This window comes from uncultured Luteimonas sp. (genome assembly GCF_947492465.1).
In the GTDB taxonomy this organism is placed as follows: domain Bacteria; phylum Pseudomonadota; class Gammaproteobacteria; order Xanthomonadales; family Xanthomonadaceae; genus Luteimonas.
Genome location: NZ_CANLNF010000002.1, coordinates 621,722 through 679,234 on the forward strand (window position 1 = coordinate 621,722; position 57,513 = coordinate 679,234).

Annotated in this window: 53 protein-coding genes and 1 tRNA gene (2 of these 54 only partly in view); 24 read left to right on the forward strand and 30 right to left on the reverse strand. The window is 66.2% G+C overall.

What is annotated here, in order from left to right:
• The 5 genes in view from bioC to bioB are tightly spaced (at most 20 nt apart) and all read right to left on the reverse strand, a layout consistent with a single transcriptional unit that may run on beyond the window.
• A protein-coding gene (gene bioC, locus Q0863_RS07825) for a malonyl-ACP O-methyltransferase BioC (RefSeq protein WP_298576984.1) crosses the window boundary here: on the reverse strand, positions 1-906 show its 5' portion. 18 nt of this gene lie to the left of the window's left edge; only the first 906 of its 924 coding nucleotides appear in the window; it begins with the start codon at positions 904-906; the stop codon falls past the left edge of the window.
• Positions 903-1,679: a pimeloyl-ACP methyl ester esterase BioH gene (gene bioH / locus Q0863_RS07830; protein WP_298577089.1), complete on the reverse strand. Its 777-nt coding sequence runs from the start codon at positions 1,677-1,679 to the stop codon at positions 903-905. Before bioH ends, bioC begins: the two co-directional genes overlap by 4 nt.
• 8 nt (positions 1,680-1,687) lie before the next feature.
• Positions 1,688-2,689: a multidrug resistance efflux transporter family protein gene (locus Q0863_RS07835; protein WP_298576986.1), complete on the reverse strand. Its 1,002-nt coding sequence runs from the start codon at positions 2,687-2,689 to the stop codon at positions 1,688-1,690.
• Entirely contained in the window at positions 2,686-3,900 is a 1,215-nt protein-coding gene (gene bioF / locus Q0863_RS07840) for an 8-amino-7-oxononanoate synthase (protein WP_298577090.1), read from the reverse strand. Before bioF ends, Q0863_RS07835 begins: the two co-directional genes overlap by 4 nt.
• Positions 3,901-3,920: 20 nt before the next feature.
• On the reverse strand, positions 3,921-5,030 hold the full coding sequence (gene bioB, locus Q0863_RS07845) for a biotin synthase BioB (protein ID WP_298576988.1): 1,110 nt from the start codon (positions 5,028-5,030) through the stop codon (positions 3,921-3,923).
• A gap of 49 nt (positions 5,031-5,079) precedes the next feature.
• Between bioB and Q0863_RS07850 the strand changes: the two genes are divergently transcribed.
• On the forward strand, positions 5,080-5,808 hold the full coding sequence (locus Q0863_RS07850) for a ComF family protein (RefSeq protein ID WP_298576990.1): 729 nt from the start codon (positions 5,080-5,082) through the stop codon (positions 5,806-5,808).
• Between the two features lie 149 nt (positions 5,809-5,957).
• Here the strand turns inward: Q0863_RS07850 and ubiA are convergent, their stop codons facing one another.
• Entirely contained in the window at positions 5,958-6,872 is a 915-nt protein-coding gene (gene ubiA / locus Q0863_RS07855) for a 4-hydroxybenzoate octaprenyltransferase (RefSeq protein ID WP_298576992.1), read from the reverse strand.
• Between the two features lie 197 nt (positions 6,873-7,069).
• Here ubiA and Q0863_RS07860 point away from each other — a divergent pair.
• From Q0863_RS07860 to Q0863_RS07880, 5 genes are all read left to right on the forward strand, one after another.
• Positions 7,070-7,146 (forward strand) — tRNA-Arg (locus Q0863_RS07860).
• 246 nt (positions 7,147-7,392) lie between these two features.
• Positions 7,393-8,316, forward strand: coding sequence for a hypothetical protein (locus Q0863_RS07865; RefSeq protein WP_298576994.1), 924 nt, complete (start codon positions 7,393-7,395; stop codon positions 8,314-8,316).
• Positions 8,317-8,349: 33 nt separating this feature from the next.
• Positions 8,350-9,129 carry a hypothetical protein gene (locus Q0863_RS07870; RefSeq protein ID WP_298576995.1) on the forward strand — a complete coding sequence of 260 codons (780 nt, stop codon included), beginning with the start codon at positions 8,350-8,352 and terminating at the stop codon, positions 9,127-9,129.
• Positions 9,130-9,152: 23 nt separating this feature from the next.
• Entirely contained in the window at positions 9,153-9,809 is a 657-nt protein-coding gene (locus Q0863_RS07875; RefSeq protein ID WP_298576996.1) for a HEPN domain-containing protein, read from the forward strand.
• Positions 9,810-9,969: 160 nt separating this feature from the next.
• Complete coding sequence (locus tag Q0863_RS07880) at positions 9,970-13,083, forward strand: UvrD-helicase domain-containing protein (RefSeq protein ID WP_298576998.1); 3,114 nt, start codon at positions 9,970-9,972, stop codon at positions 13,081-13,083.
• 124 nt (positions 13,084-13,207) lie between these two features.
• Here Q0863_RS07880 and Q0863_RS07885 read toward each other — a convergent pair.
• A protein-coding gene (locus tag Q0863_RS07885) for an IS3 family transposase (protein WP_298577000.1) occupies positions 13,208-14,364 on the reverse strand; the annotation gives its coding sequence in 2 pieces (ribosomal slippage) (positions 13,208-14,124 and positions 14,124-14,364; 1,158 coding nt in all).
• Positions 14,365-14,373: 9 nt separating this feature from the next.
• A complete protein-coding gene (locus Q0863_RS07890) occupies positions 14,374-14,661 on the reverse strand; it encodes an aldo/keto reductase (protein WP_298577002.1) in 288 nt (95 codons plus the stop codon).
• Positions 14,662-14,757: 96 nt separating this feature from the next.
• Between Q0863_RS07890 and Q0863_RS07895 the strand changes: the two genes are divergently transcribed.
• From Q0863_RS07895 to Q0863_RS07940, 10 genes are all read left to right on the forward strand, one after another.
• A complete protein-coding gene (locus tag Q0863_RS07895; protein WP_298577004.1) occupies positions 14,758-15,651 on the forward strand; it encodes a LysR family transcriptional regulator in 894 nt (297 codons plus the stop codon).
• A gap of 385 nt (positions 15,652-16,036) precedes the next feature.
• Entirely contained in the window at positions 16,037-17,092 is a 1,056-nt protein-coding gene (locus Q0863_RS07900) for an alpha/beta hydrolase (protein ID WP_298577005.1), read from the forward strand.
• Between the two features lie 94 nt (positions 17,093-17,186).
• Positions 17,187-17,639, forward strand: coding sequence for a cupin domain-containing protein (locus tag Q0863_RS07905; RefSeq protein ID WP_298577092.1), 453 nt, complete (start codon positions 17,187-17,189; stop codon positions 17,637-17,639).
• Complete coding sequence (locus Q0863_RS07910; RefSeq protein ID WP_298577006.1) at positions 17,614-18,402, forward strand: carboxymuconolactone decarboxylase family protein; 789 nt, start codon at positions 17,614-17,616, stop codon at positions 18,400-18,402. Before Q0863_RS07905 ends, Q0863_RS07910 begins: the two co-directional genes overlap by 26 nt.
• A gap of 163 nt (positions 18,403-18,565) precedes the next feature.
• Positions 18,566-19,756, forward strand: a complete 1,191-nt coding sequence (locus Q0863_RS07915; RefSeq protein ID WP_298577007.1) for an aldo/keto reductase — start codon at positions 18,566-18,568, stop codon at positions 19,754-19,756.
• A 63-nt stretch (positions 19,757-19,819) separates the two neighbouring features.
• Positions 19,820-20,911 (forward strand): hypothetical protein, encoded by a 1,092-nt coding sequence (locus Q0863_RS07920; RefSeq protein ID WP_298577009.1) that lies wholly within the window; start codon positions 19,820-19,822, stop codon positions 20,909-20,911.
• 377 nt (positions 20,912-21,288) lie between these two features.
• Complete coding sequence (locus tag Q0863_RS07925; RefSeq protein ID WP_099476197.1) at positions 21,289-22,560, forward strand: DUF5623 domain-containing protein; 1,272 nt, start codon at positions 21,289-21,291, stop codon at positions 22,558-22,560.
• 151 nt (positions 22,561-22,711) lie between these two features.
• Positions 22,712-23,497, forward strand: a complete 786-nt coding sequence (locus tag Q0863_RS07930) for a hypothetical protein (RefSeq protein ID WP_099476196.1) — start codon at positions 22,712-22,714, stop codon at positions 23,495-23,497.
• 6 nt (positions 23,498-23,503) lie between these two features.
• Complete coding sequence (locus Q0863_RS07935; protein ID WP_298577011.1) at positions 23,504-26,833, forward strand: NERD domain-containing protein; 3,330 nt, start codon at positions 23,504-23,506, stop codon at positions 26,831-26,833.
• Positions 26,834-27,133: 300 nt separating this feature from the next.
• On the forward strand, positions 27,134-28,495 hold the full coding sequence (locus tag Q0863_RS07940; protein WP_298577013.1) for a hypothetical protein: 1,362 nt from the start codon (positions 27,134-27,136) through the stop codon (positions 28,493-28,495).
• A 171-nt stretch (positions 28,496-28,666) separates the two neighbouring features.
• On the opposite strand, the gene Q0863_RS07945 is transcribed toward Q0863_RS07940, so the two are convergent.
• The 5 genes from Q0863_RS07945 to Q0863_RS07965 all read right to left on the reverse strand — a co-directional run bounded on the left by Q0863_RS07945 (position 28,667) and on the right by Q0863_RS07965 (position 32,994).
• Entirely contained in the window at positions 28,667-29,467 is an 801-nt protein-coding gene (locus Q0863_RS07945; RefSeq protein ID WP_298577015.1) for a hypothetical protein, read from the reverse strand.
• Between the two features lie 285 nt (positions 29,468-29,752).
• Positions 29,753-30,172, reverse strand: a complete 420-nt coding sequence (locus Q0863_RS07950; protein ID WP_099476173.1) for a hypothetical protein — start codon at positions 30,170-30,172, stop codon at positions 29,753-29,755.
• Positions 30,173-30,380: 208 nt separating this feature from the next.
• A complete protein-coding gene (locus tag Q0863_RS07955) occupies positions 30,381-31,214 on the reverse strand; it encodes a hypothetical protein (protein WP_143570087.1) in 834 nt (277 codons plus the stop codon).
• Positions 31,207-32,037 carry a hypothetical protein gene (locus tag Q0863_RS07960; protein WP_143570086.1) on the reverse strand — a complete coding sequence of 277 codons (831 nt, stop codon included), beginning with the start codon at positions 32,035-32,037 and terminating at the stop codon, positions 31,207-31,209. The genes Q0863_RS07955 and Q0863_RS07960 overlap by 8 nt, the downstream gene beginning before the upstream one ends.
• 108 nt (positions 32,038-32,145) lie before the next feature.
• Positions 32,146-32,994, reverse strand: coding sequence for a hypothetical protein (locus Q0863_RS07965; RefSeq protein WP_298577017.1), 849 nt, complete (start codon positions 32,992-32,994; stop codon positions 32,146-32,148).
• Positions 32,995-33,000: 6 nt separating this feature from the next.
• Here Q0863_RS07965 and Q0863_RS07970 point away from each other — a divergent pair, with 6 nt between their 5' ends.
• The 4 genes from Q0863_RS07970 (at position 33,001) to Q0863_RS07985 (ending at position 34,826) form a co-directional block, all read left to right on the forward strand.
• Positions 33,001-33,159: a hypothetical protein gene (locus Q0863_RS07970; protein ID WP_298577018.1), complete on the forward strand. Its 159-nt coding sequence runs from the start codon at positions 33,001-33,003 to the stop codon at positions 33,157-33,159.
• A 148-nt stretch (positions 33,160-33,307) separates the two neighbouring features.
• Positions 33,308-33,610, forward strand: a complete 303-nt coding sequence (locus Q0863_RS07975; RefSeq protein ID WP_099476169.1) for a hypothetical protein — start codon at positions 33,308-33,310, stop codon at positions 33,608-33,610.
• Between the two features lie 77 nt (positions 33,611-33,687).
• The gene (locus tag Q0863_RS07980) at positions 33,688-34,176 is read left to right on the forward strand and encodes a hypothetical protein (RefSeq protein WP_099476168.1); all 489 of its coding nucleotides are present in this window, start codon (positions 33,688-33,690) and stop codon (positions 34,174-34,176) included.
• Positions 34,177-34,340: 164 nt separating this feature from the next.
• Complete coding sequence (locus Q0863_RS07985; RefSeq protein WP_298577094.1) at positions 34,341-34,826, forward strand: HD domain-containing protein; 486 nt, start codon at positions 34,341-34,343, stop codon at positions 34,824-34,826.
• Here Q0863_RS07985 and Q0863_RS07990 read toward each other — a convergent pair.
• The gene (locus Q0863_RS07990) at positions 34,823-35,050 is read right to left on the reverse strand and encodes a helix-turn-helix transcriptional regulator (protein WP_099476166.1); all 228 of its coding nucleotides are present in this window, start codon (positions 35,048-35,050) and stop codon (positions 34,823-34,825) included. The two genes, Q0863_RS07985 and Q0863_RS07990, sit on opposite strands and share 4 nt — an antisense overlap.
• Positions 35,051-35,326: 276 nt before the next feature.
• Here Q0863_RS07990 and Q0863_RS07995 point away from each other — a divergent pair, with 276 nt between their 5' ends.
• On the forward strand, positions 35,327-35,752 hold the full coding sequence (locus tag Q0863_RS07995) for an organic hydroperoxide resistance protein (protein WP_099476165.1): 426 nt from the start codon (positions 35,327-35,329) through the stop codon (positions 35,750-35,752).
• A gap of 23 nt (positions 35,753-35,775) precedes the next feature.
• Entirely contained in the window at positions 35,776-36,258 is a 483-nt protein-coding gene (locus Q0863_RS08000; protein ID WP_099476164.1) for a MarR family transcriptional regulator, read from the forward strand.
• Positions 36,259-36,452: 194 nt separating this feature from the next.
• Here the strand turns inward: Q0863_RS08000 and Q0863_RS08005 are convergent, their stop codons facing one another.
• The 16 genes from Q0863_RS08005 to Q0863_RS08080 form a co-directional block, all read right to left on the reverse strand.
• A complete protein-coding gene (locus Q0863_RS08005; protein WP_099476190.1) occupies positions 36,453-37,469 on the reverse strand; it encodes a lipid A deacylase LpxR family protein in 1,017 nt (338 codons plus the stop codon).
• 44 nt (positions 37,470-37,513) lie between these two features.
• On the reverse strand, positions 37,514-37,666 hold the full coding sequence (locus Q0863_RS08010) for a hypothetical protein (protein ID WP_298577021.1): 153 nt from the start codon (positions 37,664-37,666) through the stop codon (positions 37,514-37,516).
• Between the two features lie 77 nt (positions 37,667-37,743).
• Positions 37,744-38,964, reverse strand: coding sequence for an acetate/propionate family kinase (locus tag Q0863_RS08015; RefSeq protein WP_298577022.1), 1,221 nt, complete (start codon positions 38,962-38,964; stop codon positions 37,744-37,746).
• A gap of 76 nt (positions 38,965-39,040) precedes the next feature.
• Positions 39,041-39,793 carry an SDR family NAD(P)-dependent oxidoreductase gene (locus Q0863_RS08020; RefSeq protein WP_298577024.1) on the reverse strand — a complete coding sequence of 251 codons (753 nt, stop codon included), beginning with the start codon at positions 39,791-39,793 and terminating at the stop codon, positions 39,041-39,043.
• 52 nt (positions 39,794-39,845) lie between these two features.
• On the reverse strand, positions 39,846-41,264 hold the full coding sequence (locus Q0863_RS08025; RefSeq protein ID WP_298577025.1) for a bifunctional enoyl-CoA hydratase/phosphate acetyltransferase: 1,419 nt from the start codon (positions 41,262-41,264) through the stop codon (positions 39,846-39,848).
• A gap of 37 nt (positions 41,265-41,301) precedes the next feature.
• On the reverse strand, positions 41,302-43,695 hold the full coding sequence (locus tag Q0863_RS08030) for a DUF3141 domain-containing protein (protein ID WP_298577026.1): 2,394 nt from the start codon (positions 43,693-43,695) through the stop codon (positions 41,302-41,304).
• A gap of 11 nt (positions 43,696-43,706) precedes the next feature.
• Positions 43,707-44,885, reverse strand: coding sequence for an acetyl-CoA C-acetyltransferase (locus Q0863_RS08035; protein WP_298577028.1), 1,179 nt, complete (start codon positions 44,883-44,885; stop codon positions 43,707-43,709).
• 58 nt (positions 44,886-44,943) lie between these two features.
• Entirely contained in the window at positions 44,944-45,693 is a 750-nt protein-coding gene (gene phbB, locus Q0863_RS08040) for an acetoacetyl-CoA reductase (protein WP_298577030.1), read from the reverse strand.
• On the reverse strand, positions 45,693-46,178 hold the full coding sequence (locus tag Q0863_RS08045; RefSeq protein ID WP_298577032.1) for a phasin family protein: 486 nt from the start codon (positions 46,176-46,178) through the stop codon (positions 45,693-45,695). Before Q0863_RS08045 ends, phbB begins: the two co-directional genes overlap by 1 nt.
• Before the next feature lie 44 nt (positions 46,179-46,222).
• On the reverse strand, positions 46,223-47,368 hold the full coding sequence (locus Q0863_RS08050; protein ID WP_298577034.1) for an ABC transporter permease: 1,146 nt from the start codon (positions 47,366-47,368) through the stop codon (positions 46,223-46,225).
• A 4-nt stretch (positions 47,369-47,372) separates the two neighbouring features.
• Positions 47,373-50,222: a ribosome-associated ATPase/putative transporter RbbA gene (gene rbbA / locus Q0863_RS08055; protein WP_099476155.1), complete on the reverse strand. Its 2,850-nt coding sequence runs from the start codon at positions 50,220-50,222 to the stop codon at positions 47,373-47,375.
• A gap of 4 nt (positions 50,223-50,226) precedes the next feature.
• A complete protein-coding gene (locus Q0863_RS08060; RefSeq protein WP_298577036.1) occupies positions 50,227-51,327 on the reverse strand; it encodes an efflux RND transporter periplasmic adaptor subunit in 1,101 nt (366 codons plus the stop codon).
• Positions 51,328-51,332: 5 nt separating this feature from the next.
• Positions 51,333-52,823, reverse strand: a complete 1,491-nt coding sequence (locus Q0863_RS08065) for an efflux transporter outer membrane subunit (RefSeq protein WP_298577037.1) — start codon at positions 52,821-52,823, stop codon at positions 51,333-51,335.
• A gap of 23 nt (positions 52,824-52,846) precedes the next feature.
• Positions 52,847-53,611: an enoyl-ACP reductase FabI gene (gene fabI / locus Q0863_RS08070; RefSeq protein WP_298577039.1), complete on the reverse strand. Its 765-nt coding sequence runs from the start codon at positions 53,609-53,611 to the stop codon at positions 52,847-52,849.
• 1 nt (position 53,612) lies between these two features.
• Positions 53,613-55,364, reverse strand: coding sequence for an alpha/beta fold hydrolase (locus Q0863_RS08075; protein ID WP_298577041.1), 1,752 nt, complete (start codon positions 55,362-55,364; stop codon positions 53,613-53,615).
• Between the two features lie 141 nt (positions 55,365-55,505).
• Entirely contained in the window at positions 55,506-55,655 is a 150-nt protein-coding gene (locus tag Q0863_RS08080) for a hypothetical protein (protein WP_197592985.1), read from the reverse strand.
• Here Q0863_RS08080 and Q0863_RS08085 point away from each other — a divergent pair.
• Both Q0863_RS08085 and Q0863_RS08090 read left to right on the forward strand, forming a co-directional pair.
• Positions 55,642-56,688, forward strand: coding sequence for an HlyD family secretion protein (locus Q0863_RS08085; protein WP_197592984.1), 1,047 nt, complete (start codon positions 55,642-55,644; stop codon positions 56,686-56,688). The two genes, Q0863_RS08080 and Q0863_RS08085, sit on opposite strands and share 14 nt — an antisense overlap.
• 12 nt (positions 56,689-56,700) lie before the next feature.
• Positions 56,701-57,513, forward strand: partial view of an FUSC family protein gene (locus tag Q0863_RS08090; RefSeq protein WP_099476151.1) — the 5' portion only. The gene runs 240 nt beyond the window's last position; 813 of the gene's 1,053 nt are visible here — the first part of the coding sequence; it begins with the start codon at positions 56,701-56,703; the stop codon falls past the right edge of the window.

Below are 57,513 nucleotides of genomic sequence, written 5' to 3' on the forward strand. Positions count from 1 at the left end.
CGGAATGCGGTTGGCCGGGAAACTCGCGATCTCGTTGCCGCCCTCGCGGATCGGCGCGCCCGGCGCGGGCGCCCAGGCCATCGCGGTGACCACCTCCCAGCTCGCCGGCAGCAGGCCGTCGGGTCCGCGCAGCGGTTCGTAGGCCTCGGCCGCCGCGGCGAAGCGGGCGCGCCCGGTCAGCGTGTGGCGACGCGCGTGCAGCGCATTGGTGGCGCCGATCGCGCGCAGTTCGCGCATCAGCGCCGGCAGGTCGGCGTGGCCGCGCTCGAACACGTCGCGGTCGAGCACCGGATCGCGGAAGCCGGCGTGCATCAACGCATCGCCGAACTGCGCGATCGTGGCGAAGGGACTCACGTGCGGCGTGTCGTCGGCGCGGGCGAAGGCCTCGCGCAGCTCCCACAGCGTGTCCGGGCCGAAGGTCGAACACAGCAGCACGCCGCCGGGCCGCAGCACGCGACGGAAGCCGGCGAACGCCGCCGGCAGGTCGGCGATCCACTGCAGGCACAGGTTGGAGAACAGCACGTCGACGCTGCCGTCGGCCAGCGGCAGCGCGCGCAGGTCGGCGCAGACGCGGTCCACCGGACGGCGCAGCGGATTCCAGCCGGCGCGCGCGGGCATCGCGCGCAGCATCGGCAGGGCCAGGTCGAGCGCGACGATGCGCGCCTTGGGCCAACGCTGGCGCATCGCCTGCGCGGCGTGGCCGGGGCCGCTGCCGACGTCCAGCACCAGCTGCGGTTGCCAGTCGCGCTCGCGTTCGGGATCGAGCGCCAGCAGCTCGAGCGATTCCAGCAGGCGCGCCTCGACCTCGCGCTGCAGGGTCGCGGCGGAGGCATAGCTGGCCGACGCGCGCGAGAATGCGCGCCGCACCTGGCGCGCATCGAACAGCGGATCGCGCACGCCGCTCATCGGCCGGCGCCATCGACGGCGTCGGCGAAGCGTCCGATCGCCGCCGCCACTTCGTCGCCATGGGTCAGGAACGGCGCGTGCCCGGCGTGCTCGACCACCACGACCTCCGCCTGCGGGACCTGCGCGGCCGCGGCGTGCATCGCGCGCGGATCGACCAGGCGGTCGCGGCGCCCGGCCAGCCACAGCGTCGGCATCGACAGCGCCGGCAGCGCGCGCCGCAGGTCCGCGGTTTCCAGCAGGTCCAGCCCATCGGCCAGCACGTGCGCAGCCGGCTCGCCGCGTGCGAACACCTCGCCGCGCAACATGCGCATCTCGTGGCGGGCATCGTCCGACCCGAACGCCTCCAGCGCGATGAAGCGCTCCAGGGTGGCGCGGTAGTCGGCGCGCAGGCCCAGCGCAAAACCGCGGAAGATCTCCGGCGACATCCCCAGCAGCCAGTCGTCGCCGCGCACGAAGCGCGGGCTGGCGCAGACCATGGCCAGGCCGCGTACCCGCGCCGGGCGCGTGGCCGCGGCATGCAGCGCGAACAGCCCGCCCAGCGACCAGCCCGCCCACAGCGCCGGCGGCAGCCGGTCGGCCAGCGCATCGACCACCGGTTCGAGCGCGAGCGGCAGCGTGCTGTCGCGGCTGCCGCCGTGGCCGGGCAGGTCGACCAGGTGCACGGTGAAGCGCGCCGCGAGGCGTTCGGCCAGCCCGGCGAACACGCCGGCGTGCATCGCCCAGCCGTGCAGCAGCACCAGGTCCGGCCCCTGGCCGAGCGTATCGATCCGCAGATTCCCGTTCATGCACCCTTGTCCGTGCGCAGCGCGCGCGTTTCGCCCCGCACCGCCGCGGGCCGTGCCACCACCCAAGCAAAGGCGACGATGCCCGCGACCACCACCGCCGCGCCCAGCAGCGCGGTGCCGGCGGGCCAGTCCTCGCCCAGCAGCAGCACGCCCAGCAGCACCGCGAACACCACCTCGGCGCCCTGCATCGCCTCCACCGCGCCGAGCGCCAGCGGCTGGTCGCGGACCATGCCGGTGGCCTGGAAGAACAGGATGGTCGCGATCACCCCGGCCGACAGCGCCACGCCCGCCGCCAGCCCGACCTGGGCGAGCGTGGGCGGGCCGGCCTGCAGCGCGGCGTACGCGGCCAGCAACAGCCACATCGGCTGGCTGGCCAGGGTCAGGCCGAACACGCGCTGGGTGGCGTCGAGCGGCTCGCCGCTGCGCTCCAGGTGCAGCAGCAGCAGGCGGTTGCCCAGCGGATAGGCCACCGCCGAGACCAGCACGCAGGCCAGCGCGATCCAGGCGGCGCGGTCGAGCGCGCCGCTGGCGTGGCCGAACTGCATCAGCAGCACGCCGGCCAGGATCAGCCCGGCCACCGCCAGTCCCGCCGGCGGGATGCGGCGCCGCGCGTCGCGGTACAGCAGCGGCGCGCACAGCATCCCGGCGATCACGGTGAACTGGAACGAGCCGGCCACCAGCCACGAGGGGCCGCTGGCGGCGGCGTACGAGAGCAGCACGTAGAACAGCACGAAACCGATGCCGGCGCAGCGCAGCCAGGCCCAAGGATGCGTCGCGATCGCGCGCAGCACCGGCGCCATCGCGCCACGCCGCGCCAGCAGCGGCAGCATCAGCGGCAGGGTGATCAGGTAGCGCAGGCAGGCCAGCCAGGCCCAGTGGCCGCCGCCGCTGGCGCTGGCGCGGTTGAGCACGTAGGTCATGGTGAAGAACAGCGCGGACAGCAGCGCCAGGCCGATCGCCGCAAGCGCGACGCGGCCGTTTGCATCCGCGCCGGTCATGCCGTTCGGCTGGCGGCGACGTCGGCGCGGTCGCGGGCCAGCGCCAGCGCATCGGCCAGCGCATCGGCCTGCGCCGGTTCGTGGGCGGCGCTGAAAGCCACGCGCAGCCGCGCCTGGCCCTCGGGCACGGTCGGCGGACGGATCGCGGCGACCCAGTAGCCGGCCTGCTCCAGCGATTCGGCCATCTCCAGCGCGCGTGCGTTGTCGCCGCACAGCACCGGCTGGATCGGGGTCTCGGACGCCAGCAGCTCCAGGCCGTGGCGGCTGGCGGTCGCGCGGAAGCGCTGCACCAGCTCGTGCAGGCGCTCGCGACGCCAGTGCTCGCGCCGCGCCAGCTTGACCGCCGCCAGCGCCGCGGCCGCCTGCGCCGGCGGCATGGCGGTGGTGTAGAGGTAGGGACGCGCGGTTTCGGCCAGGTGGTCGACCAGGTCGGCGTCGCCGGCCACCACCGCGCCGCAGCTGCCCAGCGCCTTGCCGAGCGTGGCCAGGCGCAGCGGCACCGTGGCCACGTCCAGGCCGGCCGCCGCCACCGAACCGCGACCCTCGGGCCCCAGCACGCCGACGCCGTGCGCATCGTCCACGTACAGCAGCGCCTGCTGCACGCGTGCGGCGATCGCCAGTTCGCGCAGCGGGGCGATGTCGCCGTCCATGCTGAACACGCCATCGGTCGCCAGCATCGCCGCGCCTTCGGGCGCGCCGCGCAGCTGGCGCAGCGCGCCCTCCACGTCGACGTGCGGATAGCGGCGCAGGCGGCAGCCGGCCAGGCGCGCACCGTCGATCAGGCTGGCGTGGTTAAGCCGGTCCTGGACGCAGACGTCCTCGTCGCCCAGCAGCGCCTGCAGCACCGCGAGGTTGGCCGCGAAGCCGCTGCCGAACAGCAGCGCGCGCGGCACCTGCAGCCAGTCGGCCATTTCGCGTTCAAGCGCGCCGTGGAGGGCGTGGTGGCCGCAGACCAGGTGCGAGGCGACGCCGCCGGCGCCGTCGCGCGCGGCCGCGTCCTGCAGCGCGTTGACCACGGCGAAGTGCTGCGACAGGCCCAGGTAGTCGTTGCTGCAGAAATTGAGCAGGCTGCGGCTGCCGCCGTGGCCGTCGGACACCTCGCAGCGCGCACCGTCACGGCGCAGCACCTCGCGGCGCACGCGGCGCGCCGATCCGGCGCTGCGCTGCGTGCGCGAGGCCGCCACGCGGGCGTGCAGGTCCGGGCGTTCGATCGGCATGGCGGCGCTTCCTGTCAGACGCGGCCCCCCGCCGCGCAGGATCCCGGGCCGGGGCCGGCGGCGTGCGCGCCCGGTCCGGCCGAGATGTCCGCGTGTACGGTACCACCATGGTCATGGCCTGGCGCGTCCACCGCGACCTGCATCGCGCGCAGCCCGAGCCGCTGGAACAGGGCCTGGTCGTGGGCGACGTCCGGGTTGCCGGTGGTCAGCAGCTTCTCGCCGTGGAAGATCGAGTTGGCACCGGCGGCGAAGCACAGCGCCTGCAGTTCGTCGGACATCTGCTCGCGCCCGGCCGACAGCCGCACCATCGAGGCGGGCATCAGGATCCGCGCGACGGCAATGGTGCGCACGAATTCGAACGGATCGAGCTCGGCGGTGCCGTGCAGCGGCGTGCCTTCGACCTGCACCAGTCGGTTGATCGGCACCGAGTCCGGGTGCGCCGGCAGGTTGGCCAGGGTGCGCAGGAAGCCGGCGCGCTGGCGCCGGGTCTCGCCCATGCCGACGATGCCGCCGCAGCAGGTCTTCATGCCGGCGTCGCGCACGTGTTCGAGGGTGTCGAGCCGGTCCTGGATCTCGCGGGTGCGGATCACCGCGTCGTAGAACTCCGGATCGGTGTCGATGTTGTGGTTGTAGTAGTCCAGGCCCGCGCCCTTGAGCGCTTGCGCCTGCGGGCCGCTGAGCATCCCCAGCGTGGCGCAGGTCTCCAGGCCCAGCGCCTTCACCTCGCGGATCATCTCGGCCACCTTCGGGATGTCGCGGTCCTTGGGCGAACGCCAGGCCGCGCCCATGCAGAAGCGCGAGGCGCCCGCGTCCTTCGCCGCGCGAGCCTTTTCCAGCACCGCTTCGGTCGACATCAGCTTGGTGGCCTCGACCCCCGTGTGGTAGCGCTGGGCCTGCGGGCAGTAGGCGCAGTCCTCGGGGCAGCCGCCGGTCTTGACCGACAGCAGGGTGCTGACCTGGACCTCGGTGGGATCGAAATGCTGGCGGTGCACCCCCGCGGCGCGAAACAGCAGCTCGGTGAACGGCAGGTCCAGCAGGGCCTCGACCTCGTCGGTGGTCCAGTCGTGGCGGATCGGCGCAGCGCCCGGAACGGCGGCGGGGCGGAGCGGGCTGACGGCAGGCATCGGCATTCCCTGACAGACATGGCGGAGGCGGGCCGGCAGTCTGGAAAGCATGCCGGGGCCTGTCAACCGAATCCAGGGCGCGCAGGTTGACGGCTGGTGGGCCTGTCTCGGCGCGCGCCTGTGCCCGTCGCGCTGCCTGGTGTGTGGCGAGGCGGCCGCGCGCGGGACCGATCTATGTGCCGCCTGCGCGGCCGGCCTGCCGTGGAACGACGCCGCGTGTCCGCGCTGCGCCCTGCCCGTGCCGGCCCCGGCGGGCCCGTGCGGCGCCTGCCTGCAGCGCCCGCCGCCCTTGCAGGCGGCGCACGCCGCATTCCGCTACGCCGCGCCGCTGGACCGGCTGCTGCCGCGCTTCAAGTTCCATCGGGATCTGGCCGCTGGCCGATTGCTGTCCACCGCGATGGCCATCCGCTTCGCCGCGCTCGGGCGTCCCGACGCACTGCTGGCGGTGCCCCTGCACCACGCCCGCCTGCGCCAGCGCGGCTACGACCAGGCGCTGGAGCTGGCCCGTCCGCTGGCGCGCGCGCTGCAGCTGCCGCTGCTGGCGGGGGCGCTGGTCCGGCAGCGCGCGACGCGGGCGCAGTCGGAGCTGGATGCGGCCGCGCGGCGGCGCAACCTGCGCGGGGCGTTCGCGGTGCCCGAGGGCGGAGCGCTGCCGGCGCACGTGGTGCTGGTCGACGACGTGATGACCACCGGGGCCACGCTCCATGCCGCGGCCATCGCGCTGCGCCGTGCGGGCGTGGCGCGGGTGGACGCCTGGGTGTGCGCGCGGGTGCCGTGAGCGTGCCGCCTCGGCACCTACCCCGCCCTTCCCCGCAAGCGGAGGAGGGAGCAGGGCGGTTCGCGGCCGCGTCGCTGGTCGATGTCGCCCGCTTTCCCTCCTCCCCTTGCGGAACGGCCGGCGGGGGGCTGTCCCCGACGCAACGCCAGTCAACGCAGCGCGTAATCGAGCGCGATTCCGGCGAAGATCGCCAGCCCCACCCAATGGTTGTGGAGGAAGGCGCGGAAACAGGCCGCGCGGTCGCGATAGCGCGCGAGCAGGAATTCCCAGCCCACCAGCAGCGCGGCGACCCCGAGCCCGGCCCAGTAGTACGCGCCCAGCCCCGCCTGGCGCCCGGCCAGGGCCAGCGCCAGGAACGTCATCGCGTACAGCACGCCCTGCGCCACCAGGTCGAGTTCGCCGAACAGGATCGCGGTTGATTTCGAGCCCATGCGGATGTCGTCGTCGCGGTCGACCATCGCATACCAGGTGTCGTAGGCCGTGGCCCAGAAGATGTTGGCCACGTACAGCACCCACGCCACCGGCGGCACCTCGCCCTGCACCGCGGCGAAGCCCATCGGGATGCCCCAGCCGAACGCCATGCCCAGGTACACCTGCGGCAGGTAGGTGTAGCGCTTGAGGTAGGGATAGGTCGCCGCCAGCAGCACCCCGACGATACTCATCAGCACCGTCAGCCGGTTGAGCGTGAGCACCAGCGCGAACGCGACCAGCATCAGCACCGCGAACACCGCCAGCGCCTCGCGCCCGGACACCGCGCCGGTCGCCAGCGGCCGCTCCTTCGTGCGCTCGACCGAACCGTCCAGCCAGCGGTCGGCGTAGTCGTTGATCACGCAGCCGCCCGAGCGCGTCAGCCACACCCCGGCGCTGAACACGAACAGGATCCACGGCGGCGGCACGCCGTCGGCGGCGATCCACAGGCCCCACCACGTCGGCCACAGCAGCAGCAGCCAGCCGATCGGCCGGTCGCCGCGCACCAGGGTCCAGTACAGCGCCAGGCGCCGGCGCCACTGCGGGACCGTCGCGAGCGGATCGTCCTGGTGCTGGTCCTGGTGCTGCCCGTGCATCGCGCCAGCCTACCAAGCCCGTCAAGGCTCGCGCCGCGGCGCCGTCCATGGGAGAATCCCCGGCCACGCGCCTGTAGCTCAGCCGGATAGAGTAGTGGCTTCCGAAGCCGCTACTCATTGGTCGGCAACAGGCTCCAGGGTGTCACCGGGCCACTACTCGAAAGTGGCTGGCCCGAAGAAGAAAGTCCTTACAAAACGCGCCTGTAGCTCAGCCGGATAGAGTAGTGGCTTCCGAAGCCATTGGTCGGGGGTTCGAATCCCTCCAGGCGCGCCATCTCCCCTGTGACGATAATGGGACGCTGCTGGGACAGCGTTCGCATGGCGCTGTACGCGGCTTGAGTACAAGCCTCCGGGACAGCGGCGCGCCTCCCGCCCTCCTTCTCTTTCATTGACTGTCGGCCTTGGCGAGCGCCTTGAGCCATGTCGGGCTGCGCCCGCCACGTTGTGATTTCGTGATCGAACACTTGCACAATCACCAGCAAGTGATATTGTGTCGTCACGCAATCACATGAGAAGCCCAATGACCTACTCGCCCGACCTCCTCGACCGCGAGGTCCGCCTCGCCATCACCCATCTCGCCCTCCTGACTGAATGGACCATCGGCGAAGACGCCAGTCTCCGCATGCTTGACCTGCCTGGGGACAGCCACTTCCCCGATTCGCGCCACCCGGACGAGCTTCCGCCGGTCACCGACTACGAGATCGGCCGCCGGGTATCCACGCTCGAGTCCTATGTGCACGCACAGCGCTGGGCCGATACCGTCGCCGCCGACATCCAGCAGCTCCGCTTCGTGGTCGAGGGTGTGTTCCCGCCCTCCGTCGTGGCCGAGTACGAGGCCGAGAAGGCGGACGGCGAGTGGGAGCACGTGCCTGCGCCCTTCGAGGAAGGTGCAGGTGACGTTCCGCTGGGCTATTTCCACAACGGGCTGATGAGCCAGCTGGTCGACCTCGCCGCCGCCCGACTCAAGGTCGACCAGGACGAGCCACTGACGATGGGCGAGATCGCCCTGCTCACCGGCAAGCGCGACGCCACGGTGACGACCACCGCGTACAGGAAGGTGTTCCCGACGTACGAGCACGACGGGAAGCGCTATGCCGCAACCGCCGACGTCCTTCCCTGGCTGGTCCAGAACGGCTACCTGCCGACACAGGGCAGGGACGAACCGATGGACTCCGCACCCATCCCGGAGCACATCGAGGACTACCTGTTCGTTCCCGTGGCCCGCGATGGCTCGATCTTCGCCCCCTCCTGCGCGTCGGGTGGCCGGTTCACGATCGGCGAGAAAGGCAGCGAGACCAGGTTCGACAGCTACACGGATGCCCTGGAGGCACTGCAGCGGATGCCCACGCCGCGCTGGCGCAGGCCCGGACCGAAGGGCGTTGCCGGAACCGTCGCCGGCGTGCGCTTCGAACGGCTCGCACGCAGCCGCGTCGAAGCCGCCTGACCCTTTTCCCAAGATTACGAGACAGATCCGATCATGAGCACCACCGACCTGTTCCACCGCTACGCCGCAACCATCGCGAACCTTCCGTCCAACTTCGACATCGAGCAACCGCTTCCCGCTTCGCTCCGGATCACCGGCGATGCCCGCCACGGGATCTACTACGCGCCCTTCGACCATGTGAACACCGGCGCCAAGGTCGCCCTGGTGGGCATCACCCCCGGGCGCGTGCAGGCGATCGAAGCCATCAGGACGGCAGCGCGCTGCCTGCAGGATGGCCTGGGTGAGGCGGAGGCGCGCGACCGGGCCAAGACGGCCGCGAGCTTCGCGGGACCGATGCGGAGCAACCTGGTGAACCTGCTCGACCATGTCGGACTGGCGGAACGCCTGGGCCTGCAGTCGACCGCTGAGCTCTGGACGAATCGGACCGATCTGGTGCATTTCACATCGGCGCTGCGCTACTCCGTCTTCGAAGGCGCGAAGAACTTCAGCGGCTCGGGCCTGCTGCGCAGCCCGCTCCTGCGCGAGCAGCTCGAAACCTGGTTCGCATCGGAGTGCGAGGCCCTGCCGAACGCGCTCTTTGTACCGCTGGGCTCGGCTGTGGAGGCGGCCTGCCAGCACCTGGTCAGCCTGGGCAGGCTCGACGGCCAGCAGGTCCTCAGCGGCCTGCCGCATCCCTCGGGCGCGAACGCGGAGCGCATCGCCTACTTCCTTGGGCGCAAGGCGCGTGGACTGCTGTCGTCCAAGACGCGTCCGGAACCGCTGGACGCGGGGCGGGAACGCGCAACGGCTATTGTTGCTGCCTGGAACGCATAGGGTCCGGGGGAAGGGGGGGAACCATGCCTGTCATCACGTCCGACGCACTCAAAGCCCGGCACCAGCAGGTGCGCGACGACCAGCCTGAAGGCCTTCGCGTGCGCATCCATCGCGCCATCAGCTGGCTGGCACGCGCCGAACGGGAGGCCGAGGACCCGGACGCCGCCTTCATCTTCCTCTGGATCGCGCTCAACGCAGCCTATGCCCACGAGTTCGGCTTCGAGGAGCGGGAGCTGGTCCAGATCAGGCGCTTCATCGCCGTGCTGGTGGAGCATGACCTCGAGCAGCGCCTGCACGCGGTCCTGTTCCGCCAGTTCTCCGGACCGATCCGGACGCTGATCGACAACAGGTTCGTGTACGAGCCGTTCTGGCGCGCGCTGCGTGAGCACGATGGCAGCGGCAGGTGGGAGCGGCAGTTCAGCGACAGCCGGGAAATCGCAATGCGCACGGTCCTGGAGAAGCGCGTCGACGTGTTGCTGCAGGTGATCCTTGACCGGCTCTACATGCTGCGCAACCAGCTGGTGCATGGAGGAACGACATGGGCCAGCAGCGTGAATCGGGCCCAGCTGCGGGATGGTGTCGCCATCCTGGGTACGCTGGTGCCGGTCATCCTGGCGTTGATGGTGGAGATGAAGGACGTCGATCTGGGCCAGGAGATCTTCCCGGCCCTCCACATCTGATCAGAGCTTCTCGCCCTCACAAGCCGCTTTCGACCCGAAGCGGCCAGTCGGACAGTATGCGTACCCACCCGCCCCCCCCGGGGGCAGTTGTTCGTCAATTGAAACTGGGTATAGCCTGTTCAAAGTCAAATCTCCTTCCAACAAGCAGCACCACTCAATTATGGAACATTCGATTGCATCGCGCATCGGGCTCGCTGTCATTCACGATGATGGCGATGCAGGTGTAATCACCGGATTTGCCGATGGAAGATGGCAAATTCTCTTTTGCAGCGGCTACAGGGGAAATTTCCCAATTGAGAGCGTTCAGGACAAAGACACATTCGCTTGGTTCCCTTTAGAGCAGTCAGAAGCTCTCGCGCACCCCCATCTTGGTGAGCAGCTCACGCTCCTTTCTAAACTGGTTGCTTTGATCAAATGCGATAAATTCGACGAGGCACGCAAGGAATACATACTTGCGAGGTGCTCTTCATGGCTGCCTTCGCTCGCTTTGGAGGCATTGATTGGGCTGAGAGAGGCTCCGCGACGCGAAGAGATAAAAGCAAAGATAAGCCGCCTACTTGAAGCCCTTGAAATCGATAGTGCGCGTCGGCTATACGACGAGGCGAGTGCATCTAAATGGTGGTCAGAGTCCGGGTACCTCGCGCTAGAGGCAAGAGCGCTCACTACGAAGGCGTTTGTGGAGACCTACCCAAGCGCCACACTGTCGGAGCTCGATCGTTTCTATACAGAGACGCTGACCGATTATCTGACTCACGATGATTTTGCACGCCTAAAGCTACCTAAGCTGATGCTGCGATTGGCCCGCTTGGGTATGCCGCTTGATCAAGATCAGCTAATCTCCTGTGCGCGCCCAGAACGTAATCGTCTGATTCGTGCGCGAGCCGGATCAGGCAAGACTAGAACTTTGGCCGCGCTGGCGGCGTTGACTATTCATGATGAGACACTCGACCCTGATCAGGTGCTCATCTTGGCGTTCAATAAGAAGGCCGCGAACGAGATTGGCAATCGTATTCGAGGCGCGGCAGGGATCGACGACTTTCGCAACGCTAGGACGTTCCACAGCCTCGCCTGGCAGCTTGCGGATCATGCCGGCCGAGAGCTGATCTTTGACGATGGCGACCTAGCCCCCTCCCGCCGTAAACAGACCGGTTTCATGGAGCGGCTCATTGGGTCGATTATGAATCCTGCCTTTCGCGAGCGGCTCTACGAATTCTTTCGCCTTGAGCTGGAGCAGCTGGATCGACTTGGATCAAACCTGTCAAAGGAAGAGTACGTCGCCTTCCGGCGTTCCATGGCGGACTATACGCTGGGGGGAGAGACGGTCAAGTCCAATGGCGAGAAGTTCATCGCGGACTTCCTGTTCGAACACGGAATCACATACAAATACGAGAAGGTCTGGTCTTGGGACAAGCAGGATCGCTTGCGGGGCACCGTCTATCGACCTGACTTCTCCATTATCAATGGCGGCCGCGATGTCATCCTCGAGCATTGGGCAATCGATCCGGAGGACCCTTCCGCGCATGTGCCGGACTGGTGGGCTACCGAGACGCAAGACTACCTGGATCAGATCCAAGCCAAGCGTGAGTTCTGGGCGAAGCGCGGTGTTGTTCTGCTGGAAACCCATGCCGGCATGCTGGTCGGTGGCCGCCAGGCGTTCGAGGGTTCGCTGGGGTTGCTGCTTGAGCGCGCTAATGTTCGCTGCCGCAAGCTTGAATATGACGAGCTGATCCGCCGTGTCGCGGAGGCCCCGAGAACCGTTTCGAGGATCGCAGAGCTGTTCTTGCAGTTCATATCTCGAGCAAAGAAACGCGGTTTGGCAGTTGATGATATGGCTCGGATCATCCGGGACGCCCCGGACCCGGAGCCGCGTAACCGCGCCTTCCATGAACTCGCTGTCCGTGCATATGCCGCTTACGAGCGGCAACTGGTCGTACAGTCGGCCATGGACTTCGACGATCTGTTGATCTCCGCTGCTGAAGTTGTGAGAGAGGACGGCGGTGCGGCACGCCTGCAACTGGATCGAAAAGATTCCATCGCAATCCGTGACCTGCGTTGGATCCTGATTGACGAGTTCCAGGACTTTTCCGAGTTGTATTACCGGGTCGTGGACGCGATCCTCGAGACGAATCCCTCGATAAGGGTGGTCGCAGTAGGTGACGACTGGCAGGCCATCAACGGCTTCGCCGGTGCGCAGCTGGACTTCTTCAACCGTTTCGGCGAGTACTTCTCTGGCGCAGGCGAAGCAACCATCGCAAAGAATCGCCGTTCCGGCAGAGCCATTGTGGGCGCGGGGAATAAGCTCATGGAAGGGCGAGGAGAGCCGGCGCTCACTCATCACGATTTTGACGGCGACATCGATATCGTGGCTATCGACAAGATCTGGCTTGAGGATGGGACGCCTTATCCCGAAATTGCAACGAGTGTTCGCGATGATGGTCGCAAGAGCGTCAATTGGGAATTGGCCCGAGCACTAAAGGCATGCGTTGACTACGTCGTGGCTTCAGTGTTTACCAGTACGGCACAAGGGTCGCGTTGGATGCCTTCCGTACTGATTCTTGCGCGCACTGGCCGTGCATACGGCGAGACCTTGGCCGGACTCGGCGAATGCCTAGAGCAGGCCCTGCACCGACATCCTGAACTGCAGGATCTTGCAAACGATTTTGCCGTGGTTAGTGGACGGCGTAAGTCGGTACAGGATGATGCTGTGCTAATCGAGGTCATGACGGCCCACAAGGCCAAAGGAAAAGAAGCCGACACGGTTATCGTGCTGGATTCCGTGTTACGGCAATTCCCTAAAGTGCACGCCGACAATCAGCTCTTTAGCCCGCTCGGCGTCACAGCTGAGGACGTGCTAGCTGAGGAGCGGCGATTGTTCTATGTCGCCGCCACTCGGGCTGAGCATCGTTTGATGTTTCTCACCGAGACAGGAAAGGAGTCGCCGTATCTTGGCGCCATGATGGGGCGGCGCCCGGTTGGCAACAGGGCCGAAAGCAATGATGTTCGGTTAGGCAACGAAGCACAGGCGATCAAGGAGCATCTGGACGGCATCGACCGGGCGTTACTGATTCGGAAGAATGTCTCGCAACAAGCAGCAACCGCATGGGATCGCCTAGCGGGGCAATCAAAGGACTTGCCCGAGGTGGGGTACTCACTTTCCAAAGATTTGTACGCTGAACTGGCGTGGCCTCAGAACACCCCCCCAATTGCAATCCTTACTGCTCAGCATCGCGCCAAAGCTAACGCTTGGAAGCAGCAGGGTTGGAATGTGTACTAAGCAGGCTTCGATACGTGTCTGCGCCTCACCGGCTTGCGACCCAAAGCAGACGTCGGTTGAGTATCGGCCATGGGGTCTGCTGGGTGGGTCAATAACTCTCAGCCAAACTTATCTCGGACGGGTTCTACCCCGAAATCACGGATGGTTGTGAAAGAGCTGATAACTTCTGATCTTGCCTGGCGACCCTCCGCCGCATCCTCGGATTGTGGAACCGCTCGATGTCTTCGAACACATCGGATCTTGCGGCATCGAGTGTCGGATACGTCGTGCGGTAGACCCGCTCGCGCTTGAGGAGGCCGAAGAAGCCTTCGCAAGCCGCGTTGTCACCGCAATGGCCCACCGCACTCATCGAGCACACCAGTTCGTTGGCTGCCAGGTAACGCTGGTAGTCGCCGCTCCGGAACTGGCTGCCGTGATCGGAATGCAGGATCACCGGATCGCTGCCCTGACGCTGCCAGACCGCCATCTGCACGGCCCGGATCACCATCTGCCGATCCTGCCGATGGTGCATTGACCAGCCCACCACGCGCTGGTCGAACAGGTCCAGCACGATGCACAGGTACAGCTTGCCTTGCCGGGTCTTGAGTTCGGTGATGTCGGTGACCCACTTGATCTCCGGCTCCAGCGCGGTGAAGTCCCGTTCCAGCAGGTTGCGCACGCCCGGCGGCGTCAGCGCGGGCCGGCCACGCTGGCCACGCCGCTTCGGCCGCGGCCAGCCCTGCAGGCCATCTTCAGCCATCAGGCGCGCCACCCGGTTCAGGCTGACAGGTTCGCCGGCATCGGCCAGATCTTCCTGCATCCGACCGGCGCCCAGCGTGCCCCGGCTGTCTTCATGCAGCTCACGGATGCGGTTGAGCAAGCGTTCGTTGTTGAGCTGGCGGGTGCTTGGCAGGCGCTTGCTCCAGTCGTAGTAACCACTGGCCGAGACCCGCAGGCAGCGGCACATCAGCCGAACCGGGAACTCATCGCGGCAACGTTCGATCGCCTGATACCTCAGGACGATCCCTTGGCAAAGAACGTCGCCGCTTCGCGTAAAAAATCCCGTTCCTTCTTGACCCTGGCCAGTTCGCGCTTGAGGCGCGCCAGTTCCTCGTCCCGCGGCGTTCCGGTGCCGCCGAAGGCCACCTGGCCCTGGCTCTGCGCCTCTCGCTTCCAGCGGGTCAGCAGGGTGTCCCGAATCCCCACTTCCCGGGCCACCTGGGCACAGCTGACACCCGGCTGGCTGGCCTGCTCAACCGCACCACGCTTGAACTCCGCACTGAACTTCCTTCGCTTCGACATGAACACTCCTCATGGCCTTGATCGACCTTCTCGTAAGTGTCCGTGAAAACGGGGGTGAACCCCATCGTCCACCCAGGCCTTGGTGGTGATAAGAAGCTCCTCGCGTGGCACCCCGCTCGATCTGAGCGCCCGTCCGACGGCTTGCTCATTGCCATAGATGGCCGCGGTATCGAAAAGCCGATATCCGATCCGCAAAGCCTCGAGGACGCTGGCTTCGCATTCCTCTTCGCTCATCTGGTAGACACCAAAGCCGAGGAGCGGCATCCGCACGCCATTGTTGAGGGTCACCGTCTGCATGAGCTCGTCCGGCCGGTAGGGGGCACCAATGTTCCTCCGCGCACCTATGCGGGTAAAGTGGTAAAAGGCGATTGTGCCTATGCCTGAGATTCATCAATGGAGCGACAGAACCTCTCGGACCTCGTAGCGTTCCTGACTGTCGCTGAAGAGCGCAGCTTCACCAAGGCCGCGGCGAAACTCGGGACGTCGCAGTCGTCGATCAGCCACACTATCCGCCGGCTTGAGACCCGCCTGGGCGTTCGGCTGTTGGCACGGAGCACGCGGAGCGTGTCACCCACGACCGCTGGCGAAGATCTCATCTCTACGCTGAAGCCCGCGCTTGAAGACATCGACACTAAGCTGGGGGCATTGGGCGAGCTTCGCGAAAAGCCGGCGGGTTTGGTTCGCATCACGACCAGTCGCCATGCGGCCCAGACCGTAATGCTTTCGCGACTGTCGGCGCTAATGGCGCAGTACCCGGACATCCACGTCGAACTGGATCTGTCCGGCGCACTGGTCGACATCGTCGCTGATCGCTTTGACGCAGGTGTTCGTCTCGGTGAGCAACTCGCCAACGAGATGATAGGGGTTCGTATCGGTCCAGACCTTCGACTGGCGGTCGTCGGTTCCCCTGAATACTTCGAACGTCACCCGATGCCACAGACACCCCAGGACCTCACTGCACATCGATGCATCAACTTGCGCCTTTGGACGCATGGGGGGCTGTATGCGTGGGAGTTTTCCCGCGACGGACGCGAGCTCAATGTGCGGGTCGAAGGCCCGATGGTCGTGAACGACTCGATCGTTGCCCTCGACGCCGCCGTACAAGGCGTTGGCCTGGCGTGCCTGATGGAGGACATCGTCGCGCCGGCAGTCGAGGACGGTCGGCTGATCCGGGTACTTGAGGACTGGTGCGAACCGTTTTCCGGTTATCACCTCTATTACAGCAGCCGTCGTCAGCCCAGCCTGGCCTTTTCGCTCGTGGTGGACGCTCTACGTTTTCAGCCCTGAGTAGCCAAGGCCTCGGCAGTGCTCGCGCGGGCCTCTTGGCGGGGCCTTGCATGCGCGGCCTCAAGGAGGTCAGAACGGGTGCCATCACGGCACGACCTGACGGCCGTGCGGCGCAACAGGCCGCCAATGCTACCGAGCCGCGCTACCCGAAGCACTGGGCTACTCGGGTCGCCGCTATGCGCCAGTTTCATTAGTTCCCCGTGAGGGCCAGCTTCAACCGGGCACAATCTTCCCAGATCCTGCAAGATTAATGCGTTCAGTTCATAGGAGCATCCGGTTGTGGCCCGATGATCCGCCCGCGTCGTCTCCCTACTATCGACTCCGCGCAGCCCGTAGCTGCGGTCACTCGCGTCCCGCCCAGCGGGACCTCTACTAGGGAGTCGGTATGAAGAACGCTGGACTCAAGACAGGCCTTCTCGCTGCCATGGCAGGACTGACTGCCGGCAATGTGGCCGCAGCCGACTATCGGAGCAACCCGTTCACGTTGGCCTATGAAGGCGCGATCACCCGGAACGCGCCCGGCAAGGTGAACATCCGTGCGGTCACCTACAAGCTCAACGGCTTGGACATCGCGGCCAACGTGTACACGCCGGCCGATTTCGATCCAGCCGGGAAGTACCGGGCGATCGTGGTGGCGCACCCGAACGGAGGCGTCAAGGAGCAGGTCGCAGGGCTCTATGCGCAACACCTCGCCGAACAGGGCTATGTCGCCATCGCAGCGGATGCGGCGTATCAGGGTGCGAGCGGCGGGCAGCCACGCAACGTCGACAAGCCCGCGTATCGCATCGAAGACATCCATGGGATGGCGGACTTCGTTACGAGCTTTGCAGGCGTGGATACGGCCCGACTTGGGTTGCTCGGTCTATGTGGAGGCGGCGGCTACTCGCTGGCGGCTGCCGCGACGGACAAGCGCTTCAAGTCGGTCGCAACACTGAGCATGTTCAATTCTGGTCGGGTGCGCCGGAACGGGTACGCCGACTCGCAGCTGGATACCATCCAGGAGCGCCTTGCACAAGCCTCGCAGGCGCGCGCCGAGGAGATGGCGGGCGGCCCCGTGCGCTACTCCGGCGATGCCGACCTGACCGCCGAGCAGATCGCGGCGTTGCCGTACGCGCTGTACCGGCAAGGCTATGAGTACTACTGGAAGACCCACGCCCATCCGGGCTCGACCTTCAAGTACACCACCAGCAGCCTGCTCGATCTGATGCGCTTTGATGCGACAGACCAGATCGAGCTGATCAAGACGCCCCTCCTGATGATCGCTGGGACCGAAGCGGACAGCCTGTACATGACCGAGGCCGCGTTCGCGAAGGCGACGGGAACTACCGACAAGGAGTTGTTCAAGATCCCGGGTGCCACCCACATCGAGACGTACTGGAAGCCAGACTACGTCGCGGCTGCCTCGGGAAAGCTGACGGCGTTCTTCAACCGCACGCTTTGAGCGAGCAAATCGAATTGACCCCCACGGGAGATCGCACATGCGAAGCACACGACAGCAGGTATCTGCACGGCTCGCGATCATGATCGCGACTTGCATGGCGGCGTTCACCGCTATGGCAGCCGGGCCTCAACCTTCGAGCCCTGTTACCCAGAGGGTCGTACTCGCTGGCTCCCAGCCCTCGACCTTCGGCTCTGCCGGCAACTTTACCGGCCGCGCGCGTGTGGATCCGCTCTTCAGCCCCGAGTTCGGTCTCTCGGCATCAGCTGCCTATGTCACGTTCGAACCGGGCGCGCGCTCTGCCTGGCACACCCATCCGGGTGGCCAGCGGCTCGTGGTCGTATCGGGGGTGGGCCTGACCCAATACTGGGGCGGTCCTGTCCAGGAAGTCCGGCCGGGTGACGTCGTCATCTGCCCGCCGGATGTAAAGCACTGGCATGGGGCAGCTGCAACAACCGCAATGACCCACCTTGCCGTCAGCGGCGTGGTGGGCGACAACACCGTTCAGTGGATGGAGAAGGTCAGTGACGATCAATACAACGCTCGCTAAGGGCCTCATCCTCGCCAGCGCCCCCTTCCTGGGCCTCGCGATGGCCGCGGCACCCGATGCAGCCAGTGCCGCTGGGCAAAACGCCACCGGCACTCTGACCCACGACGCGCCTCCTGACGCCCGGACCCTGACAGCGAAACAGCAGTCGATTCCGCTGATCGCGGCTGCGATGGCAACGAGCGACATGCCGCAGCTTCGGAATGCGCTCGCCCGAGGGCTGGACGCGGGGCTCACGATCAAGGAGGCCAGGGAAGTCCTCGTGCATCTCTATGCGTACGTGGGTTTTCCCCGCAGCCTCAATGCCCTCGGCGAACTCATCAAGGTGGTCGATGAGCGCAAGCAGCGCGGGATGGTCGACGTTGCAGGTAGTGAGCCATCCAGGCCAGTCCCGACTGGTGAGGCGCTGCTTGCGGCCGGCAAGGCGAACCAGACGAAGATCTCAGGGGCGCCGGTCTCGGGTCCCGTGTTCGAGTTCGCACCGGTCATCAATGAATACCTTCAAGGTCATCTCTTCGGCGCGATCTTCGAGCGCGACGTCATTGATTGGCAGAGCCGCGAGCTCGCCACGGTCGGTGCGTTGGCGGCCACCCCTGGCGTTGAAGCCCAGTTGCGCTCCCACATGGCCGCGAGCATGCGCGTAGGCCTGAGTCCGGCCCAGCTGCAGCAGGTTGTCGAACTGATCGCGAAGCACGACAACGACGCCGGCGAGCGTGCCCGCAGCGCGCTCGCCCAGGCCCGCACCGCATTCAGCGCGGCCAAGTAAGCCTCCCTGAGCGACTGAAGCCCCGTGCGCGCACGGTGACTTGTGCCTCTTCTGTCCATGCGACCGGTGCACAGCTTCTAAACTGGACTTCCTACTTAAGACATGACCAGAAAGCGAACAATCGAGTGTTCGCTTGAACCCGCTTCCCAACAAGGAACCAGACATGGACAACAGCTCAGCTGATCATCGCCGCCGGCAGCTACTGAAGGGTGCGGCAGGGTTCGCCGCGGCGCCGCTCGTTGCCGGTCTGGCAGGTTGCAGCACGCTCGCAGCGACGACTGGGTCCGAAGGAGCCGCCGCGGGCAGTGGGCGGAACGCCGGTCTGTCCACGGACAACACATCCGTTCACGGTCGCCGCCGCCTCGGCAACCTCGAGGTCTCCAGCGTCGGGCTTGGCGTGCAGAACATGAGCCGCACGTACCAGACCACGATTCCGCATCGCCCCGAGATGATCAACATCATCCGTACGGCCTTTGATCGCGGCGTCACCTTCTTCGATGCCGCGGAAGCCTACGGCCCCCACGAGGTAGAGCGCATACTCGGCGAGGCGGTGCAGCCTTTTCGCGACAAAGTCGTCATCGCGACCAAGTTTGGCTGGAACATTGATCAGGAAACGGGTCAGCGGCGCCCGGGCCTCAACAGCCAACCTGCTCACATCCGCATCGTCGTGGACAACATGCTGCGCCGCCTGCGCACCGATTACATCGACCTACTCTATCAACACCGTGTCGACCCGAAGGTGCCGATCGAAGACGTGGCTGCGGCCATCAAAGAGCTGATGGACCAGGGCAAGGTCCGCCACTGGGGTCTGTCAGAAATGGGTTTGAAGACCCTGCGACGTGCCCATGCAGCCCTGCCGGTGACCGCCGTGCAGAACGAGTATTCGATGCTGTGGCGGGGCCCGGAGCGCGAAGTGATCCCGACCTGCGAAGAGCTCGGAATCGGGTTCGTCCCGTGGAGCCCACTGGGCGTGCAGTTCCTCACCGGTGCGATCGACGAGAGCACGCGCTTTGCCGAAGGCGACATTCGCAAGGTCGAGTCGCGGTTCTCAACGGAGAACATCAAGCACAACCTGGCGCTCGTCCGTCTCATTGATCAGTGGGCTGAGCGAAAGGAGGCGACCCGCGCGCAGATCGCGCTGGCGTGGCTCATGGCGCGGAAGCCGTGGATTGTCCCGATCCCCGGGACGACGCAGATGAGCCACATGCTCGATGACATCGGCGCCGCCCATGTCACCTTGAGTGCTGCTGAGGCTCGGGAGTTGGACGCGGCGGTCCATGCGATTGAAGTTCGGGGCGAACGCCTTCCAGAGGCAGTCCTGCAGTTCAGCGGCGTCGAAGCCCCGCCTGTTTGAGCAAGCCGAGATGCGCCAGGCAGCGCGCACAACCATTACAAGCAAGATTTCGAGGATCGCGCCATGAGTACTCCGATGCAAACGACGAACCCGATACGGGTGGCCGCCGCTTCTTTCGCCTTGATCGCGGGCTTGGCAGGTGTGCAGACGGCAGACGCCCAGCAGTTGGGCGACCTCAAGCCTCCGCAGAGCCCTCTCGTGCTGCAATCACGGGGCAGCTTCTACGTGGGCGGCGAGCAGGTCGAGCGGACTGCAGTCGAACTCGGAGGTCTCGGACCGGCCGACAGGATCACGGCTAACCAGATGTATGTTGAGTTCATGGTGCCGCCCGGCGCAAGGAAGGTGCCGCTGGTCATGGTCCACGGCGCCACCCTGAGCGGTAAAACCTACGACACCACTCCGGACGGCCGCATGGGGTGGTTTGAATATTTTGTGCGTCAAGGTTACCCGGCGTACGTCGTGGACCAGATCGGCCGCGCGCGTTCGGGCTTCGACCAGTCGGTATTCAACAACGTCCGTGCAGGTAAGGTGGCGCCCGACCAGCAGCCGAGCATGCTGCGGCTGGGCGACCGGTTCGGCTCCTGGACCAATTTCCGGTTCGGGCCCGAGCCTGGTACGCCCTTCCCGGGAGTGCAGTTCCCGGTCGAGGCCGCTGACGAGATGTCCAAGCAGAGTGTTCCTGATCTCCTCGGGACCTCTCGCGAGGACAACCCGAACTGGAAGGCGCTTTCAGACCTCGCAGTGCAACTCGACGGCGCCGTGTTGATTACGCACTCCCAGTCGGGGCCATATCCCTTGAGGTCCGCACTCATCAATGCCGAGGGCATACGCGGCATCGTGATGGTCGAGCCCGGCACGTGCCATGCGAAGAACTTCACGGATGAGCAACTCGCAAAGCTGGCGAAGACACCGATCTTCATCCTGTTCGGCGACAACCTTGCAGCCGACACGAAGCTCGACCTGCCGAACTGGCAGGAGAGACGCGACGATTGCGCCGCTTTCAAGAAGCGTCTCGATGCCGCCAATGGGGACGCCCGCTTGATGTCGACTGCAGAAACCGGCACAGGTGGTAGCACGCACATGATGATGATGGACAAGAACAACCTGCAGATAGCGGACTTGATCCTTTCCTGGATCGGAGAATCGGTCCGTTAGTCGATCGAGGGCGCGACAGTTTTCCGCGAGGCCGTTTGCAGGTTGCCGAAAGCCAAGGTTCCCCATAGTCCTGCTTACCGAGTCCGACGTCACAGCACCTGTGGCGCTGTCGTTGTCCGCTTTGGGTCGAAAGCGGACATCAGTAGCGCCTTTCTCCCGGGTAAGCATCATGGACGCCATTCCTACATAGACGTTGGGACGCTGGCGGCGTGGCCGCGACGGTGCTATCTTTTGGCTTGGCGCCTGGCAGGCGCCTGACACCCGTCTGAGCGAAGCTGGAAACGGCACTGCCTGTAAACGATGACCGATCATGGCCTTGTTCGGTCCTCAGCGGTGGTTACGGGTGACGCTGCGCTTACGGACCGTGGAGCAAAGTCATGCATAGCGTCGCCGTGCCTCCGTCCTCCGTGGACGGCATCAAGCGTCTCGCCAAAACACTCAAGCGCGAGCGCTTCATTCCCCACCACCAAGCCCTTGAAGAAGCTGCGCGCATTGCCGGCTTCGAGAACCTGCGTCATGCGCAGCGCCAACTTGAACGTGGAGTTCGTCCAACCCTGCACCCCGTTTTTCTCACTGCCTACTGGCGTGAGAAGGGTCGCGGAGGGCGGGAAACCCTGCGGATCGAGCTGGCAAAGCCCTTGCTCCAGATCGTCCGCCGGAACCAGCTAAACGCCGTGCGCCAACTTGCTGGCTTCCGGCTCGACGCAGATGACCATCTCGAGCGGGAGCTCGACGTTGAGCGTCAGGACGCAGCCCAGCTCTATCTGCATGCCGCCGCCGATGCCTTGCGGTTCATGGTCGCCACGGGGCTCGTTCCCGTGACCACCCAGGCCATGCATCGCAAGTTGCGTTTCTTGCAGGAGATGCCGGGCCGCGACCATCCGAGCGAGTGGCTCGACCCGGCAAGCGGGTCGTGGCTCTACATGGACGAGCCCTACGATCACCACGGCCCGGAACTGCTGGATCGCCGGCGGTTCTGGCTGCGCGATTCGAACGTGTCCGTAGTCGCGCCGGAGTGGAAAGGCCTCTACGTCCCCGGGCGCTCGGTCCCGTATTTCGTCTCCGCCGATGCAGCGCTCCTGGCGCACCTCTCGCGCCAAGTAGCTACCTTGTCGGGAGAAGCACCGCCACAACCCTGGACCGGCGAGTCGGACCGTTACGGCACGGCTTTCCTGAGCCCGGCGCGGGAGGCCGCGGGCCTCAAGCCGCGGCGGCGTCCGATGCCCGCGTGGCGGGGTGAGGTACGTCGTGGTGCCACGCCCTACAGCAGGCCCATTGGCGGCGCCGCCTCGCGGTGGCGCCCGGCGGTCGCGATGCCCATCGAAATGCACCTGAAGGTGGGGCCGTTGCTACACGGTCTGTGTAATTCGAGGCTGCCCAAGCGCGTGCATGACGCGCTCGGTGTCGTACGGTCCGAGCTGGACAGCTGGGTGATGGCGGAGTATCCGGGCGATGCCATGAGCCAGGAGCAGTTCCTGGCCATGTACTACGGCGAGTATGTCGGTCCTATCGAAGGTGCCGCCGCGCAACTCCGGACCATCTGCGAGGTGTACGCCCTGCTCAGGCAAGGATATGCGGATTGCCCACCCCTGAACTCGCTGCTCAAGCACTTGGAGAAGGCCAGGATCGGGCTCGAGAAGTCGGGCTGAGCGGACCAGCACCCACACGCCCCATGGCTTCCCCTGCCGCCGCGAGGCAGGGGAAGCTCTACCAGGCCGTTTGCCGATGGTCGCCGCTAGTCCGACGCAGACCCGTTCCACCGTGCCAGGCAAGCAATCTGAAAGACGAGAGCCCCGCAGTATGACGACATTCTCGACCAGGCATGGCCTCTCCCGCCCCGACGCGGAGATCACCATCCGACAGGACGCCCCCAGCGAAGTGCGGGACGCGCTTGCCACCATCGCCTATCAATGCGGATTCAGGCCAAGCGCTTTGCGCGAAGTATTGTGCCAAATCCTGTACCGCGCGCCCGACAGGGGAAACTGGTCGGAGTTCCCGAACATCGACGAAGAGGTTCGAGGCCTGCTGGCGGATTGCGAGTGGTTTGAGGTCTACGACTTCGTTGAAGCGATCGCTTCCCGCCTTGCAGGGACATCGGCGTCGTTCGGCGAAGAGGTCAACCGCTACTTCCGGGTGGCAGGGGTCGGGTGGCAGCTCGTCCATGGCCGGCTCGAGATGCGCGGTGCCGAGGTGTTCGAGCAGGCGATTCGCCAGGGACAGCAAGAGTTGCATCGCCAAGGCAAGCTCACGGCGGCCGGCGAACTGCACGAGGCCATCCAGGATCTTTCCCGACGTCCGGTTCCCGAGATTACGGGTGCGATACAGCACGCAATGGCCGCGCTCGAGTGTGTGGCGCGCGACGCCTGTGCAAGCAAAGACACCTTGGGGGACCTGATTCGGCGGAATCCGGATATCTTCCCCAAGCCGGTCGACCAGATCGTCGACAAGGCTTGGGGCTATACGTCCAACTTCGGTCGTCACCTGCAAGAGGGAAAACCGCCGGAGTTCGAAGAGGCCGAGTTGATGGTGGGCATCAGCGGCGTGCTATGCCGCTATCTCGCCAGGCGCACAGCCGGCCGCGGCTAGGATGGAATGAAGATGACGGACGCCGCCACGATCGAACTCTATGTCGGCAATGCCATAGAGCACGCGTCGGAGCGGGACGTGCTGGCCACGCTCGTCGAGCACCTTTCGAATATCGGCGGATGGGCGACCATCTTCGCCAATGTTCACATCGGTGGCCGTCAGATTGATTTCCTGGTCGCCACCGATTCGCTGACGCTGGTTGTCGAAGCGAAGCATTTCTCACGCCGTGTCCGTGGCAAGGTCAATGGACTTTGGCAGATGCATGGTTCAGGAGGCATTTGGAGAAATGTTGGAAACCCATACGGCCAGGCATTGGAGGCAAAGAATGCGTTGAGGGACCAGCTCTGCGCGTTTCACGGCGAGCTTACTGGCTATCCGGATGCTTGTGTTGTCTTCGCCCCGGCGTTGCCAGCGGAATCGGATGTGCCGGCGTCCGACTTCAAGGTCTCGATTATAGGCGCAGACGCTCTTGCGGACGTCACAGCGAAGCGGTCCGGGCTGCTGCTTTCCAGGGAGCACTGGGCGGCCTTCGCGCAGGAGCTCCGTCTTCAGCGTGTGCAAACGCTGGGCGCCGCGTGCGATCCCAAGTTGCTGGAACAGGAAGAGCTGCTGACGGCCTACGCGTCGGAGTTCCTCCGTACCTACGCTCCAGACGTCGGGTCGCTGAAGAGTGACCGCTATGAGCTCGGGGCAGAAGAGCTCGATGCGACTGGCGTGGCAGACCGCGTTGCGCATGATGATGACGACCTGCTGATTCTCGGGCCATCCGGCTGCGGGAAAACCTTGCTCGCAAAGAAAATCGCCATCCACTGCCTGGAGCATGGCCACGTTCCGATATTCCTGCAGGGGAAGTACTTCGCCGGAAAACTGGGCGAGAGCATCGAGCGGGAAGCCGGCCTGCTCGGTGCACCCTCGGCGACTCGCCTGATCTCGGCGGCCAATGCGAACGGCCGCCCGCTGGTGCTGATCCTGGACGGATACAACGAATGTCCCGCGGCCGAGCAACTGGTGCTCACCAGGAGCTTGGCGGCGGCTGCGCGGCGCTACCATGCGCGGCTGATCGTGAGCGCGCAGACCGACATTGTTCGTCCAGATCTCATTGATGCCAGCCGTGTCGTCGTAAGCGAGCCTGACAAGGCGTTGAAGCTGGCGATTGCGGAATCGACCGCCGGTCAGGCGGGGCATCGATTGGCCTATCTTCTGGATTCTGTATCGAGCGGGCTCGAGGCCGACCTGGTCGGCCGGGTCGGGGCGACATTGGCTGACGGGGCAAGTCGTTTTGCCCTGTTCGACGCCTATGCACGGCATAAGCTGGGAGGCGACGCATCCGACGGGATTCGATTCCTGGCGGCAGTTGCAGGGCAGCTAATCGATCGCATGTCGTTCAGCCTGTCGATCAGGGACTTCGACCGTCTGGCGGCTGCCGAGCGTATCCATGGCGACGTGCTCGGCAGGATAGTCGCCGCCGGCCTTGTGATAAGGCGCTCGGACAGGATCAGTTTCCGTCATGAGCTAATCTTCTCGGCATTCGCGGCCGAGTCCGTTGTTCGCCAGAGCGACCAAGATGTCGAGAAGGTGCTGCAGACGCTGGTCGCGCCCAAGTATCGAAACAGCCGCGCATTGATCCTAGGCGCCTACGATGATGATCGTTTCGTCGCTAACGTGCTTGCGAGGGTTGAGGATGCTGACCTCCTGCGGACCGCATCGAATGGCGAGTGCGGAGTAGTGGCGCGCAACTGGGTCGTGGCCCGGTCCAAACAGGTGCTTGAGAAGTTGACGGGGGAAGCCGCGGCAGTCCAGTACTCACTGCGGGATGACACCTGGGCTGGGGCCGGGGTGTGCGAAGACAGTCTGTGCGACTGGACTCCCGCCGAACGCGCGCTTATGACGACAATTTCAAACGGCGTTTGGCGCGGAACCTATCTGAATCAAGTCCTGCATGCGGTCGCTGAGATGGATCGATCACTGAGCCGAGCGTTCGATGCGCTGAAGGAAGAGGCAAGGGAAAAGAAGGTCAGGCTCCGCACCGCATTGTTCGCCGATGCCTACGTGATGTCGGGGCGCGCCGGGGTATCACAGCTGATGAATCGCATCTGCCACGGTGATTTTCCATCCAGAGCAGCCGAGAGCGAAGTTGCGGACAGTCTGAAAGGTGCGTGGGAACGGCCTCGCACGCCCGGTCAGACGCATCTTCTGTTGACCTTGGTCAGGTTCGCGGAGGACAAGGGCTACGTCGTCCCGCATATCCTGCCGCTGCTTGGCGAGCAGTGGAGGTATCAGCCCTATCATCTGCAGCTTGCACTGCTGGACTCCGTGCATTCTCTTAGTCTGGCTGATGAGAGGCTGAAACGACAGCTTGTCGAGGTGCTGGAAGCCTTGCTTCCGACCTTGGGGCCAATGGTGTCCGGGGTGGTGGTCGAAGCGCTTGAGTACATGGGTGCCCTCGAGCAGGAGGTCGACCAGCATGTCGGTTCGGTCAGGGAGGATCTTCAGAATCTGCTGTCGGGCCCCGTGGACGAGGCGGATGCGAAGGCTTGGGCAGCGTACTCCTGCCAGTTCGATCACCCGTTCTCGTCGGCGTACTGCGAGGTCATACAGGAGTTGAGCCCGGACCAGCGCAAGCGCCTGTTGACCATGGCCTGTCGAGGCGCCGGGTACGCAGGACTGTTCGTCTCTCCCTTGATTCAGGAGCTGACCGAGTATCAGGATCCTACGGTTGCGCCGGCTCTCACGAAATGGACAGCGCTGCCGGAACTAAACAGCTTCATGCCGCAAGAATCGATCTCGGTGTTTGTGTGGGCCCACATCGCGCTTGGAATGTTCAGTTCTCCGCTGCCAGCGGACCGAGGGGATATGGACTCCCCGGCGAAGGATGCCTTGGTCGCCTTCGGGGACATGTACTACTGGATTCATCGCGCGGATCTCGACGCCGAACGTATCAATCAGCGCTGCTCGCCGGCGCTGGACGTCTTGTTGCGGCCGGATCAGCTCGGAGCGGCATCTACCCTGTACCTGGTGGCAAAGTCGCTCTCGTACGAGAACGGAGTCCGGGAATCGGTCATGCGGAGATTCCCGGACAAGATGGCGTGCATATGCCGGAATGCGCTGCTACGGCGAGACGACCAGGTTGGCTACTTTCCCCATTTCGCCTATGACAGCCTCGATGTGCTTCGATTTTCGGTTGGGGTGATTGGCTGTCTCGGCGGCATTGAAGATCTACCCCTCCTGCGCAGCTTGAGCGATGACCTGGCGCTCGGTGAATCGGCTATCAAGGCGATCCAACTGATCGAAGGACGCGTTGGCAATGTGGGCAGCCTAATTCAGTTCTTGGCATAGAGGAGATCGCCGGTAAGCGAGGAGTTGACTTAGGCACTGCGAAAGTCCGCTCTTGGCCGAAAGCGACCATGTCCGCTTTCGGCCAGAAGCGGACGTTGACGCCTAGGGCACGGCTAGCTCGAACGTTCAGCACGTAAGGCTACGGCTGAAAAGGGATGGATTCGATCCACTGAGGTTCCGCGGCTGCTGCTGGACCCAAGTAGTACCTCTCAGAATCGATGACCTATTGCGTCTCCTAGACCGATCCGAACCATAATTAGCGGTAGCTCCTTCCTCTCGAGTCGTTTACCCATGCATCCGATGAGCCGCGCACGCTTCGAGGCCCTGGCTGCCTACTGCCGCGTCGGGCCGGCGATGAACCTGGTCGACGAGCACGCCTGGTACGAATCGGACGATGGTCGGCTGCTCGGCGTCGTGCTGCGTGAGCTCGTCGACGGCGAGTACCAAGCCATCTTTCTCGCACGCGATCTGGTCGAGCGCTTTCGCTGGATTTACGGCACGAAGTTCTTCGACAACCCGGAGGCCGCTGCAGCCGCGATGACCGAGAAGGCGCCTGGGCTGCTGGCTGGGCTGGACGAGGCGCGGGGGCAGGGCGACGAGCCGCGCCACGCGGTGGACTTCTTCGCCCCGCGCGTGCCCGAGGCGCGCACCGATCCGAGCTTCGTGAATTTGCGCGACCTCGAAGGCTACAGCCCGGCACGCGAGCTCATCAGCGCGATGATGCGCTGGCACGAGGACATCGACGGCAACTACGTTGAGCAGTTTCAGTCCGCTGCCTTCGATGCCCGGCTAATGGAACTGTACGTGTTCGCGCTATTGGTCGAGAACGGCTTCGTCGTTCGCCACGAGGGTGCCGCGCCGGATTACCTTGCCGACGATGGCAACGGCGAACTTGCAATCGAGGTGACCACAGTCAACCCCACACTGGATGCGCAGGGCCAACGCGTGCCACCTCCGCCGGTCGACACCGAGGAGGAGATCGCGGCGTACCTGAAGCAGTGGATGCCGATCAAGTTCGGCGGTCCGCTAACGGCGAAACTGAGTAAGCGTTATTGGACCTTGCCGCACGTCGCGGGTAAGCCCCTAGTTTTCGCGATCCAGGACTTCCACGCGCCACAGTCGATGATCCGGGCCCGCGCGGGCTTGGGCATCTACCTCTATGGCTACGAACACGCCTGGCAGTACGACGCCGAAGGTCGCCTGATTATTGAGCCGCAACGCGTCACCGACCATCGGTGGGGAGAGAAGGTCATTCCGACCGGCCTCTTCGACCAGCCCGAGGCCGAGAATGTTAGCGCCGTGCTGTTCAACAACAGCGCGACCTTGTCCAAGTTCAACCGCATGGGTTACGTCGCTGGCTTCGGATCGCGGCACGTGCAAATGATCCGAAACGGCTTCGCCTTGAACCCGGACCCCAATGCTGCCGCGCCAACGCCTTTCGTGCATAACGTTGACGAGGAGTATTGGGAAACGTGGTCGGAGGGTTTGGATATCTTCCACAACCCGCGCGCACTGCATCCGCTCGATCCCCGCCACTTCCCCTCGGCGGTACACCACACTCTGCAGGCCGACGGGCAGGTCAGCACGCTGCGGCTGACCGACGAGTTCCACCCGCTAGCATCGATCACCCACATTCTGGTCCCCGACCACGCGGCGCACTGAGGGCCTCAGTTTCTCCTACTACAAAGCACCTGGCTTCGCTGATTCCGAATCCAAAAGCGGAGTTGCCTCTGTGCGCGTGCTGCGGAGGGCACCCCTGCACCTTGCACCCTGCTTGTCACGCGCAGAGGGTTGACCTAAGCCGAATGTAGGAAGCGGACGACCGATGGCGTGCTAGAACCGTCGAGGCAAGTCGATAATAGCCTCGTGCATCTCAGAATTGGCGCGTACCCAAGCATGATCTGGCGGAAGTGCGGCGATCGCATCAATCGCACGCACGTACTTCTGCCGCAGCCATTCGTACTTGAGCCGGACATCTGGCGCTTTAGCCGCGATGCCCTTCTTCAGGATTTTCGCAACGGAGCCGAGGTAGCTGCCATACATGTCGTTATCGCCGCCAATCACTTCGATTACGGCTTTCCAAGAGACGTACTCGAGATAGCGGCAGCCGTCAGTATCTGTTGACAGGTAGCCCTCGACATACGCGCACTCGTCCTCGCCATCGTGATGCTCGGCTGGAGCAGCGTGTGCAACATCGAGCACGCTGTTGCTGACGAGCACGCGCGGGTAGATGGCGCACTTGCTTTCTAGCTCATAGGCTTCGACCATCGCCGCCCCAAGGAGATACCGATCGGTATGGATCAAGTTCCCGACGGTGACCGCGCCTCGAACGAGGAATCCGAGTTCTACCAGTCTGGTGAGTGCAAATCCGAGTTCGCTGATGAGGTCGAACACCGCAGATCGCTCATCGCACCGGTAGGAAACCACCACGCAATCAGAAAACTGTGTGACCTGCTGGGTCTTGAAGAACTCCTGCTGCCGGCCAATCGAGCGCAATGTTTCGATTGCTTCGATGACGCGAGAAAGCATCTGCGGATCACTTTCAGTGGCGCGCGTTATTTCCTTGAACCCTAAAAAATCTAGAAAGAGAACTATGCGCCGCTCGGATGGTGCTTCAAATTCACTTTTTGACATGCGGCCCTCCTCGGGCTCAATAAGAATGCATTTAGCCACACTGGCTTGAGCGCAGTTGGAAACGTCCGCTTCTCAGCCAGACGCGGAAACTGAATGAGCTCCGGCAGTATCGCTTGGCGAGCACTCGGGAATCAGTAACAGGTGGACTCCGCCTCCCGCATCGCGAGTTCATTGTCTCCGACCCATTGCAGGCGCAGTCCTCAAATGCTCAATGAAGGAAAGTTGCGGCTTAAATCCATGTCGGCATACCCGATTGAAGCGAAGCCCCCGAATTCCCGATCGAAGTCATTCTGGGCGGCACGATCTATGGCCGCTGCGCACAGCGGCGGTCGTTAAGGACCAAACGCCTTGCTGACTCATCAGTGCTGCGCGCAACCGGTCTTGGATGGTGAGCGCGTCCGGGCGGCCCGCGGACGCCAAGGCCGCAGCAATGTCGAGCAGCGCGGTGCGTGCGTCCACGCGTTTTCGCATGGCAGCCACATCGTTCTGCAAGATCGTGAGTATCAGGTCGACGAGCGCGTCGCCGCTGCCGTTGCGATGAAATCCAATGGCGGCATTTGGTGCTTCAAGTGCGGCTTTGATCCACAGCAGGCCGTCAGATCGGAGCGGGGCACCGAAGGGCGACGCCAAAAAGTGGCACAAGCCCGCCAGATTATCTGCGCGCTTGAGGTGGGCCTTCGCCCAGGTCGCGAGCTTGCCCCGCATCCGTAGCGCCGCTCCCGCCGGGACGCTGCGACCTGCGCCTGAAGCGTCAAACCTCGACCGCAAATGGCCGGCACCGGTTCGCCCACCAGCATCTTCATCAGCAGCCAGGCGCCAACGCGATCTTCGAAGTCGAACCCCGCTCCGCTCGTGATGCGGAGCGGGGGAGCGGAACGATCCGGATCAGGCTCGCTGGACATATGCATTCATTCTAGGGTCGCCAGGGTGTCCAACGTAGTTCGTCGGGCCGGATCGGGCGGCCTGCCAGCCCGTCGGTTTCGGCGAAGGCCGCAATAGCGGAGGCCGGGACATCGGAGCAGATGTCCACGCAGTCGAGGCCCGAGGCCATGCGATAGCGGGTGCGGTCCAAGCGCGCAGAAATGAGGCTGGTGGTGAGCGCGTGCTGCGCGATCAACCGCTGGATGTTGCCCGAACACCGCCGCCAGGGAATGTCCAGCGCGAACAAGTAGCCGGTCGTGGGGGCCACGGCGACGTCGGCGTCCAGATGCCTGGCCACCGCCCGCAACCATTCGCCGCCCGCCGCCGAAAAGGCCGGGATTGCCCCCACGGGATCGTCATCATCGTGCACGTCCAGCGCAATACTTAGAGCCGAGAAGGTGTACACCGCCCCCGCCCGCACGTCCGGGCGAGCCTGGGCGATCGCGCGCTCGAGCGCCTGCGCTTGGACGACACCTCCGAAGCGCGCCCGCGCCGCCTGCACCAGGGAGGCTTTATCCCACGCGACGAAGCCGCGTGCGGCGACGTCCTCCAGAGACTTCAAGCGCGTGCCGTGGAATACGCGAATGCCGGCGAAGTGAACCCGCAGCGCTGCACTGATACTCTCAACGAGGTCGCACGCGCGGCCTGTAGCGCGAAAGGTTTCCCGGTGGAGCCACTCGATCCAGCCTGGCTCGACCTCATCAGAGAAGCGCGCCAGAACCTCCGCCGGCACGTGGGTTTCGACCACGTGGTACAGCATCGGCGACCACGCTCGCCACGCGTCGCGATCGAAGAAGGGCAAAGGATCAGGGCGGACTTCAGCCAAGGCGATAGTCCACCGGCCATTTTAGATGGCCGGTGAGTTCTTCGAAGCGCGGATCTTCGAACGCGATCACGTCAATCACTTCGGACGGGTCCAAGTCGCGCGGCACCTTCCAATCGAACGACGGCGACGGCTCGGGGTGCGCGATCTGCGCACGTACCGCATTGGACAGCAACTCGGCGGTACGGCATCCGTACAAGTCGTCGACAGGTAGGGGAACGGCACATTTGACGATCGCCGGCTGACCCAGTCCCCCGAACACGTCGGTGACGGCCGCGTCGTCTCCGAAGCCGGCGTACAGCACTTCGCCGCCCCAAGAGCGAAAGAGCCTGTAGACGGCCGAGGCGTAGCGCAGGCTCGACCGGTTCGGGCACAGCCACACCTTGCCAGTTCGGTGGCCATGGCGATTGGCGAGGTGCGCCTGAACCATGGGGCTGTCCACAAAAAACCGATACTGCGCCGGCGTCATGAGCCCGGCCTGCACCACCGCTTCCAGTCGCGCCTGCACCAAGCCCGGCGACAAGGCACGCAAGCCGTCGGTGCGAATTTGAAGCGCTTCAGGCGGTGTGAGGCGCGTGCAGTGGTAGCCCACCAGCCGATGGCCACGCAGCAGCGTCTCGATGCGCTCGACCAGGGCGTCGTATGCCGGTCGGTACGCGTTAGCGGGCGGGCCGATGCGCACTCGGACATCGGTGCTGCCGAGACGATCGATGCGCTGACGTTCGTGGTGGTAGGCCACCGCAGCGTCGCGCCCATCCTCGACCACACGACGCACGTCTTCCGGCCACGATTCCGGCAATTCGAGTTCGAAGTCTTTGCGGTCCAACGCCCCCATGCCCTCGCCGAAAAACGCATTACCAGATTATCTCCGGAATCCCCTTCGAAGGTGCGCGCTACGACGCGGTTGATCCTTGCGCGCTTTGCGCAGACACACCTACGGGTCAGCGGCCTGCGGTGGCAGCGGCTGCGCTACATAGACGGCCGACGAGGACCACCAGGCCCGTACGATGTCGCCGCTGTCGGGATGACGAAACCACGCCTGTCCGACGCGTCGACTCATGTCGTGTCCGCCACGCAGCGGTAATTGGTCGCCGACGCGATACTCGATGCCAGCGCAGGCGGGCGTCACGCGCCCCGGTTCGGCGGGATAGCCACCATGGCCAAAATCCATTCGAATGCCCTGAATTCCGCCGATCGGCACCCGGCATTGTTCGTCCGAGAACAAGGCAATGCCGGCTTGCCCCACTACGACAAACCGATCCAGAATTGCCGTATGGGTCAGCTGCACGAGCTGCTTGGCGTCGTCGAGCAAGGCCCGGCAGGACGCCTCGACCAGCGTTGCGAACTCCACGCAAAGGCCTTCCAGTGTCTGCAGGTCTTCGTGTTTGACCTGGGGCCGGGGAAAACTTCCGGGACGTTTGGGATCGGGATCCAAGATGACTTCAGCCATCGGTGCGAAATCGAATCGCCGGGGATGGTCATCGGATAAACCGAGCCGTGCATAGAAGCCGGGAGGAGGATCCATGCGCGATTGTCCGCCGCGGTAGATGGACGAGCGATGCTTGGAGACATCGTGCTGGCGCTGGACTTCCTCGATCACGTCGCGATGTTGGTGCCACACCGAACTCACGCGCGAAAAGTACAACGAAAACGCCGGGTGCGCCGATCGGTTGGAACTACCAAGCACCAACCATGGTGCGATCGATCGAAGGCCCTTTTCCGTGGTGATGTCCTGGAAGTCGTTCGGGCGGGCCCCGAATCCCAAGGCGTTCATCGCATACAAGAAGCATTGGATCTCGAGTACGACCAGACCGCAGCCAACCTCCAGATCGCCGGCCTCGAGATTCCGGTGCGGGGCATGGCGACCGACGCGGTTGAGGTCGGCCAGATCCCCCTGAATGACCGGATCGCCTGGGGCAGCTACTGGACTCGATGGTTCCCGGATTGACCCGAGGAAGGCTCTCGATGTCGCGTTGCGACAAGGGAGCCATCAACGTTACGGATTGAGTTCCGTTGCAGGGGGCAAAGTCCGGCCGTCGCAGCCTGCGAGAAAACGGCAGGCCATACTCGAACCTCCAGCCTCAGGAGCCAACTCCATGAAGTATGGATTGATTTCCCTTCTCCCCCTCCAGCTGGCACGACTGTTCCGGCTCGTGCACAGCGTCGAGCCAGTCCTGCTGGACGAGTCCCCGCGAAAGTCCTGGGTCCTGCTGGTCCGCGGCCGGGGGTTCACCCGGATCCTGCGCGACGAGCCGCTGGTGTCCCCCAGCCTGCTCCGCACCGCCGATCCGCACCTGCCCCGTCCCATGTGTTTTCCATCAAGCCGTGGCGCGGTGGGGTATGCGCAAAGCGTGGGGCTGATACCGCACCAAGCCTCCTGGCGGGTGCGCGAGTCCTGAGCGGGTGCGGGTGATGTGTCAGGGAACCCTGCCGAAATTGTCGTCCGTTGCCCCTATCGCTTGAAGGGATTGGTCGCATGCACACCTTTTCGACCTTGGTGCTTTACGAACGCCATGGGCGGGCAGCCATCGGCTACCGTGCCGAGATGATCGACCAGATCGCCCGCGGCGACATCGCCGAAGGAAGCCGCGGTGCCTGGGAGTTGCGTTGCTGGACACCGGCCAATGAATCACCTCGCCATGGTGTGACTGCGGACGAACTCACCGCCCTCGTAAACGCCGTTTTCCGGACGACCAGCTACTGCGTTGGAAATAGCCGTCCATCGAATGTTGTCCAGCGATTCCATTGCGGCCATAGCGGGTTCGTCGTCGATCTTCCTGACAGCCTCCCCCTTGCCGAGCATTTGGCGCTTTGGAGCAATGAGGCAAAGTTGAATGATGCGTTCCTGCAGGCTCGCCACCTCGACACTGACCAGCTTTTTGCTGTCCGGCACGAGCTACAGCAAGAGATCGAGGCGATGGTGAGCGTCAAAGACGAGTTGTGCGGGCAATTCCCAACCCGCTAGTCCTTTGGGCGAGAGGCAGATTCCAGCCCGGAAAGAGTATTCCGTGTCTACAGAAGGCTGGGCGGTCCATCCTGGAGCTGATCGAAACCATCGACACACCTCCGCTGCACCGGATGCTGTGGCGGATCTTCCGTGAGCGAGAGGTCGTTGCCCGTTTCTGGACGATGCCGGCGTCCGCGCGCCACCACCACGCGCTTCCGGGAGGTCTCGCCGTCCACAGCCTCGAGGTTGCACGCGACCTTGCAGGGCAAGCAGCCGTAGGTGGCCACGAACGCGACCTCTGCATTGCAGCCGGCTTGCTGCACGACATCGGCAAGGTGTGGTCCTACACGCCGGACATGTTCCTCAACACCGCGGCACGCGCGATGGGACATGAACTTGTCGGCCTGTCGCGGCTCGAGCGGGAACTGAAGATTCTCGAAGGCGAGTGGCCGGACGGTGCCTATGCCATGCGCGTCCTGCTCAGCGGCTGCGGTCGCATGCGGCAGGACGGCTCGATGCCCTCGGCACTCGTCGCGAGGCTGAAGGCGGCTGACCAGCGCAGCTGCGAGCTGGAACGCAACGGCAGGGATCCCAAGCAGGCGTGGAAACCAAACCAGTGGCTGCCGCCTCCGCCGCCAGACATCGATCCGGCAATTCGGACTGACTAACGTCCTGTTTCCGCGTCCCTGAAGACCTCCCAGATCGACGTCTGCAGTCCCTCACAGACCTTCTGCAGGGTGTCCAGCTGCAGGTTCTTCTCCCCACGCTCGATCGCGCTGTAGTACGTGCGGTGCATGCCGATCTCGTCGGCATAGCTTTCCTGGCTGAAGCCCAGCGCCTCCCGGCGCTTGCGGAAGGCCTTGCCCAGGCGATGGGGGAGGGTCTCGGTCATGGCCGACACCCTAGAAACCCGCCACCTAAAGCTCTACAGTCTTATATGTAGGCTACTTATAGATTTCATGACAAGGACTGCTCATGCCATACGAATCCAAGCAAATCCTCTCCGTCGCCTGCGGCATTCTTCTGGCGCTTCCGTTGGCCGCACAGGACAACACCGGCACGGACGTCGGCCTCGGCCCGTGAGGATCATTAAAATTGTTGAAAATTAAATTGTGAGCAATATAATTGCTTCGCCCAATATGGCTTGGGTCAAATATGAGGAGCCCCCATGAGTGCGCTGTATACCGCCAAGGCCACCGCGATCGGTGGACGCAATGGAACCGTGCGTAGCGACGACGGCCTGATCGACCTGCAGCTCGCCCTGCCCGCCGGCCTCGGCGGCAAGGGCGATGCGACCAATCCCGAGCAACTGTTCGCCGCCGGCTACGCGGCCTGCTTCGGCAATGCCGTCATCCATGCGACCCGCAACAAGGAAACGAAGATCAGCGACAATGACGTGGAAGTGACCGCTACCGTCGGCATCGGGCCGGGGGCTACCGGCGGCTTCGGGCTGACGGTCACCCTGGACGTGACCCTGGCCGGCGTCGACCAGGCCAAGGCCGAGGAAATCGTTGCCGAGGCGCACAAGGTGTGCCCGTACTCCAACGCGACGCGCGGCAACGTCGACGTAACGCTGTCGACTCACACGCGCTGACAGTACTGCATGGCCCGTTGGCGATGAAGGCATCGACACACTCAAGGAAGTCCGCGATACGCGGCGCGGGAAACGATCCGCTGCTGCTGGATCGGCAGGTCTGCTTCCCGCTCTATGCCGCATCCAACCTGTTGACGCGGCTCTATCGCCCGGTGCTGGAGCCGCTCGGCCTCACCTACCCGCAGTACCTGGTCATGCTGGTGCTGTGGGAACGATCGCCGGCCAGTGTCGGCGATCTCGGTGAACGCCTGCACCTGGATTCGGGCACGCTGACGCCCTTGCTCAAGCGCATGGAACAGGCCGGGTTCATCAGCCGACGACGGGATCCCGAGGACGAGCGGCGGGTGCTCGTCACCCTGACGGCGCATGGATGCAACCTGCGCACGGCTGCCCTGGCCGTTCCAGAAATGCTTTCCCTTCGACTGGGCCTCGAACCGACTGCCGTCGATGAACTGCGCGATTCGGTGAAAGCGTTGGTGCAGATCCTGGGCAGCGACGCAAAGTGACCACACGTGTCCGGTTCGTCGGCCGATCGGGCGCGGTCCGGTGATAGGCGAGTGGCTGATCGCGTTCCCGGCCTCATTCCGCAAGGGGTTCGTCGAATATCTGGTTGGTTAGAGGCGCATGACGGCTGCACGAGTCCGGACGCGCTTCACCCAGCCTCCGGAACGAACTGCGCAGTCAGCCTGCCGTGCCTGGCTCAGAAGTGCCTGCCGATGGTGAACGTACCGTAGACCGGGATGTCCTCCTGGCCGTCGAATTCCCGCGTCCGGTGGTAGCGCGCCAGCGCGAACCGCCAGTGCCCCCGGTGCAGCGCGACACCGTAACCGATGTCGGCCACCATGGGCCGCTTGTCGACGCTGTGGCTGGACTTGAAGGTGTTGCCGTCCAGAGTGATGTCGTGCAGCACCCAGCGTGCGTCGACGGCGACGAAGACGTGGCCGTGCCAGCGTCTATCGGCGACCTCCTTCACCGGCGACGTGTTCTCGCCGGCCGGGCGCAGCGGCGCCGTGCCGAAATCGTCAGGCAGGCGCGCGCCGAAGCGCCATTCGCCGCCGACATTGGCATAGGTGGCGAAGTTGCCCAGGCTCCCGCCCCAGTGTCGGGTAAGATCCCAGCCCCAGCCGCCGGGGGTCTCGCGCCGGCCGAGCCGCTTGCGGCGTTCGTGGATCAGCTGCAGCACCGGCTCGTCGCGCAGTTGATGATCCCATCCATCGAATCGGTCGGAGCCGATCACGTCGTGCCACCGGTTCTGGACCTGTTCACCGAACGCCGAAGGCCCGACCATCCCCAGCCGCAGTTGGGTGGTGCGCAGCCGGTCGCCCTTGCGCGCGTTGTAGCCGAAGCTCAGCAGCAGCGCGGCGGCGTAGGGGCGGTCGTCGGCGATCAGGTCCGTGCGGTTCCTGTCGGTCGGGGTGTACAGGAGCTGGCCGACGCCGAAGATCATGTTCTGCTCGTCGAAGCCGTCGGGCTGCAGCCACGCCAGGTGGCGGTTCAGGCGACGTGCCGGGCGCGGCAGGCAGGGGTCGTCGGTGTAGTCGGCCAGGTTGGGCGAAACCGCGCTGACCAGGAAGCCGTTGGAGTAGCCCTGGTCCTGGCCCATGCCGCCGAACATGTCGTTGTCGATGCGAACATTGACGGTCGCCCGGGTGGAGAGCCGGGTCGTATCCGAACGACAGCCGTCCTCCGCGGACACGGGTCCGGCCAACAGGCACATCGACAGCCAGCAGGCGGCGCCGGCCGCCACGGGGCGTGACCGGTTCAGAGGCGGACCTTGTCGAAGATCACCAGCACCGCCATCACTCCGGCCAATGCCACCACCAGCGCGCCGCCCCAGCCGGCGCCGATGCCGCCGCGCTTGCGAAGAACCACGTTGAGCAGCGCCACCGTGATCACCGGAAACAGCAGCACCACCAGCAGCAGTTTCCAGATCTATGCATCGAGTCCCAGCAACATCGTCGTCTCCTCTCGTCTCGTTCGTGTGAATCCGGTCAGGCTGCGGTACACGTGGCAAGCAGCGCGCACGTGTCGCGCGCGGCCACCCATTCCTCGTTGGTCGGTTCGACGCCCACCAGCACCCGGCTGTCGGCAACCGACACGATTGGCGCATCGCCGGCGTTGGCGGCGGCATCCAGGCGCACGCCGAGGAACGCCAGCCCGGCGCAGACCCGCTCCCGGATGAAGTCGTTGTGCTCGCCGACGCCGGCGGTGAACACCAGCATGTCGAGGCCGCCGAGCACCGCCACGAGCGCGCCGATTTCGCGCACGATGCGGCGCACGTACAGTTCCAGCGCGAGGCGCGCGCGTTCGCCGGCTTCGCCTTCGTCGGCTTCGTGCTCGACGATCCGTCGCGGCTCCGGCGAGATCCCGGACACGCCCAGCAGGCCGGAACGGTGGTAGAGGAGCTGCCCGACCTCGTCCAGCGACAGCTTCTCGATCTCCATCAGGTACAGCACCGCACCGGGGTCGAGCGCGCCGGTGCGGGTGCCCATCATCAAGCCATCCAGCGCCGAGAAGCCCATCGTGGTGGCAACGCTCTCCAGATCCCGCATCGCGCACAGGCTGGCGCCGCTGCCCAGGTGGGCGACGATGGTGCGCCCGCGCGCGGCATCGCCGTGGCGCTCGGGCAAGGCGGTGGCTATGTAGTCGTAGGACAGGCCGTGAAAGCCATAGCGGCGCAGGCCGCGCTGGCGCCATTCGGTGGGCAACGGCAGGACCTGCTCGACCTCGGGCAAGGTGTGGTGGAAGCCGGTGTCGAAGCAGGCCACCTGCACCATGTGCGGGTATTGCTCCAGCAGCAACGACATGGCCTTGAGCGGGAACGGCTGGTGCAAGGGCGCGAGCGGGATCAGTTCGCGCAACTCGGCAATCAGTGCGGCATCGACCCGGGTCGGCGCGAAGTACTTGCTGCCGCCGTGCACGACCCGGTGCGCGACCGCCGCGAGTTCGCGACCGTCCAGCCGCGCCCGCACGCGCCCGAGGATCAGCGCCAGCGCATCGGTATGCGGATGCTCGGGATCGAGTTGCACCGCGAACGGCCGCACGCCGGTTTCTCCGAGATCCGGCATCGGCCCACCGATGCCCTGCACCTTGCCGTTCCACAGCGGCGTGCGCGGCAACGGGGCGGCATCCGCGTCGAACAGCGCGAACTTGATGCTGGACGAACCGCAGTTGAGGACGAGGATCAAGCGGTTCGGGGACGGCGTGGACATCTGGGGGACTCCGGCGGCGACAGGTTCAAGTGGGCGTCCGCAACGAAACTTTCGTTCGTCATCGCCGCGCGGGCTCCTAGCGCGCGGTGTAGCCGCCATCGACCGTCAGCGCGGTGCCGGTGACGAAGCTGGCGGCGTCGGACAGCAGGAAGGCGATGGCGTGGGCGATTTCCTCCGGGCGCCCGAGCCGGCCGATCGGGTGCAGGCCGACCGATGCCGCGCGCGCTTCGGCGTCGAGGTTGTCGAGGATCGGCGTTTCCACGTAGCCGGGATGGATCGAGTTGATGCGGATGCCCCGGGCCGAGTAGGCCAGCGCCGCGGAACGGCTCAGTCCGGTGACCCCGTGCTTGGAGGCGACGTAGGCCGGGCTGCCGGCGTCGCCGACCAGGCCGAGGATGGAGGACATGTTGACGATGGCGCCGCCGCCGGCGGCGAGGATGGCCGGGATCTGGTAGCGCAGGCCGTACGCCACGCCGCTGAGGTTGACGTCGATGAGGCGCTGCCAGGCCTCCAGCGACAGTTCGCCGGCGGGACCGGAATCGCCGCCGATGCCGGCATTGTTGACCGCCAGGTGCAGCGCGCCGAAATGGGTGACGGCGCAGGCGACCGCGGCTTCCACCTGGGCGGCGTCGGCGACGTCGCAGACGTTGGCCACCGCCTTGCCGCCGTCGGCGACGATCGCGTCGACGACACGCTGCACGGCATCGGCCTGGAGGTCGGACACCACCACCGATGCGCCGTTGGCGGCCAGCAGGCGGGCGGTGGCTTCGCCGATGCCGGAGGCGGCGCCGGTGACGAGGGCGGACTGGCCGGGGAAGGAGTATTTCATGGGGAGTTTGTCCTTGGACAAGTGGAAGACGTGAAGTGCGCGATGGCCGCGGTCATGGCGGCGCGGCGCGGTAGCGGTGCGCCAGCATCAGCGCGATGGCGCAGGAGGCGATGCGCGATTGGCGGCTGTCGGCGCGGCTGGTCAGTACGATCGGCACCTTCGCCCCGAGCACGATGCCCGCGCTCGCCGCCTCGCCCATGTAAATGAGCTGCTTGGCCAGCATGTTGCCGCTTTCCAGGTCGGGCACGACCAGGACGTCGGCCTGCCCGGCCACGTCGGAGGCGATGCCCTTGGTGCGCGCGGCGGCTATGGACACCGCGTTGTCGAAGGCCAGCGGGCCGTCGAGCACGCCGCCTGCGATCTGGCCGCGATCGGCCATCTTGCACAGTGCAGCGGCGTCGAGCGTGGCCGGCATCGTCGGGCTGACCGTCTCCACCGCGGCGAGGATCGCGACCTTCGGCATCTCCACGCCGATCGCGTGGGCAAGGTCGATGGCATTGCGCACGATGTCGGCCTTCTGTTCCAGGTCCGGGGCGAGGTTGATCGCCGCGTCGGTGACGATGAACGGACGCGGATAGTACGGGGTCTGCAGCACGAAGCAGTGGCTGACGCGACGCTTGGTGCGCAGGCCGGCGTCGCGCGCGACCACCGCGGCCATCAGCTCGTCGGTGTGCAGGCTGCCCTTCATCAGCGCCTCGACCTTGCCGTCGCGGGCGAGCTCGGCCGCACGCGTGGCGGCGGCGTGGCTGTGCGGCACGTCCTCGACGGCGAGCCCGGACAGGTCGAGCCCGGCCTCGGTGGCCGTCGCTTCGAGCTTGTCGCGTGGCGCCACCAATACCGGCTCGATCAGCCCCGCATCGCGTGCGTCCAGCGCCGCCGACAGGCTGGCCTCGTCGCAGGGGTGGACCACCGCCACCCGGATCGCCTGCATCGGCGCGACCCGCGCGAGCAGGCGTTCCAGGCCGTCGTTGCCGGCCACGTCCAGGCGGATTTCCGGCAGGGTGGCGCGGCTGCACTCGATGCGCTCGTCAGGGGCGATCACCTCGGCCTCGCCCTCGATCACCACGTCGCCGTCCTGGTTGGTGCAGGTGCAGGCCAGCGTCACGCCACGGGTCGCCGGGTCCGTGGCGACCACCGTGACCTGGATCGCCAGCCGGTCGCCGATCCGCACCGGCGCCAGGAAGCGCAGGGTCTGGCTGCGGTAGATCGTGCCCGCGCCGGGCAGGCGCGTACCGAGCACGCCCGAGATCAACGCACCGCCCCACATGCCGTGGGCGATCACGCCCTCGAACCGGCTCGACGCGGCAAATTCCGGGTCAACGTGGGCGGGGTCGATGTCGCCCGACAGCAGGGCGAACAACTGGATGTCCTGTATCCCCAGCACGCGTTCGATGCTGGCACTGTCGCCGGGCGCGAGCTCGTCGAAGGTGCGGTTGCGCAGGATGTGCAGGTCGGGTTCGGGTGCGGTCATGGCGAGGCTCCGGTCGCTGCGGTCGGGTGCGCCGGCATCACGATTCCGGGCGGCGCGGCCTGGCCGCGCCCGTCGTGCTGCGACGGCCGGCCGCGGCCTTCTTCGTCGCGGCTTTTTTCGCGACGTTCCCGGCGGTCTTTTTCACGGCTTTGCTGGCGGCCTTCCTGGCGGCGGCCCTGTTCGGCGCAGACGGCGCCTTCACCGGGGTGGTCCCGGACTTCGCATCGTTGTCCGCATCCGCCGCTTCCCGGCACGCGGCCGCGAACACGCCAAGCATCCGGTCCAGGCGCTTGCGTTCGTCGGCCGACAGCGCGCCTGCGCTCCCGGCAATCTCGCGCAGGCTGGTGGCGACGGCGCGGATCTGCGTCGCCGCCACGCCATCAAGCAACCGTGGCAGGGCAGCGATGGCCGCTTCGGTATCCAGGCGCATCAGCAATGCCTGGGTGCGTACCAGCGCGCGCGCCTGTCCGCGATGGATACCGCTGCCGCCACGGCTGCGGACCAGATTGCGGGCATACAGGAACAGGCGCTCGTCAGCCTCGCCACGCGCCGCCAGCACGAACAGCAGCGCGCGCAGGCCGGCCTCGACCAGCCCACCCTGCGCGATCGCCGCACGCTGCTGCGCGAGACTGTGCTCGACGAAGGCGCGGTGCTCGGGCGAATCGCCCGGGTGCGGGCGCGGCGGCGCGTCGTCGTCCATGCCCTGCCCGGCCAGCGCCTGCATCCACGGCGAGCCGTAGATCGTCTCGAAGGCGATCCGGTAGATCTCGTCGCGGTGGTCGCGGTAGCGATCCAGGGCGTCCGTGATCGCATCCGACAGTGCGCCCTGGGCCTGCAGGAAGGGGTTGTCCGCAACGACCGGGTCGCGGTGCCCGCGCACCTGCTGCGCCAGCGTGGCCACCGTCTCCGCCAGCGGATGCCCGTCCGACCAGTATTCGTAGCCGGTGCGCATCGGGTGCAGTGTTTGCAGCCAGTGCGCCGACCACGGCGTGGAGACCGCACGCACCCACGGTTGCATGAGGTTGCGATACAGCGCGAGGTTGATCTCCGAGGCCCGTGCAGCCGCGGCGAAACGGCGTTCCGAGGCCTGGTCCGGCTTCACGATGGCGCGCACGTCGTCGATGCCGCGCGGGCGGATCGACAGCAGGAAGGGATCTTCGCCCAGTTCGCCTCCGGTGCCCGACGGGGTCTCGCCGACCACGGCCTGGAACACGCCCGCCGGCAGCATGTCGATGATGTCGATGTTGCTGGCGAACTTGCGGTGTTCCTTGCGGCCCACGCTGCCGGATACGAAGATGCCCAGGTGGCCGATGTTGTCGTGGGTGGCGTAGACGATGGTCTGGTCGTGCGAGAGCAGGTCGTTGTCGTCGCGGTAGAGGTCGGTGATCCAGCCCAGGGCCTGCCCGGGCGGGGTGATGTTGTCGCCGTAGGAACAGAACACCACGATCGGCGAACGGATGTTGCGCAGGTCGATGCGCACGCCGTCGGAGGTGACCAGCTCGGCGGTGGCCAGCTTGTTGCCGATGAACAGGTTGTCGACGATGTACTGCATCTCCACGTCGTTGAGGAAGACGTAGCCGCCCCAGTACTTCTCGAAGCCCAGGTAGCGGTCGGCCTCGGTGTCGATGTTGGCGTACAGGTGGTACTGCTTCTTCCACAGGGTGTTGGCCGGGTCCAGGTGCTCGAAGTTCTGCACCAGCCAGGCGCCGTCGAAGCGCCCGGCGCCGATGTCGCTGGTCAGTGCGGTCAACCAGCTGCCGCCGGTCAGGCCGCCGCCGTAGCGCATCGGGTTGTCGCCGGCCCAGTACGAGACCGGCGCGCCGGCCAGGATGATCGGCCCGAACAGCTCCGGCCAGACCGCGGCCGCCATCAGGATCTGCCAGCCGGCCTGGCAGTTGCCGATCACGACCGGCTTGCCGGCGCCGTCCGGGTGCAACTGCCCGACCTTGCGCACGAACTCGGCCTCGGCGCGCATCACGTCCTCGACCGTCTGCCCGGGCACCGGGTCGGGCAGGAAGCCGACGAAGTAGCAGGGATGGCCGGCGGCCAGCGCCGAGCCGATCTCGCTGTCGGGCTTGAAGCCGCCGATGCCGGGGCCGTGGCCGGCGCGCGGATCGACCACGATGAAGGGGCGCCTGGCCGGATCGGTCGGTGTATCGGCCGGCGGCAGGATGCGCACCAGGCCGTAGTTCACCGGGCGCGGCAGGTCCAGGCCGGACAGGACCGGCTCGGCCGGGAAGTCCAGCACGTTGGGCACCTGTTCCCGCAGATGCGCGCGGTACTGGTTGCCGCGTTCGCGGCGCACGTCGGCGTACAGCAGTGTGCGCTGCCAGGCGTCGACGCCGTAGTCGACGGCTGCGGCGCCCAGCGCGGCCGGGTCGGACAGCCAGCGGCTCCAGTCCTGGCCGGGTGTTCCAGAGTGCTTGGCCATCACGGTCTCCTTCAGCGTTCGATGGCGATGCCCACGCCCTGGCCGCCGCCGATGCACAGCGTGGCCAGGCCCTTGTGCGCGTCGCGCCGGATCAACTCATGGATCAGCGTCACCAGCACGCGCGCGCCGGACGCGCCGATCGGGTGCCCCAGCGCGATCGCGCCGCCGTTGACGTTGACCTTGTCCATGTCCCACTGCAGGTCTTTCGCCACTGCCAGCGACTGCGCGGCGAAGGCCTCGTTGGCCTCGATCAGGTCGAGGTCGGCCAGGGTCCAGCCGGCCTTCTCCAGGGTCTTGCGGGTGGCCGGCACCGGGCCGATGCCCATGATCGCCGGATCGACGCCGGCACTGGCCCAGGATTTCACCCAGGCCAGCACCGGCAGGCCGAGCGCCTTGGCCTTGTCGGCGCTGGCCAGCAGCAGCACGGCGGCGCCGTCGTTGATGGTCGAGGCATTGCCGGCGGTGACGGTGCCGTCCTTCCTGAACGCGGGTTTGAGCTTGGCCAGCGCATCGGCGGTGGTGCCGGCGCGCGGCTGCTCGTCGGTATCGACCACCACCGGGTCGCCCTTGCGCTGCGGGATCTCGATGGGGGTGATCTCGTCGCGGAAGCGGCCGGTGGCCACCGCGTCGATCGCCTTCTCCTGCGAGGCGGCGGCGAAGGCGTCCTGTTGCTCGCGGGTGATGGCGTACTTCTCCGCCAGGTTTTCGGCGGTGATGCCCATGTGGTAGTCGTGGAAGGCGTCGGTCAGGCCGTCGCGGATCAGGCTGTCCTCCAGTTGCGCATGGCCCAGGCGCAGGCCGGTGCGCGCCTTCGGCAGCACGTAGGGGGCCAGGCTCATGCTTTCCTGGCCGCCGGCCAGGACCAGGTCGGCATCGCCCAGTGCGATCGCCTGTGCAGCCAGGTGCACGGCCTTGAGGCCGGAGCCGCACAGCTTGTTGATGGCCATCGACGGCACGTCGTAGGGCAGGCCTGCCTGCACCGCCGCCTGCCGGGCCGGGTTCTGGCCGCTGCCGGCGGTGAGGATCTGGCCCAGGATCACCTCGTCGATCTGCTCCGGCGCCACGCCGGTGTCGCGCAGGATCGCGCCGATCAGGTGGGCGCCCAGGGCTTGGGCGGGCAGGCTGGACAGGCCGCCCTGGAACGCACCGATGGCGGTGCGGGTGGCGGCGAGGATGGCGATGTCGCGCATGATGCAACCTCGGATGTGGTGGGGGGAGAAGCCGCGGCCACAGTGGCGCGGCGCGCGGTCAACGCATGTGCTGGCCGCCGTTCATCGAGATGTTGCTGCCGGTCAGGAAGCCGGCCGCATCGCTGGCGACGAAGCCGACCAGCGCGGCGATTTCCTCCGGGCGGCCGAGCCGGCCGACCGGAATCCCGGCGATGATCTGGTTGCGCACCTCCTCGGGCACGGCCATCACCATCTGCGTGGCCAGGTAGCCCGGCGACACGGTGTTCACCGTCACCCCCTTGCGCGCGACCTCCTGGGCCAGCGCCTTGGTGAAGCCGTGGATGCCGGCCTTGGCGGCCGAGTAGTTGGTTTGCCCGAACTGTCCCTTGTCCCCGTTGATCGACGAGATGTTGACGACCCGTCCCCAGCCGCGTTCGAGCATGCCGTCGATGAACGGCTTGGTGACGTTGAACATCGAGTCCAGGTTGACCCGCAGCACCGCGTCCCAGTTGTCCTTGGTCAGCTTGCGGAAGCTGGCGTCGCGGGTGATGCCGGCGTTGTTGACCAGGATGTCCACGGCATGGCCGTCGGCGGCGATGCGTTCGGCCATGCGCTGGCAGGAGGCGTAGTCGCCCACGTCCACGTCGTAGGAGGCGAACGTGTAGCCGGCGTCGGCCTGCTGCTTCAGCCAGGTGGAGGCGGCCTCGTCGCTGCGCGAGTGGGTGACCAGGACGGTGTGGCCTGCGTCATGCAGGACCCGGGCGATCGCCTCGCCCAGCCCCCCCATGCCGCCCGTGACCAGGGCGGTGCGTTTCGGGTTCGCAGCCATTACTTGCGCCCTTTCGCGGCCGGCCCGACGGCTGCCGGCGTGTCCGTGGCGGCGGCCTGCAGCAGCTGCTGCCATGGCTTGAACAGGTTGGCCCACGGCGAATCGCCGCCGGACAGTGCGGCCGGGGCCACCTCGCCCAGGACCCCGGCAGTCTGCTGCTGCCATGCCTGGACGGCTTCCTGCAGGCCGTGGGCAAACCCGGTCTGCGCGGTGATGGCGATCTGCGCGGCCGCCTGGCTGTCGCCGAAGCGCTGTTGCAGCTGTCGCCAGAACGCTTCGGCCGGCAGCGTCGCCAGCTTCTGCCAGTCCTCGGACTGCAGCAGTTGCGCGATCTCGGCATCGGACTCGGCGATGCCGTCGCTGGCCAGGCGGTAGCCGTAGTCCAGCCATTGCTTGCCGCCTTCCTGGAACAGCTTGCCGATCCTGACCTGCAATTCCAGGTTGGCCTTGTACAGGTCCAGCGGGAGGGTGTTTGCGTTGCTCATGTCGGTTACCTCGGGGTTGGGGGGGCATCCGTGCAGGGGGACCATCAGGCCATCTGGCTGATGGTCTTGCGGAAGCGGGCCAGCGACAGCGCGAACAGCACGCCGCCGATCACCGCCAGCCACAGGAACGGTTTCCACACCACCTCGATGCCGGCGCCGCGATACAGGATCGCCTGGCCGATCTCGACGAAGTGGGTGGTGGGCGCGGCGAGCATGATGTTCTGCACCAGCGCGGGCATGCTCTCGCGCGGGGTCATGCCGCCGGACAGCATCATCAGCGGCATGATGGTCAGCATCATCAACATGCCGAACTGCGGCATGTTGCGCGCCACGGTGGCCATGAAGATACCCATCGAGGTGGTGGCGAACAGGCACAGCGCGGCACCGGCGAAGAACAGCGGCAGCGAGCCCTCGATCGGCACGCCGATCAGGCCGCGCACCACCAGGTTCACCGACAGCGCCGAGGCCAGCAGCACCACCAGCCCCATCGACCAGACCTTGGACAGCATGATCTCGGCCGGGGTGACCGGCATCACCAGCAGGTGTTCGATGGTGCCGTGCTCGCGCTCGCGGATCAGCGCCGCGCCGGTGAGGATGATCGAGAGCATGGTGACGTTGTTGATGATCCGCATCACCCCGCCGAACCAGCTCTTTTCCAGCGCCGGGTTGAAGCGCGCGCGCAGCGCCAGGTCCACCGGCAATGCGCTGCCACCACGCTGGCGCTGGACGAATTCGTTGACCTCGCCGATGACGATCTGCTGCACCGCGCCGCTGCCGGAAAAGGCCTGGCTCATGCGGGTGGCATCGACGTTGAGCTGCAGGTCCGGCGCGCGCCCGGCCAGCACGTCGCGCTGGAAGCCCTGCGGGATGTACAGCGCGAAGGTGAAACGGCCATCGTCCATGCCTTCGTCCATCTCCGACATCGAGATCATCTGCGGCATGATGAACTGCGGCGGATAGAAGGCCGAGACGATGCGCTGCGACAACGGTGAGTCGTCCTCGTCGACGATCGCGATCGGCGCCTTGTGCAGGGTCTCGGGCATCGCCGTGGCGGCGGTGTACACCGCTGCCGTGAACACGTAGACGATCAGCAATATCATCATCGGGTCGCGCCACAGGCTCCACAGCTCCTTGACACCCAGCCGGTAGATGTTGGCGAGATGACGGGCTCTTGTGCGCTGCTTGTTCACGGGCTCACTTCTCCTGCTTCTTCAGCAGCGCGATGGCGACGCCCAGGATCACCGGCACCGACAGCAGCATCGGCCAGAACGCGGCGGTGACGTCGCCGAAGCCCAGCGCCTTGCTGAACACGCCACGGCTGATGGTGACGAAGTGGGTGGCCGGGTAGATCTGGCCGATCAGCTTGCCACTGCCTTCCAGCGAGGACACCGGATCGATCAGGCCGGAGAACTGGGTGGCCGGGACGACGGTACCGATCATCGCGATGAACATCGCCGCGATCTGGCTGCGGGTCACGGTCGAGGCCAGCAGACCCATGCCGGTGGAGGCGAAGCTGAATACCAGCGCGGCCAGCGCCAGGGTCAGGAAGCTGCCGGTCACCGACACGCCGAACACGGTCACCGCCAGCAGGCTCATCAGCCCGAAGTTGACCATCGCCAGGCCCACGTAAGGCAGCTGCTTGCCGAGCAGGAACTCGCTGCGGGTGACCGGGGTGACGTAGAAGTTGTTGATCGAGCCGGTTTCCTTTTCGCGTACCACCGCCAGCGCGGTCAGCATCGCCGGCAGCATCAGCAGCAGGATCGGGATCACCGCCGGCACCATCGCCGGCAGGCTCTTCACGTCCGGGTTGTAGCGGAACCGGGTCTGTACGCTGGCGCTGGCAGGCATGGCGATGCCGCGCTCGGCCAGCTGCTGCACCAGCCAGGTCTGGTGCATGCCCTGCACGTAACCGTTGACGGTTTCGGCGCGCGTCGGCATCGCGCCATCGACCCAGGCACCGATCTGCACGTTGCGCCCGGCCAGCACGTCACGCATGAAGCCGTGCGGGATCTCGATCGCCAGCGACAATTCGCCGCTGCGCATGCGGGTATCGAGCTGGTCGTAATCGCTGATCGCCGGGCGCTCGACGAAGTAGCGCGACCCCGACAGCTGCAATGCATAGTCGCGACTGAGCGTGGACTGGTCGCGGTCGAGCACCGCGAAGCGCAGGTCCTCGACGTCCATGGTGATGCCGAAGCCCATCACGAACATCAGCAGGATCGATCCACCCAGTGCCAGCGCGGCGCGGATCGGATCGCGTTGCAGCTCCAGCGCCTCGCGCCACAGGTAGGCGACCATGCGCTGCGGGCTGAAGCCCTTCAGCCGATTCCACTTCTGTTTTTGCTCGTCATGACCGGACGTGCGTCCGTTGGAAGCCCTGCGAAGGCGGGAATCCAGTGTCTTTCGTTCCGATGACGCAGAAGCAACGGCAACGGCACTGGATTCCCGCCTTCGCGGGAATGACGGAGACGTGTCGGTGGGCGTTGTCGTGGTGGTTTCGCCCGACGCCTCGATCAGATAGCCGATGAAGGCATCTTCCAGATCCTTTGCCCCGCGCTTTTCCACCAGCTTCGCGGGCGCGTCGCTGTCGAGCACCTTGCCGGCGTGCATCATCGACATGCGGTCGCAGCGCCCGGCCTCGTTCATGAAATGGGTGGAGATGAAGATCGTCACCTTGTCGCGGCGCGACAGTTCCACCAGCAGCCGCCAGAAGGCGTCGCGCGCCACCGGATCCACGCCCGAGGTCGGCTCGTCGAGGATCAGCAGCTCCGGTTCGTGCACCATCGCCACCGCCAGCGACAGGCGCTGGCGCATGCCCAGCGGCAGGCTCTCGGGCAGGCTGTCCAGCACCTCGCGCAGTCCGAAGCGTTCGACCATCCCGTCCACCCGTCCCGGGATCCCGTCTTCCGGTACGTTGAACAGCTGCGCGTGCAGGATCAGGTTCTGACTGACGGTCAACTCGCCGTACAGCGAGAACGCCTGCGACATGTAGCCCACGCGCCTGCGCGTGTCGATGTCCTTGGGATCCACTTCATGCCCGAACAGCCAGGCCTGGCCCTCGCTGGCCTCCAGCAGGCCGGTCAGCATCTTCATCGTGGTCGACTTGCCGCAGCCGTTGGAGCCGAGGAAGCCGAAGATCTCGCCGCGGCGGATGCGGAAGCTGACGCTGTCCACGGCGACGAAATCGCCGAAGCGCATGGTCAGGTCTTTCGCCTCGATGGCGATGTCGTCCTGATCCGCTTCCAGCGGCGGGATCACCACCTCGGCATGATCGCGGGTCTTTTCCTCGGGCAGCAGGCCGACGAAGGCCGCCTCCAGCGAATCGGCGCCGGTGCGTTCGAGCAGTTCGGCGGGCGTCCCGGTGGCCAGCACCCGGCCCTCGTCCATCGCCACCAGCCAGTCGAAGCCCTGGGCCTCGTCCATGTAGGCGGTGGCGACGATCACGCTCATGCCCGGGCGGTCGGCGCGGATGTCGTCGATCAGCTCCCAGAACTGCGCACGCGCCAGCGGATCGACGCCGGTGGTCGGCTCGTCGAGGATCAGCAGGTCGGGGTCGTGGATCAGCGCGCAGCACAGGCCCAGCTTCTGCTTCATGCCGCCCGAAAGCTTGCCGGCAGGGCGCGACAGGAACGGATGCAGGCCGGTGGCAGTGGTCAGCTCGTCGATGCGGCGGCGGCGCTCGTCCGGGCCGTGGCCGAACAGGCGGGCGAAGAACTGCAGGTTCTCCTCCACGCTCAGGGTCGGATACAGGTTCTTGCCCAGCCCCTGCGGCATGTAGGCGATGCGCGGACAGACCCGGTTGCGGTGCCTGCGCTCGCGCATGTCGCCGCCAAGCACCTCGACCGTGCCTTCCTGGATCACCCGCGCGCCGGCTACCAGCGACAGCAGGCTGGACTTGCCGACGCCGTCGGGACCGATCATGCCGATCATGCGACCTGCGGGAATGTCCAGGTCGATGCCGGCCAGCGCCTCGACCTTCTTGTAGTGCAGGCGCACGCCCGACAGGCGCACCACCGACGGCAGGGCATTGGAATCCGGCGACATCGGATCAGTCCGTCGTGCGGGCCATCAGCGCAGGGTCGACCGCCAGCGACGCCGGCCATTCGGCCTGCGGATCGACCTTCAGCCAGGCCACGCCGGGCACCCCGGTCTTGACCTGGTCCAGGTACTGGCGCAGCAGCTCCGGCGCGATCTGCGCACGCACCCGGAACATCAGCTTCTGGCGCTCGCTCTCGGTCTCCACCGTCTTCGGCGTGAACTGCGCCTGGCTGGCGACGAACGACACCGAGGCCGGGATCACCGCGCCCTGCGCGGCATCCAGCACGATCCGCACCTCGCTGCCGAGGGCAACGCGGCCGGCCACGGTCTCGGGCACGAAGAAGGTCATGTAGACGTCGGACAGATCCAGCAGGTTGAGCACCCGGCCGCCGCCGCCCAGCACTTCGCCCGGTTGCGCCACGCGCACCTGCACGCGGCCGTCGCGCGGGGCCTTGAGCACGCTGTCGGCGATGTCGGCCTCGATCCGCGCGACCGTGGCGGCGGCGGCATCCACGCTGGAGCGGGCGCCGACCACCTGCGCCTGCGCCGCCGCGACCGCGGCCTCGGCGGCGGCCACCTGGGCACGGGTCGCGGCCAGCGCCGCTTCGGCGCCGCGGACGCGGGCGCGATCGTCGTCCAGTTCCTGGACCGAGGCGGCGCCTTCGGCGGCGAGGGTCTCGGAACGGGCGAAGCGGCGCCTGGCCGCGTCCAGTTCGGTCTCGCGCTGGGCGACCTGGGCCCTGGCGGCGGCGACATCGCTCTGGCGCAGGACCACCTGGGCTTCGGCAGCGGTGGCGCCGTGTTCGGCCTGCTGGCGTCCGGCCTCGGCCTCGGCGCGCTGGGCATCGAGGGTATCGAGCTGCATCCGCGCCAGCGGCTGGCCGGCGGTCACGAAGTCGCCTTCGCGCACGAGGATGTCCTCGATGCGGCCCGGCAGCTTGGTGGCCACGTCGATCTCGGTGGCCTCGATGCGGCCGTTGCCACTGACGAAACCTTCGCCCGGCCCGCTGTCGAGCAGACTGTTCCAGGCCCACCAGGCCAGCAGTGCCACGACGACGACGACGGCCGCCGCGACCAGGGGCTTCTTCTTGAGGGTTGCGAGCATGTCCATGTGGCCTACCTGGCGCTGTTGGAATCGGAGGGGGAATCGGTGGCGGCCGGCACGCGGCCGGCGCTGCCGCCACCGAGCGCCGCGTACAGCGCGACCTGGCTGGACAGCAGGGCGCGCCGCGCCTGCACCAGTTGCTGCTCGGCGGCCAGCAAATCGCGCTGGGCGTCGAGCACTTCGAGGTAGGCGGCCGAGCCGTGGTCGTAGCGCAGCTGCGCCAGCCGCGCGCGCTCTGCCGCCGCGTCCAGCGCCACCCGCTGCACGTCGCGCTGCTCGCCCAGCCAGCGGCGCGCCGCCAACGCGTCGGCGACCTCGCGGAAGGCGGTCTGGATGCTCTTTTCGTACTCGGCCACCGCGATGTCCTCGCGCACCTCGCTCAGCGCCAGGTTGGCGCGGCGGCGGCCGCCGTCGAAGATCGGCAGCGACAGCACTGGAGCGAAGGTCCAGGCGCGGCTGCCGGAGTCGAACAGGCCGTCGAGTTCGGCGCTGGCGCTGCCCCAGCCGCCGGTCAGCGCGATGCGCGGGAAGAAGGCCGCGCGCGCCGCGCCGATGTTGGCGTTGGCGGCACGCAGCCGGTGCTCTGCGGCGATGATGTCCGGACGCGCGATCAGCAGGTCGGACGGCAGGGCCGGCGACAGTTCGGACAGCACCAGGGCCTCGTCGAACGGGGCCGCCTCGGGCAGCGGGCCGGGATGGGCACCGACCAGTTGCCCCAGCGCATGCGCTTGCTGGGCGCGCGCCAGCTCCAACTGCGCCAGCAGCGCCTGGGCCTGGGTCAGCAGGGTCTGAACCTGGGTCAGTTCCAGCTTCGAGGCCGCGCCAACCTCGAAGCGGCGGCTGAAGATGCGGAACGATTCGGCGCGCGTGTCCACTGTGCGCCGGGCCAGCGCGACCCGCTCGTCCAGTTCGCGCAGGCCCAGGTAGCCGTCGGCGACCTGGGCCACCAGCGCCAGTTCGACCGCGTGGCGCCCGGCCTCGCTGGCCAGCCACTGTTCCAGCGCGGACGTCTTGAGGTGATGCACCCTGCCCCACAGGTCCAGTTCCCAACTGCTCAGGCCGACCTCGGCGCGGTACTCGCCGCCGACCACGGAAACGCCGCTGGCGTTGAGGCCGCCGGGCACCCGTGCCCGCGCCCCCTGGGCGTTGACGCCCAGCGCAGGGAACTGCTCGGAGCGCTGGATCCGGAACGCCGCGCGCGCTTCCTCGGCGCGCAGCGCGGCGATGCGCAGGTCGCGGTTGTTGTCCAGCGTGATCCGGATCAGTCGCTGCAGCAGCGGATCGCGGAAATAGGCCTCCCAGCCGACGACGGCCGCGGGGGTTGCGGCCGCATCCGCTTCGGCCAGGCCGATCCAGTCGGCGGGAATCGGCGGGGCGACCTCGGCCGGGCGCGGCGCCAGCGTGCCGCAGCCGGCCAGGGCCGCCGTCAGCAGGCCGGCGGCGACACCATGGCGAAGTCTCGTCCGGGACGCGTTGGGGATGGCAGTTGCATGCTCGGCCACGTGCGGGATGTCCTTGGGCGCAATCAATTGAGGATGTGGTAGCCGCCGTCCACGTACAGCGTGGAACCGGTCATGGCGCGGGCACCGTCGCTGGCCAGGAAGGCGCACAGCGGACCGACGTCATCGATGCTCAGCGTGCCGCGCATCGGCGCGCGCGCCGCGCTGTCTGCGATCAGTGCGTCGAAATTGCTCAATCCCGATGCAGCGCGGGTCGGGATGGGTCCGGGAGAGACGGCGTTGACACGAATGCCGGCCGGGCCGAGTTCGGCGGCGAGATAGCGCGTGGCCGATTCCAGCGCGGCCTTGACCGGTCCCATGATCCCGTAGTGGGGGACGACTTCGGCACCGCCCAGGTAGCTCATCGTGATCAGGCTGCCGCCATGGGGCATCAGCGGCTCGGCCAGCCGCGCCAGGCGGATGAAGGAATGGCAGGACGCGTCCATGGCCTGGCAGAAGCCTTCGCGCGAGCTGTCGGTGACGCGACCCTGCAGATCCTGCCGGGGGGCGTAGGCGACGGCGTGGAGGATGAAGTCGAGGTATCCCCAGCGTTCGGCGACCGCGTCGAACAGCGCCTGCATCTGGGCGTCTTCGAACACGTCCAGCGGCCGCCGGATGTCCGCGCCCAGCGCGTCGAGCAGCGGCTCGACGTGCGGTCGCGACTTTTCCGTGTGCCAGGTGGCCCCGAGCGTGGCGCCGGCGGCGTCCATGGCCTTGGCGCAGGCCCAGGCGATGCTGCGATTGTTGGCGATGCCGATGATCAGCCCTTTCTTGCCGTCCAGGATGCCCATGTCACCGCTCCAGGACGTATCGGCCCGGCGCATCGTCCAGGGGCTTGCAGCCCTTGCGCGGCGCGCCGATGGAGGGAGGGGCCACCGGCGCTGCGGAGCGTTCGCGCAGCCAAGCCGCCCACGCCGGCCACCACGAGCCTGCCTGCGGCGCGGTGGCTTCGATCCACGGGTCGGGGGGCACGTAGTTGCCGCCAGCCGGCCGCGTGGCGATGCGGAAGCTGCGCCGAGGCCGTCCCGGCTCGCTGACGATGCCGGCGTTGTGGCCGCCGCTGGTCAGCACGAAGGTGATCTCGGCCGGCGACAGGTAGTGCAGCTTGTAGACCGAGCGCCAGGGCGCGACGTGGTCGGTGATCGTGCCGACGCTGAATACCGGCAGGGCGATGTCGCCCAGCGACACCGGCCGCCCGTCCACCGGATAGCGCCCCTCGCTGAGATCGTCGTCGAGGAACAGCCGGCGCAGATACTGCGCGTGCATCTTCGCCGGCATCCGCGTGGCGTCGGCGTTCCAGGCCATCAGGTCGTTCATCGGCCTGCGTTCGCCGAGCAGGTACTCGCTGACCCGGCGCGACCACATCAGGTCATAGGAGCGCAGCATCTGGAAGGCGCCGGCCATCTGTTCGGCCCCCAGATAGCCCTTCACCTGCATCTGCGCTTCCAGCAGGGTGACCTGGCTCTCGTCGACGAACAGGCCCAGCTCGCCCGGCTCGCTGAAGTCGGTCTGCGCGCAGAACAGGGTCATCGAGGCCAGCCGGTCGTCGCCGTCGCGGGCCATCGCCGCCGCGGCCACCGCCAGCAGCGTGCCGCCCAGGCAGTAGCCGGTGGCGTGCACCTTGCGGTTGGGCACGATCGCGTTGACCGCATCGAGCGCGGCGTGGAAGCCCAAATCCAGGTACTCGTCCATGCCGAGGTCGCGATCTTCCGCGCCGGGGTTCTTCCAGGAAAGGCAGAACACCGTGTGGCCTTGATCCACTAGGTACTTCACCAGCGAGTTGGACGGCGACAGGTCGAGGATGTAGTACTTCATGATCCAGGCCGGCACGATCAGGACCGGCTCGGGATGCACCTTCGCCGTGGTCGGCGCGTACTGGATCAGCTCGATCAGGCGGTTGCGCAGCACCACCCTGCCGGGCGTCGCCGCCACGTCGCGGCCGACCACGAAATCCTCCGTGCCCGCCGGCGGCGACCCGGCGAGCGTGCGCTGCAGGTTGTCCGCGAGGATGGCCTGGCCGCGCGCCAGGTTCGCTCCCGACTCCTCGACCGTGCGCTTGAGCGCCACGGGATTGGTCGCCAGCTGGTTGCCCGGGGAGAACAGGTCCAGCCACTGCCGCGCGGCGAAGCCGACGACGTTCTCGTGGTGCCGCTCCACTCCGGGCACGTCGCGGGTGGCCGCTTCCCACCAGCGCTGGTTGAGCAGGAACGCCTGGTGCCACAGGTTGAACGGCCAGCGGCGCCATTCCAGGTCGGAGAAACGGCGATCCTGCGCCGGGGGCTCGATGCAGCCGTGGGCCTTGCCAGGGCCTTCCAGCAGGCATTCGCGCAGATAGCCGGCCAGCGACGCGGCCTGCTCCAGCCCCAGCGTCAGCAGTTCGGATTGCTTGCCCGGCGAAGCGGCCAGGTGCGTGGCCCAGTCCGTCCAGGCGAGCACGGCCGATTGCGGCGACATCGAGGCCGTAAGCCCGGCGAGGGCGGCGCTCGCCTTGACGTCCAGCGGATGGGGGCCGTGCGATGGGGGGGGGCATGTCCGTCCCGGCATGAGAATGGATGCTGTAGTGCAGCATGACGGTCCTGGCTGGGCCGCGCATTGATCTGGATCAATTGGCGACCGTTATTCGTTAAATCATGTCATGATGTCGCACAACAATCAACCGCGTGCTGGAACCACCACTCCTGCCCGTCAGCCGTTCTGCTTCCCGAGGACCCCAGGGATGAGCCCGATCCCCCCGCCTTCGACTTCTTCATCCGAACCCCCTTCGCCCGACAGCACGACGTCCTCCGCCACGGACGCCGGTCCCCAGCGGAATCCGGCCAGGATGGTCGCGTTCATCGTGGCCATCCTGGTGGTCGTGCTGATGACCTGGTACGTGCTGACCGACCGCCACGCTCCCTATACCTCGCGCGGCACGGTCTCGACCTGGGTGACCCTGATCGGTCCACGCGTGGGCGGCCAGGTCGGCGAGGTGTTCGTCCACGACAATCAGCAAGTGCGCCAGGGCACGCCCCTGTTCGCGCTGGATCCGCGTCCGTTCGAGGTCGCGGTACAGCAAGCCGAGGCGACGCTGGCGCAGGCGACCCAGGGCATCGACGCATCTTCGGCGGCGCTGGCGGCCTCGCAGGCGGACGTCGCCCAGGCCCGGGTCAATCTCGCCAACACCCGCCTCGCCACCGCCCGCACGCTGGAACTGGAGCAGCACCAGCTGGTGTCGCGCGCCGACGGCGACAATGCGCGCGCCTCCGTGAAAACGGCCGAAGCGCAGCTGCGGGCGGCGCTGGCCGGGCTGCGCAGCGCCGAGCTGCAGCTGGGCGCGGGAGGCGCGGACAACCCGCAGATCCGCCAGGCGCAGGCGCAGCTCGAGCAGGCGCAGCTCAACCTGCTGTACGCCACCGTCGAGGCGCCGCGCGACGGGCTTGTCACCAACCTGCAGCTCGCCGTGGGGCAGTACGCGAGCGCGGGCGCCCAGGTGCTGACCTTCGTGGACAGCGACGGCGCGTGGGTCGTGGCCGACATGCGCGAGAACCAGCTGGGCAACATCAGGCCCGGCGACCGGGCCGGGATCCTGTTCGATGCGGTTCCAGGCACCATCTTCGAAGGCCGGGTGCACAGCATCGCCGGGGCGATCGATCCTGGCCGCACGTTTTCCGGCGGGCTGCTGCAGAACGCGCCGGAGACGCGCTGGTTCGAGCCGGCGCGGCGGATTCCGGTACGCATCGAGCTTGCGCCGGACCAGGCGTGGCCCGAACAGGTGCGCTCTGGCGCAAAGGTCAGCGTGGTCGTCTACACCGGTGGGCACGGCGGCCCGGTGGGCTGGATCGCGGCATTGCTGCATCGCATCCAGGCCATCTCCTCCTACCTCTATTGACTTCCCGCCGGCATGTACGTCGCCCCCCGCCCCCTGCTTGCCGACGATCCGCTGTTCGCGATCCGGCTGGCTTTTGCCGCCGCACTGGGTTTCGTGCTGGCACCGCTGCTGCAGTCCTCGATCCCGGCGCTGATGGCGGCGCTGCCGGTCGGGCTGATGGCAGGCAACCGCAAGGCCTTCGATCCCAGGAAGGTGTTCGGCGCGCCGATCGCGTTTCTGGTGATGGTGTGGTTGATGTCGTCGCTGGTGTCGTTGACCCGGCCGATGCCGATGGTGCTGATCGTGCTGATGGGCGTGCTGCTGTTCCTCGGCTTCCTGGTGATCCAGCGCACCGGCAATCCTCTGGGGATGCTGATCGTCATCGTCACCGTGCTGATGTCGGTGATGGGCATGAGCTCAATCGCCGCGATGGAGATGCTGCGCGACGCCATGTCCGAGGCCTGCATCGCCTCGCTGTTCATCATTCCGGCGATGTATCTGCTGTTCCCGGTGCGCACGCGGGAAAAGGCGGTGGAGCACTATGTCCCGGCACCAGGACATCACGTCAAGGCGGCGGCGATCCGTGCCGGCGTGCAACTGCTGCTGTGTTTCTGGCTGTACGCCTTCATCGAACCGGGCAATATCATCCTCGCCGTCGTGGCCACCTTCGTCCTGGTCTTTCCTTCGCAGCAGCGCTCCCTGGAAGAGGCCAGGCAGCGCATGGTGGCCACGCTGCTGGGCGCGGCGATGGCGTTGCTCCTGCTGTTCTGCTTCACCATCGTCGGGCACCTGTCGGTGATGGTGCTGCTGCTGTTCCTGGCCGGGCTGTACTTCGGCACACGGATG

Coding starts and splice junctions, on each gene's coding strand:
- Q0863_RS07900 (WP_298577005.1), top strand. CDS start 16,037: ATGAAGAACGCTGGACTCAAGACAGGCCTTCTCGCTGCCATGGCAGGA.
- ubiA (WP_298576992.1), bottom strand. CDS start 6,872: ATGCACGGGCAGCACCAGGACCAGCACCAGGACGATCCGCTCGCGACG.
- Q0863_RS08020 (WP_298577024.1), bottom strand. CDS start 39,793: ATGAAATACTCCTTCCCCGGCCAGTCCGCCCTCGTCACCGGCGCCGCC.
- Q0863_RS07835 (WP_298576986.1), bottom strand. CDS start 2,689: ATGACCGGCGCGGATGCAAACGGCCGCGTCGCGCTTGCGGCGATCGGC.
- Q0863_RS08035 (WP_298577028.1), bottom strand. CDS start 44,885: ATGCGCGACATCGCCATCCTCGCCGCCACCCGCACCGCCATCGGTGCG.
- Q0863_RS08080 (WP_197592985.1), bottom strand. CDS start 55,655: ATGAACGCGACCATCCTGGCCGGATTCCGCTGGGGACCGGCGTCCGTG.
- Q0863_RS08045 (WP_298577032.1), bottom strand. CDS start 46,178: ATGAGCAACGCAAACACCCTCCCGCTGGACCTGTACAAGGCCAACCTG.
- Q0863_RS08060 (WP_298577036.1), bottom strand. CDS start 51,327: ATGGACATGCTCGCAACCCTCAAGAAGAAGCCCCTGGTCGCGGCGGCC.
- Q0863_RS07935 (WP_298577011.1), top strand. CDS start 23,504: ATGAAGATGACGGACGCCGCCACGATCGAACTCTATGTCGGCAATGCC.
- Q0863_RS08000 (WP_099476164.1), top strand. CDS start 35,776: ATGAAGGCATCGACACACTCAAGGAAGTCCGCGATACGCGGCGCGGGA.
- Q0863_RS07875 (WP_298576996.1), top strand. CDS start 9,153: ATGCCTGTCATCACGTCCGACGCACTCAAAGCCCGGCACCAGCAGGTG.
- Q0863_RS08030 (WP_298577026.1), bottom strand. CDS start 43,695: ATGGCCAAGCACTCTGGAACACCCGGCCAGGACTGGAGCCGCTGGCTG.
- Q0863_RS07920 (WP_298577009.1), top strand. CDS start 19,820: ATGAGTACTCCGATGCAAACGACGAACCCGATACGGGTGGCCGCCGCT.
- Q0863_RS07940 (WP_298577013.1), top strand. CDS start 27,134: ATGAGCCGCGCACGCTTCGAGGCCCTGGCTGCCTACTGCCGCGTCGGG.
- Q0863_RS07950 (WP_099476173.1), bottom strand. CDS start 30,172: ATGCGGGGCAAGCTCGCGACCTGGGCGAAGGCCCACCTCAAGCGCGCA.
- Q0863_RS07990 (WP_099476166.1), bottom strand. CDS start 35,050: ATGACCGAGACCCTCCCCCATCGCCTGGGCAAGGCCTTCCGCAAGCGC.
- Q0863_RS08015 (WP_298577022.1), bottom strand. CDS start 38,964: ATGTCCACGCCGTCCCCGAACCGCTTGATCCTCGTCCTCAACTGCGGT.
- Q0863_RS07850 (WP_298576990.1), top strand. CDS start 5,080: ATGCCGGGGCCTGTCAACCGAATCCAGGGCGCGCAGGTTGACGGCTGG.
- fabI (WP_298577039.1), bottom strand. CDS start 53,611: ATGGGCATCCTGGACGGCAAGAAAGGGCTGATCATCGGCATCGCCAAC.
- Q0863_RS07985 (WP_298577094.1), top strand. CDS start 34,341: ATGCCGGCGTCCGCGCGCCACCACCACGCGCTTCCGGGAGGTCTCGCC.
- Q0863_RS07930 (WP_099476196.1), top strand. CDS start 22,712: ATGACGACATTCTCGACCAGGCATGGCCTCTCCCGCCCCGACGCGGAG.
- Q0863_RS07865 (WP_298576994.1), top strand. CDS start 7,393: ATGACCTACTCGCCCGACCTCCTCGACCGCGAGGTCCGCCTCGCCATC.
- Q0863_RS07895 (WP_298577004.1), top strand. CDS start 14,758: ATGGAGCGACAGAACCTCTCGGACCTCGTAGCGTTCCTGACTGTCGCT.
- Q0863_RS07890 (WP_298577002.1), bottom strand. CDS start 14,661: ATGCAGACGGTGACCCTCAACAATGGCGTGCGGATGCCGCTCCTCGGC.
- Q0863_RS07995 (WP_099476165.1), top strand. CDS start 35,327: ATGAGTGCGCTGTATACCGCCAAGGCCACCGCGATCGGTGGACGCAAT.
- Q0863_RS07905 (WP_298577092.1), top strand. CDS start 17,187: ATGGCGGCGTTCACCGCTATGGCAGCCGGGCCTCAACCTTCGAGCCCT.
- Q0863_RS07980 (WP_099476168.1), top strand. CDS start 33,688: ATGCACACCTTTTCGACCTTGGTGCTTTACGAACGCCATGGGCGGGCA.
- Q0863_RS07915 (WP_298577007.1), top strand. CDS start 18,566: ATGGACAACAGCTCAGCTGATCATCGCCGCCGGCAGCTACTGAAGGGT.
- bioB (WP_298576988.1), bottom strand. CDS start 5,030: ATGCCTGCCGTCAGCCCGCTCCGCCCCGCCGCCGTTCCGGGCGCTGCG.
- rbbA (WP_099476155.1), bottom strand. CDS start 50,222: ATGTCGCCGGATTCCAATGCCCTGCCGTCGGTGGTGCGCCTGTCGGGC.
- Q0863_RS08005 (WP_099476190.1), bottom strand. CDS start 37,469: ATGTGCCTGTTGGCCGGACCCGTGTCCGCGGAGGACGGCTGTCGTTCG.
- Q0863_RS08075 (WP_298577041.1), bottom strand. CDS start 55,364: ATGCCGGGACGGACATGCCCCCCCCCATCGCACGGCCCCCATCCGCTG.
- Q0863_RS07975 (WP_099476169.1), top strand. CDS start 33,308: ATGAAGTATGGATTGATTTCCCTTCTCCCCCTCCAGCTGGCACGACTG.
- Q0863_RS07880 (WP_298576998.1), top strand. CDS start 9,970: ATGGAACATTCGATTGCATCGCGCATCGGGCTCGCTGTCATTCACGAT.
- Q0863_RS07945 (WP_298577015.1), bottom strand. CDS start 29,467: ATGTCAAAAAGTGAATTTGAAGCACCATCCGAGCGGCGCATAGTTCTC.
- Q0863_RS08085 (WP_197592984.1), top strand. CDS start 55,642: ATGGTCGCGTTCATCGTGGCCATCCTGGTGGTCGTGCTGATGACCTGG.
- Q0863_RS07925 (WP_099476197.1), top strand. CDS start 21,289: ATGCATAGCGTCGCCGTGCCTCCGTCCTCCGTGGACGGCATCAAGCGT.
- Q0863_RS08025 (WP_298577025.1), bottom strand. CDS start 41,264: ATGACCGCACCCGAACCCGACCTGCACATCCTGCGCAACCGCACCTTC.
- phbB (WP_298577030.1), bottom strand. CDS start 45,693: ATGGCTGCGAACCCGAAACGCACCGCCCTGGTCACGGGCGGCATGGGG.
- Q0863_RS07870 (WP_298576995.1), top strand. CDS start 8,350: ATGAGCACCACCGACCTGTTCCACCGCTACGCCGCAACCATCGCGAAC.